Source organism: Vibrio sp. 10N.247.311.51 (genome assembly GCF_041467855.1).
In the GTDB taxonomy this organism is placed as follows: Bacteria; Pseudomonadota; Gammaproteobacteria; order Enterobacterales; family Vibrionaceae; genus Vibrio; species Vibrio coralliirubri.
The window spans coordinates 1-57,316 of sequence record NZ_JBFSVK010000034.1 but is presented as its reverse complement, the minus strand read 5'-3'; the positions used below and the strand labels follow the sequence as shown (position 1 = coordinate 57,316).

Here is a 57,316-nt window from a genome sequence, read left to right as displayed (position 1 = left end):
TAGCTTCTAGCTTCTAGCTTCTAGCTTCTAGCTTCTAGCTTCTAGCTTCTAGCTTAACTTAAGCTAGAGCGCCAAGTTCAAGCAGTACTTCTTCAGCCCATACAATCCATGCTTCACGGATAAGTAGGTTACGACGAAGTGTTAGACGCTCAAGGCGTGCTTGCTTGTCTAGTGTCGATGGCGTTGCGTAGTAAGCTGCTTCGATTTCTTTGTAGTGAGAAACCAGTTTGCGAGACTCTTCTACTAGCTCAGCAAGTTGTACACGGTAAGCGTCAGAAGGTTGTACAGCACAAGCCATTAGCTTAGCTGAGAACTCGTCACGAACGGTTGGGTGTGCAGTTGGTTGTTCAAACCATTCACCTAGCGCGCCACGGCCAGCATCAGTGATAGAGTAAACTTTACGATCAGGTTTGCCTTCTTGAGGCTCAAGCACGCAAGTTACCTGGTCGTTCTGAGCCATTTTATTTAGCTCGCGGTAAACTTGTTGATGGCTAGCTTTCCAGAAGTAACCAATGCTTGCGGAGAATTCTTTTGTGATATCGTAACCAGTAGCATCGCGTGTACTTAAAACGGTTAGAATTACGTGTGGTAATGACATGTCTGAAATCCAAATGGTAAACAGTAAACAAATACTTAAACAACAAGTGTGCTTCTAATGGCACGTTATATTGGTTATGTCTAAGTAGCACCAACTCATCGGTTGGTTATGTCACCTTACAAAGCCGTTTATCACCTAGGTTGACCAGTTTATTGGTCAAATTGCTGCAGATTATTTTTTTGGAGTGTTTCCGCAGCGGAGCAGTAGTATATCTAAATAATAAGCATAAAGTAGAATACATGGACAAAATAACCCAAAAAACTGACAAAATACTCATTAGTGGTTATCTTGCAAAATAAAAAGGTCGCGTGTGGCGACCTTTTGTTCTTTTTTTAGATATAAATGCTGATCGGGTTATAGTAGGAATCACTAATTAACCAGTGTTTCGCATACCTGCTGCAATACCTGCAATCGTCACCATTAGCGCTTCTTCGAGCTCTGCTGGTGGTGTTTCACACTTACGAGTACGGTAAAGCAGTTCTGCTTGAAGCATGTTTAGTGGCTCAACGTAGATGTTACGTAGGCGAATTGACTCAAGCCCCCAAGGGTCGCTTTGCATCAAGTTCTCGTTATTTTCTACATTCAGTACCGCTTTGATGTCTTTTTGTAGCTGTTCACGCAGTAACTCACCCAGAGGTAATAGCTCTTCGTCAACAAGACGCTGGTCGTAGTACTTCGCAATTTCCATGTTGCACTTCGAGTAAACCATTTCCAACATACCCAGACGAGTTGAGAAGAATGGCCATTCACGACACATCTCTTCAAGTAGCGCTTGATGGCCTTGGTCAACTGAGTATTGAATCGCTTCACCAGCACCTAACCATGCAGGAAGTACCAAACGGTTTTGACTCCAAGAGAAGATCCATGGAATTGCACGAAGGCTTTCTACGCCGCCATTCGGGTTACGCTTCGCAGGGCGAGAACCAAGAGGCAGTTTACCTAGCTCCAGCTCAGGCGTCGCTTGACGGAAGTAAGGTACGAATTTCTCTTCACCACGAACCACGTTACGGTAAGCCTCACAAGAGACCTGAGACAGCACTTCCATTAGGTCGCGCCACTCTTGTTTAGGCTCTGGTGGTGGCAGAAGGTTCGCTTCTAGAATCGCACTTGCGTATAGGTTGAAGCTGTTTACGGCAACATCTGGCAAGCCCAGCTTAAAGCGGATCATTTCGCCTTGCTCAGTTACACGTAAGCCGCCTTTCAAGCTCTTAGGTGGCTGAGAGAGAAGGGCTGCGTGCGCCGGAGCTCCACCACGACCAACCGTACCGCCACGACCGTGGAATAGAGTCAGTTCAATGCCTTCTTCGTCGCAAACCTTAACCAGCTTGTCCATCGCGTCGTATTGAGCCCAACCTGCAGACATTACGCCAGCATCTTTCGCTGAGTCAGAGTATCCAATCATCACCATTTGATGGTTTTGGATAAAGCCACGGTACAAATCGATGCTCATTAGCTGCTTCATTACCGCTTCTGAGTTGTTCAAGTCATCTAGCGTTTCGAATAGCGGACATACGTCCATGCGGTATGGGCAACCACACTCTTGCAGCAGCAAGTGAACAGCCAGTACATCCGATGCAGTGCGAGCCATAGAAATCACGTAAGCACCGAAGGCTTCACGAGGTTGAGCAGCAATGACCTTACAGGTGTCCAAAACCTCTTTAACCTGTTCAGATGGCTCCCAATCACGAGGAAGTAGTGGGCGTTTTGAGCTTAATTCATTGGTTAAGAAAGCGATCTTGTCTTGCTCGCTCCACTGGTCGTAGTCGCCAATGCCTAGGTAGCGAGTCAGTTCAGACAACACATCTGAGTGACGTGTACTTTCTTGACGAACATCGAGACGCACTAGGTGTACACCGAATGCTTTTAGGCGGCGCAGGGTATCAAGTAGAGAACCGTCTGCGATTACGCCCATGCCACATTCGTGCAGCGATTGGTAGCACGCGTACAGCGGTGTCCAAAGTTGGTCGATGTTCTGCAGTGTTTCTTTCTTCGGTACTTCAGCATCATGCAGTTTCGCATCAAGCACTTCTAACGTGTTGTTCAGCAGAGTACGTAGGCTTTTTAGGATTGCACGGTAAGCTTCGTGCTCATCACCCGCTAGTTCACGAACGGCATCATTACACTTAGTCATCGACAGTTCGGTAATCAGCTCGTTTACGTCACCTAGGTAAAGGTCAGCGGCTTTCCAGCGAGATAGGCGCAGTACTTCTTTGGTGATGGTGTGCGTTACGAATGGGTTACCATCGCGGTCGCCGCCCATCCAAGATGAGAAGTGTACCGGGCGCGCATCAATTGGCAGGCCTTCACCAAGGTAGCCTTTTAGTCGGCCATCCATTTCACGTAGGAAATCTGGCACAGCTTCCCAAAGTGAGTTTTCAACAACCGCAAAGCCCCATTTCGCTTCATCAAGTGGCGTAGGGCGTTGCTGACGAATCACATCTGAGTGCCAACCTTGAGCGATAAGTTGCTCTAGGCGACGTTCTGTTTTCACGCGCTCTTTGTGTGATAGGTCGCTTAATTCTAATTTAGACAGACACTCGTTGATCTTAACGAGCTTGTTGATCATGGTGCGACGAGTGATTTCTGTTGGGTGTGCAGTCAGAACGAGTTCAATGTTCAGGTCGCGAACGGCTTGAGCCGCATCTAGCTTGCTGATGTCATTCTGGTTTAATTTGGAAAATAGAGATTGCAGCACGTCTGGTTCACAAACATGCTCCTCACAGTGGCGAGAGATGGTGTGGTACTGCTCTGCCATGTTGGTGAGGTTGAGAAATTGGTTAAATGCACGAGCAACAGGAGTGAGTTGTTCGTTCGGCAGGTTTTTGATTTCTTCAACTAGGCTGTCACGGTCAGCTTTGTTGCCTGCGCGGGCGGATTTGGAAAGTTTACGGATAGTCTCCACTTTCTCTAAGATAACGTCACCATGTGCATCTTGGATTGTGTTACCTAGCAAGCGTCCCAGCATGCTTACGTTACTCTTGAGAGCGGCGTATTTCTCGTTCATTGTCATCCTGCCTCGTAAAAAAATTACATCCATTGTTCCTTGTTAAGTACACAATCTAGCGAAAAGTGCTGTATCTAGTCAAATAAAGCATTCTAAGTTTGCAATTATTAGTTTTCGAAATGCGGGAGAAGTAAATTTTCCAATAGTTCGGAATTAAAGTGAAATTTAATTACAAGATCAGGCTGTGTCAGGGATGGCAGAATAAAAGCCACCTTTTCGGGTGGCTTTTATACGAAAATATTGGAAGAAAAGTAATAACTAGAAACAATATTTACGGATCGATTTACTCAGAACATCAATCGTTGGATCGATAAAATCGAAGCTTAGGAACTCATCTGGTTGGTGAGCTTGGTCGATTGAGCCCGGACCCAGAACTAAGGTTGGGCAAAGTTCTTGAAGGAAAGGCGCTTCAGTACAGTAGTTCACGGTTTGCGATTCAATCTCACAAACGGATTCCATGCCACCGATAAATGGATGGTCGTGTTGGCACTCGTAACCTGGGATAGGTTCATGCAGAGGTGTAATCTCAATTCTGCCCGGCCATTTTGCTTCCACTTCCTTAAGTGCGCTGCGCAGCATGTTATCCAAGCCATCTAGGCTGATACCTGGTAAAGGACGCACATCATAGTGCAGCTCACAACAACCACAGATACGGTTGGCACTGTCGCCACCGTGAATATGGCCAAGGTTTAGCGTTGGGTTTGGAATTGCGAAACCCGGGTGGTGATATTCTTTGACTAGCTTGTCACGCAGCTGCATTAAAGCGAACAACACTTCATGCATGATCTCGATGGCGTTGACACCTAATGCAGGATCAGAAGAGTGACCTGATTTACCCGTTACTCGCACTGCATTGGCAACATGGCCTTTATGACCACGAATCGGCACTAGGCTAGTTGGCTCACCAATGATGCAGTAATCCGGTTTAAACGGTGCATTTTCAGTGAAATGACGCGCACCTAACATGGTGGTCTCTTCGTCACAGGTTGCCAATACATATAGCGGCTTGGTCTGTTTGCTCCAATCCATCTTCTTTGCCGCTTCATAAACGAAAGCGAAAAAGCCTTTCATATCGGCCGTGCCTAACCCATAGAAGCGATTGTTGTGTTCTGTTAGTGCGTGAGGGTCGAAGTTCCAACGTCCTTCATCGAATGGCACTGTGTCGCTGTGTCCTGCGAGTAGCAAGCCACCTTCGCCCGATCCCATCTTAGCGACCATATTATGCTTGCCGGGCTCGACTTCCACGACTTCAACGCTAAAGCCTACGTCTTTAAACCATTGAGCCATTTTTTCGATCACTTTCTCGTTGCCATGATCCCAGCTTGGATCGGTCGAGCTAATAGAGTCTGTGGAAATTAGGCCTTTGTAGACCTCAAGAAAACTCGGTAATTGCATAATAACTTCACTTCTACTATTGACAGGAAAACCATAAGTCGGTAAAACACATATTAAATCATATTTAATGCATAAGAAATCAAATAAAGCTAAAAATTAAGTATGAATAGTCAAATTTGAAATGTAACTTACCTCAGGAATGGATGTGTTGAGATGTTGAAAACCACGATCATTGGCGCAAGCGGCTACACAGGAGCAGAACTGGCTCTAATGATAAACAGACACCCTGAGCTCACGCTATCAGGTTTATATGTCTCAGCCAATAGTGTAGACGCAGGTAAACCTATTGCAGCACTGCACGGTAAGTTAGCTGGCTTGATTGATATGCCAGTACAACCTTTAACAAATCCGGAAGAAGTAGCTAAACAGTCTGATGTGATTTTCTTAGCAACGGCACACGAAGTCAGTCACGACCTAGCGCCAATCTTTCTAGAGAACGATTGCCAAGTCTTCGACCTATCGGGTGCATTCAGAGTTAAAGGCGAAAACTTCTATCAAGAGTTTTACGGTTTTGAACATCAACACGAACAATGGCTAGACAAAGCGGCTTACGGTTTAGCGGAATGGAACGAACAAGAAATTAAAGAAGCTCAGCTTGTCGCGGTAGCGGGTTGTTACCCAACGGCATCACAACTGGCGATTAAGCCTTTGGTTGAAGCCAAGTTACTGGATGAAAACCAATGGCCAGTGATTAACGCAACTAGTGGTGTGACTGGTGCGGGCCGCAAGGCGACGATGGTTAACAGCTTCTGCGAAGTGAGCCTGCAAGCTTATGGTGTATTCAATCACCGTCATCAACCTGAAATGGCCGCACATTTAGGATGTGATGTAATTTTCACTCCGCACCTCGGCAACTTTAAGCGCGGTATTTTGGCGACCATCACCATGAAATTGGCTGAAGGCGTGACAGAACAACAGATACAAGATGCCTTCGAGCAAGCTTACCAAGGTAAACCTGCGGTGAGATTACTCGAAGAGACATTGCCAAGAATTCAAGATGTAGAACAGACGCCTTTCTGCGACTTAGGTTGGAAGGTTCAAGGTCAGCACATCATCGTTGTTTCAGCGATTGATAACTTATTAAAAGGTGCATCTAGCCAAGCGATGCAGTGTTTAAATTTACGTTATGGTTTTGCACCATTAACTGCGCTAGTGTAAGGGAATCTAGATATGAGCCTTAATAATCAACCATTAATCATAAAGTTAGGTGGCGCTGCGCTATCTTGTGGTGAAACACTTAGCAAGTTATTTGGTGCGATCTCTGCTTACCAACAACAGGCACAACGACCAATCGTGATTGTTCACGGCGGCGGTTACCTTGTTGATGATTTGATGAATAAGTTGAACCTCGAAACCGTTAAGAAAGAAGGGCTACGTGTTACTCCTTATGACCAGATCCCTGTGATCGCTGGTGCATTAGCGGGCACAGCCAACAAACTACTTCAAGGTCAGGCAATTAAAGACGGTATCAATGCCGTTGGTTTGAGCCTTGCAGACGGTGGTTTATGCAAAGTGAGTGAACTAAACCCTGAACTGGGCGCGGTAGGAAAAGCGGAGCCGGGCGACTCAACCGTTCTGCAAGCGATTCTTAATGCGGGCGCACTGCCAATCATCAGCTCAATTGGTCTAACTGAACAAGGCCAACTGATGAACGTCAATGCCGACCAAGCTGCGGTTGCGGTTGCAGGCGCGCTTGATGCTGAACTGGTACTGCTTTCTGATGTAAGTGGTGTGTTGGATGGCAAAGGCCACCTCATCCCAAGCCTTAATCAACAACAAGCTGATGACCTTATTACAGGTAAAGTGATTACTGACGGCATGATCGTTAAGGTTCAAGCTGCACTAGAAGCCGCTAACGGCCTTGGACGACCAATCGAAGTTGCCACTTGGCGATACCCAGAAAAGCTAACACAACTGTTTTCAGGTAAAAGCATAGGAACACAGTTTTTACCTCAGTAGGTCTCACAACGAGTCACTACTTAAAGAATTTAGACAAATTAAATAAACATATAATTATGAAGTCATTTCCAACGCTGACCGCCATGTGCAGTATGGAAACTAGGAGAAAGAAAATGAGCAAAGTTAACGTAAAGAAAGTTGTAGTAGCCTACTCTGGCGGTCTAGACACATCAGTAATCATTCCATGGTTGAAAGAGAACTATGACTGTGAAGTGGTTGCATTTGTTGCGGATGTTGGTCAAGGCGACGAAGAGTTGATTGGTATCGAAGAGAAAGCAAAAGCTTCTGGTGCATCTGAGTGTTACATCGCAGACCTTAAAGAAGAGATGGTTGCTGACTACATCTACCCAACGCTGAAAACGGGCGCTTACTACGAAGGTAAATACCTACTAGGTACGTCGATGGCGCGTCCAATCATTGCGAAAGCACAGGTTGAAGTCGCACGTAAAGTAGGTGCAGACGCACTGTGTCACGGCTGTACAGGTAAAGGTAACGACCAAGTTCGTTTTGAAGGCGCATTTGCTGCACTAGCACCAGACCTACACGTAATTGCACCATGGCGTGAATGGGATCTAGTGAGTCGCGAAGAGTGTCTAGATTACCTAGCAGAGCGTAACATCCCTTGTACGGCTTCTCTTACTAAGATTTACTCGCGTGATGCAAACGCATGGCACATCTCAACAGAAGGCGGCGTTCTTGAAAACACATGGAATGCACCTAACGAAGATTGCTGGGCTTGGACTGTAGACCCTGAGCAAGCGCCAAACGAATCTGAAACAGTGACACTTAAAGTTGAAAAAGGCGAAGTGGTTGCGGTTGATGGCGAAACAATGACGCCATACAACGCACTGGTTTACCTAAACGAGAAGGGTGCTAAGCACGGTGTTGGTCGTATCGATATCGTAGAGAACCGTCTTGTTGGCATGAAGTCTCGTGGTTGTTACGAAACTCCGGGTGGCACAATCATGATGGAAGCACTGCGTGCAGTAGAGCAACTAGTTCTTGATAAAGCGGCATTCGAATTCCGTGAAGAGCTAGGTGTTAAGGCTTCTCACCTTGTATACGATGGTCGTTGGTTCACTCCACTATGTAAGTCAATCCTTGCCGCGACAGAAGAGCTAGCACAAGACGTGAATGGTGAAGTGGTTATCAAACTTTACAAAGGCCATGCAACGGTGACTCAGAAGCGTTCTGACAACAGCCTGTACTCAGAAGAGTTTGCAACCTTTGGTGAAGATGAAGTTTACGACCAAAGCCACGCTGAAGGCTTCATCCGCCTTTACTCGCTGTCAAGCCGTATCCGTGCTCTGAATAGCCAAAAGTAATCCTAACAATGAGTTAGTGAGCTAGCCTTTAGCGAAAGGTTGAAGGTCAGTAAACAGACATTATTATGCAAAGCCCATTCACTATTGATTAGTGAGTGGGCTTTTTACTTTCTATTTGCCTAATAAATCAGCTTCGGTTTTTCCTATCGGATGGCATATAATTCGCGCTCCACGCTAAAAATAATCAATGGATTGAACTGTTGGTGAATAAATATGTTAAAATAATGAATTAATACTTTATTTTCATTTTGAATTGCCGTAAGTTTAAACCATCAGAAAAATACTGAATCTTAATCAGAATTATCATTTGCAAAAACAGTGAGCACTGTGCAATTAGGAGATACACAATGGCATTATGGGGCGGTAGATTTACCCAAGCAGCAGACACCCGGTTCAAAGATTTTAACGATTCTCTTCGTTTTGATTACCGATTGGCTGAGCAAGACATTGTGGGCTCAATTGCCTGGTCTAAAGCTCTACTGTCGGTCAACGTATTAACAGAAGAAGAGCAACAGAAGCTTGAGTTAGCGCTGAATGAGCTAAAACTTGAGGTGATGGAAGATCCTGAACAGATTCTACGTTCTGATGCAGAAGATATTCACAGCTGGGTTGAGCAGCAACTTATCGGCAAAGTCGGTGACTTGGGCAAAAAACTTCACACTGGCCGTTCTCGTAACGACCAAGTGGCGACCGACCTGAAACTATGGTGTCGTCAGCAAGGTAACCAGCTGCTATTGGCACTGGATCGCCTACAAAGCCAAATGGTGAACGTTGCTTCTCAGCATCAAGAAACCGTGCTGCCTGGCTACACTCACTTACAACGTGCTCAGCCGGTAACTTTTGCTCACTGGTGCTTGGCTTACGTTGAAATGCTTGAGCGTGACTATTCACGTTTGAATGATGCGATTAAGCGTCTAGATACATGTCCGCTGGGTTCTGGTGCCCTTGCTGGAACGGCTTACCCGATGGACCGTGAAGAGTTAGCTCACAACTTAGGTTTCCGTCGTGCAACGCGCAACTCTCTAGATTCAGTTTCTGACCGTGACCATGTGATGGAGCTAATGTCGATTGCTTCTATCTCGATGCTTCACCTTTCGCGTCTTGCAGAAGATATGATTTTCTACAACTCAGGTGAATCAAACTTCATCGAGTTAGCGGATACCGTGACGTCAGGTTCATCTCTGATGCCACAAAAGAAAAACCCAGATGCGCTAGAGCTTATCCGTGGCAAAACTGGCCGTGTATACGGTTCATTAGCGGCAATGATGATGACAGTAAAAGCTCTGCCTTTGGCGTACAACAAAGACATGCAAGAAGATAAAGAAGGTCTATTCGACGCTTTAGATACTTGGAATGATTGTATGGAAATGGCAGCGCTCTGTTTTGACGGCATTAAAGTGAACGGCGAACGTACACTTGAAGCGGCGAAGCAAGGCTATGCAAACTCAACTGAACTGGCTGATTACCTAGTAGCGAAAGGCATTCCTTTCCGTGAAGCTCACCATATTGTTGGTGTAACAGTAGTGGCGGCGATTGCCAAAGGCTGCGCATTAGAAGAATTAACCATCGCGGAGATGAAAGAGTTCTCTGAGGTGATTGAAGAGGATGTGTATGACATCCTGACCATTGAATCGTGTCTTGAAAAACGTAGCGCGCTAGGCGGTGTATCTCCACAGCAAGTGGCTTACGCGGTTGACCAAGCTGAGAAACGTTTATCACAGCGTGACACTTCCATCGTCAAGGTTCGTCCTGCTCGTCTGACCGATATTGAAGCGTTAGAAGGTATGGTCGCTTACTGGGCGAACATGGGTGAAAACCTGCCTCGTTCTCGTAATGAACTGGTGCGTGATATTGGCTCGTTTGCGGTCGCAGAGCATCATGGTGAGGTGACAGGTTGTGCATCGCTTTATGTGTATGACTCTGGCTTAGCGGAGATTCGCTCGCTCGGTGTTGAGGCTGGCTGGCAAGGTCAAGGGCAGGGTACCGCGATTGTGCAGCACTTGGTTGAGAAAGCGCGACAAATGGCCATCAAGAAGGTGTTTGTGCTGACTCGTACACCTGAGTTCTTCATGAAGCATGATTTCTTACCGACATCGAAATCTCTACTGCCTGAGAAGGTTCTGAAAGATTGTGACCAGTGTCCTCGTCAACATGCATGTGATGAAGTGGCGTTGGAAGTGAACTTGGTAGAGCAGATTATTGCTAAGGTTAATGTTGCATAAGGCATTGATTTTATAGTTCCTAAAAAAAAGATCAAAAATATGATCTTTTTTGGGAACAAACTAAGAAAAGCCCGGTCTATTAAAGTACCACTGCTTTTTCTTAGAATTTTCTAAGAAAGCCCTAGAATCGATTGGTTCTGGGGCTTTTTTCTATCTGCTGTTTGGGAAGTGATGACGACTTGCTAAGGCGAGTTATTTAATTGGACATCTAGCCTTTATCGCTTATCTAGCAACGTCTCTCTGTTAACGCTTTTTGTTCCTTAAAGGCAGCACGACAAACTTCATTACCCAATGCAGCGACAGCGAGCCACTGAATGCGAAAGCGGCCATCATCAAAGCGATGGCATTGATGGTTTTTGGGTCTTCTCTGAAAAATAGCCACCATACTCCCCAACTCAAAATCGACAACACCATCAGCTGATTCATGCAACGCTGGCAACGACCGAGCTTGTTACGGATTTTTTCACTTTTATTGCAATGAATGCATGTCATCTTGGGTTTGATTCGCGTTATGCTTGTTGCCCTGATAATAACACGTCACAAGATATTGGATCACGGTGACACAGAGAGAGAAAGTCGATGATTGAGCGCCAAGAAACCAAACAACGCATGAGCCGTATTGTTAAACACAACGGCACTATCTACCTATGTGGCCAAGTGTGTGCTGATGCAACCAAAGACATCACTGAGCAAACACAAACGATGCTGGATAAAGTCGAAGCCCTACTTGAGCAAGCAGGCAGCGACAAAGAGCACATGCTGTCAGCAACGATTTACTTGAAAGACATGAAAGACTTCCAAGAAATGAACGCAGTTTGGGATGCATGGGTTCCAGAAGGTCACGCTCCAGCTCGCGCATGTGTGACTGGCGACATGGCTCGTGAAGCACTACTTGTTGAGATCTCTGTGATTGCTGCTGAGAAGTAATAGCTAAGTATTTAGCGACAGGCAATTGCTTCAAGAGATTCCAGATACCTCGTCCCTCGATTCTGGAATGACGAGTTAAAGCTTGGATTGGTTTATGCGTTGTTCTTATTGGGCTTCGGATTTGCTCAGTATTTAAAGCAGCGTCATTCCCGGTAGCGACGAAGGAGCGTGGTCGGGAATCAGTTATTTGCTCGTTGCCAAAAACAAAAAGGAAAGCCAATGGCTTTCCTTTTTAGTATCTAGCGTTTGTTAACTGACTAACGATAGTCTGAGATTAACAGCCCGGACCACAATCCAGACAGTGTTTCACCATCTCTGGACCTAGGTGCAGTTTCGCATTCAGGTCACGTAGCGCAGTTCGCACACCCTCTTCGGTTACTGGGTGGTAGAACGGCATGTCTAGCATTTCAGAAACCGTCATCTTGTTCTGGTGTGCCCAAGCTAATAGGTGAGCCAAGTGTTCTGCGTTTGGTCCCATCATTTCAGCACCTAGGAAGCGACCTGTACCTTGCTCACCGTAAACGTGCAGAATACCTTTGTTGCGTAGCATCACTCGTGAACGGCCTTGATTCTCGAAAGACACCTCACCCGTTGCGAAACAGCCACATGTGCCTAAGCGTGTGGTAATCTCTTTGTAAGTTTCACCAACCATTGCGATTTGCGGGTCAGAGAATACTGCCGAGATTTTAGAGCGGCGTAGGCCTGCTCGAATTTCTGGGAAGCGACCTGCGTTGTCACCCGCAATACGAGCTTGGTCTGCTGCTTCATGCAGTAGAGGCAGTTGGTTACTCGCATCACCAGCGATAAATACTGATGGTAGCGATGTTTGTAGCGTGTAGTGGTCTGCGATTGGCACACCACGTTCATCAAGTTCTAGAGAGGTATTCTCTAGGCCAAGCTTGTCAGTGTTAGGGCGACGACCTGTTGCTGCCAGTACGTATTCGACGACGTTAGTTTCTAGTTCACCTTGTTTATTGATGAACTGGATTTCGACGCGAGCCTCACCCGATTCAGTGGTAATACGCTTCATGCTTTCGATATTCACGTCGGCATCTAGATAGAACTCTTCATTGAAAGCTTTATCTGCGTAAGCCATGATCTCTGGGTCGGTAACTGGGCCAACTTGACCACCCAAACCGAACAGTTTGGTCTTCACACCTAAGCGGTGCAGTGACTGACCAAGCTCAAGACCAATAACACCAGGGCCAAATACCGCAACCGATTCTGGTAAATCATCCCAGCTGAACACGTCGTCGTTAATGATCAGACGATCACCAAGCTCATTCCAAACGGCAGGGTATGCAGGGCGAGAGCCAGTTGCGATAACAATACGTTTAGCGGTGACAACCGTGTGGTCATCAATTTGTAGTGTGTTGTCGTCTAAAAATTTTGCGTAGCCAGAGATCTTGTCTTGCTCTGGAATTTCATCAACACCTTCTAAAACAAAACCAACAAAACGGTCACGTTCAAACTTCACTCGGTCCATCACTTCACGGCCATTAATCTCGATATCACCTTGTGGGTGAACGCCAAAAGCCGGAGCTTTCTCGATTTGGTGTACGCTTTCCGCTGCTGCAATAAGCAGTTTAGATGGCATACAACCAACACGAGCACAGGTTGTACCGTAAGGGCCGCCTTCAATCATCACGACACTGTCAGTGTGTGCTTTTGCAGCGCGGTAAGAACCTAAACCTGCCGTACCGCCCCCGATAACTGCTACATCTACATTGACTTGTTTCATAATAATTTTCTCGCAATGGCTAAATTTGGTTTGAACAAACCCCTCCAACTCTGGTGGTTTCTTGAGAGTCAGGATAGTGGGTCAGTTTTGTGATTCTGTTTTATTAGGTTTAGCTTGTGACTCTGCTTTTATTGCTAACTATAGGTTAGTAAAAGACAGGCGAGTCGCCAGCTATATTCTTTTTCCAAAACTCAGATAAGAGCGTTTGGAATGGCTAACCCACAAGAGGGTGGGTTAGCGGATACTTCTAAGCCTATATCGGCGATGAAGCGATTAGCCTAGGAAAGTTTCTAGTTCTTCGCTACCACCGATGTGTTTGCCACCGATGAATACTTGAGGAACGGTAGTGCGACCAGAGATTGCACGTAGGCTTACTGTTGTTGCATCTTTACCTAGAACCACTTCTTCGTAGTTCAGACCTTTGTCGATTAGGTTCTGTTTTGCTTTCATACAGAAAGGACAGCCTGGCTTAGTGAATACTGTGATTGACTCTTGCTCTTTGTGCTCAGGAGCAAGGTAGTTAAGCATAGTATCAGCATCAGAAACCTTGAACGGGTCGCCTGGTACATCTTCTTCGATGAACATTTTTTCTACCACGCCGTTTTTAACCAGCATGCTGTAGCGCCATGAACGTTTGCCGAAGCCGATGTCGTTTTTCTCAACTAGCATACCCATGCCATCTGTGAAATCACCGTTACCATCTGGAATGAATGTGATGTTTTCCGCTTCTTGGTCAGCTTTCCAAGCGTTCATTACGAATGTGTCGTTTACTGAAACACACAGAATGTCATCAACACCGTTTTCTTTGAATACAGAGTGTAGCTCGTTGTAACGAGGAAGGTGGCTTGAAGAACATGTTGGTGTAAACGCACCTGGTAGGCTGAATACGATAACTGTCTTATCTTTGAATAGCTCTTCAGTCGTTACATTAACCCATGCATCACCTTGGCGAGTTGGGAATGTTACTTGAGGGATTGATTGACCTTCTTTAGATGCAAACATATTGATTTCCTTAAATAGTATTTTTAATTTTGTTCTATCAGAGCTTAACGTTTTTCTTCGCTCTGTTTCGTTTCGTTGAGCCCATTATTAGATAAATCCTTTGATAGCTCTAATCGTTTGATGTTATGGTTTTGATAGGTAAATTCTATCAAGAGCATTTTTTATTTTAAATGTTTCTATTAGAACCCTTGTTCTTATTAAAACCTGAGGTAAGAGACTGATCATGAACATTCGTGACTTTGAATACTTGGTGGCGCTCGCAGAGCATAAACACTTCCGAAAAGCGGCAGAAGCGTGCTTTGTCAGTCAGCCGACACTAAGCGGTCAAATACGCAAACTCGAAGATGAAATTGGACTTCAGTTAACCGAGCGTAGTCCAAGGAAGGTAATATTTACAGAATCAGGGTTACAACTTGTTGAACAAGCCAAGCGTATTCTCAATGAAGTGAAAACTTTTAAAGATATGGCGAGTGGACACGGTGAAGCGATGACGGGGCCAATGCACATTGGTTTTATTCCCACCGTGGGTCCTTACATCTTGCCTAAGATTGTTCCTCATCTTAAAGAGAGCTTCCCAGATCTTGAGCTTTACCTACATGAAGCTCAGACCCATCAGTTAGTGAGCCAACTTGAAGATGGCAAGCTTGATTGCTTGGTACTGGCTGCGGTTGATGAAACGGCGGTGTTTAAAGAGATTGATGTGTATGACGAGCCGTTAAGTGTTGCTGTCCCATGTGATCACGAGTGGGCTCAGCAAGACACGGTCGATATGCTGCAGCTAAATGGACAAACCGTACTGGCGCTAGGTGACGGTCACTGTTTAAGAGACCAAGCCTTGGGCTTCTGTTTTGCTGCGGGCGCAAAAGACGATGAACGTTTTAAGGCAACCAGCTTAGAAACGCTGCGTAACATGGTCGCGGCGGGGGCGGGTATTACCTTGCTACCTCAGTTATCGGTGCCAAAGGAAAAGCAGAAAGATGGTGTGTGTTACGTGCCAGCGGTGAATCCAACACCTTCACGTCGAATTGTCGTGGCTTACCGTCCGGGTTCTCCATTGAAGGGACGTTTCGAGCAATTGGCTGAGACTATCCGAACTCAACTGGAGAAAACAGCTTAACACTCGATCTCAGAGCTCAAGCTGGTCAGATATAGATATAAAAAAAGGGTTGATATGAATGCATATCAACCCTTTTTGTTGGTTCATCTTACTAGATTCTACAAACCTTAGTTAGAACAGTTCTTCTACTGCTTCACCTGATGAGGTTGAGTAGATGTCATCATTGAAGCGTTCAGTGATGTACTCGGTTGGCTCTGTGCCTTTCTCGAAGTACTCGAACATTGATGAGCTATCGAACTTATTGGTCAGTAAGCCAGTTTCACGGTCGATACGAACACGGACGATGTTCTCTGGAATCTCTTTACGCTCAGCAGGAACACCCGCTAACGCCGTACCCATGAAATCAACCCATGCAGGTTCTGCTGTTTTCGCGCCAGCTTCTGCACCCGTAATTTGGTTCTTACCAAGATTTGAGTTCGCTTTGGTTCTGCCTAGGTTGCGGTTGTGGTTATCAAAACCAACCCATACCGTTGCAACCATGCCAGGTCCGTAACCGCTGTACCAAGTATCTTTCGAATCGTTGGTGGTACCCGTTTTGCCGCCTATGTCACGACGCTTCAACGGCTGTGCACGCCAACCTGTACCGTTCCAACCAGTACCTGCGCTCCAATCACCGCCACCCCAGATGTTGCTGTACATCATTTCACGAACAAGGAATGCGTTCTGTTCAGAGATAACTTGAGGTGCGTATTGTACTTTGGCATCCACATCTTGCTCTGCAAACTCATCAGCCATTGGGTCTGAGGTCATTTGCTGTTGGCAATCGTCTTTACAAACCACTTTTGGTGTCGCTTCAAATTCAGTCTCACCAAATGGTGTCTCAATGCGGCTGATGTAGAAAGGTTCAACGTAGTAGCCGCCATTAGCGAATACTGAGTAACCTTGAGCTACCTTCATTGGCGTTAAGCTACCAGCGCCCAGAGCAATGGTTTCAGAGCGCGGTACTTCGTCAATATCAAAACCAAATCGAGTTAGGTAGTTACGAGTATCATCTAGGCCTACTTCACGCAGTACACGTACCGCCATTACGTTTTTAGACTGAGCTAAGCCAATACGTAGACGAGTTGGACCCACGTAAGTCGGTGGCGAGTTCTTTGGTCGCCATGCTGTACCTTGGCTCTTATCCCATTGGTTAATCGGTGCATCGTTGATCAGTGAGGCTAGTGTTAAGCCTTTCTCAATCGCCGCTGAGTAGATAAAGGGTTTGATACCAGAACCCACTTGACGAATAGATTGCGTTGCACGGTTGAACTTGTTGTGAACAAAGTTAAAGCCACCCACCATCGACAATACCGCGCCGTTGTTCGGGTTCATTGCAACAAATGCGGTGTTCGCATTCGGTACTTGGCTTAGTCGCCATACAATCGGTGTTTCTGATTCTGCAGTCACTGACTCTTCTGTCGGCTCTTCAGAGACTTCATCACCGGTAACGGCTTCATGGCGAACCCAGATTTGCTCACCAACCGCCAGAATCTCTTTCGCTTGAGAAGGCGCTGGTCCTTGGCGGTTATCTGTTAGGAATTTACGCGCCCAGTTCATGCCTTGCCATTCGATAGTGCCTTCACCTTGGTTCTTAACCCAAATTTGAGCACTTTTCGAATCAACCGCGGTAACAACAGCAGGGACTAAGTCACCATAGGTTGGTTGAGACTTAAGGTGTTTAACGATTTGTTCTTGATCCCACGCTGATTGCGCAGTCTGCCACAATACTTTTTCAGCACCACGGTAGCCGTGACGCTCATCGTAGCCAAGTAGGTTCTTAATCGCGGCTTGGTTCGCTGCTTTTTGCAGTTTCGAATCCACGGTCGTGTAGACCTTCATGCCTGATGTATAAGCTTCTTCACCGTAGCGTTCCACCATCCAAGCACGTGCAACTTCAGCAACATAGGGCGCGCTTAGTTCGATCTCTGCACCGTGGTATTTCGAGATAATTTCTTCGCTACGAGCGTCATCGAACTCTGCTTGAGTGATGTATTTCTCGTCTAACATACGACGCAATACAACGTTACGACGGTTAGTCGCGCGCTCAACAGAGTAAATAGGGTTCATTGTCGAAGGTGCTTTTGGCATACCCGCAAGCGTCGCAATTTCACTTAGCGTTAGATCAGGAAGATCCTTCCCGAAGTAAACACGTGCTGCCGCGCCAAAACCATACGAACGGTGACCAAGGAAGATCTTGTTGACGTAAAGCTCCATGATCTCTTCTTTACTCAAAAGCTGCTCAATGTGGATCGCAATGAAGATCTCTTTGATCTTACGCATGATCTTTTTCTCATTAGATAAGAAGAAGTTACGCGCAAGCTGCTGAGTAATAGTACTCGCACCTTGTTTTGCTGAACCCGACATGGCAACCACGAGTGCGGCACGTGTGATACCGATTGGGTCAATACCTGGGTGTTCATAGAAACGGCTATCTTCGGTGGCAATCAGAGCCTCAACTAAGTGGCGAGGAATCTCGTCATAAGTCACTGGATTACGACGCTTTTCACCAAATTGAGAGATCAGCTTACCGTCTTGACTGAAGACTTGCATCGGCGTTTGGAGTTCTACGTCACGCAAAGTGGCAACATCAGGCAACTCTGGTTTTACGTAATAATAAAACCCGAAAATTGTACTGACTCCAAGAATCATGCAAATCAATGTAAATATGAATAATCGCTTTATGAACTTCACCGGATAATCCCTGATTAGTTAAGGCTGATAAGCAGCAAACCCTTGTACTCTAGGCTAAAAACTTAGCTTTCGTTTATTAACGCTTATTTAACTAATAATCACAACCCCTAGATAATCAACGAAATGCTTGGCACTTCAGGAGCTAGGTCACATGGGTTCATCATTAATTACAGGTATAGATATAAATCATCACAGCATCAAAGCCGTGGTACTAAAACCCGTGGGGGAGTTGTATGCCCTAGTGGGATACAAAGAGCTGCCGATTTCGGACGACATTTTTACAGCTAACCATACTTTGGAGTATCAGAAAACTGTTAAGAAACTTAAAGAACTTAGGAAAGGACTGCCTTTTGGCTGTCGCAACGTCGCCATTTCGGTACCTGATAACACAGTGATCAGCAAAGTACTGCAAATAGAGAGTGAGTTAGAAGACCGAGAAAAAGAGTTTTCTATCTATCAAACCTTCGCCCATCAATCTCCCTTTCCTATCGAGGAGCTGAGTTTAGATTTTGTAAAGCTGGAAGACAAACGATTTGGTAAAGGTTCGACAAGCAGTTATCAGGTATACGCTACTCGTAAGGAAGTGGTGGATAGCCGATCGGATGCATTAACTAAGGCTGGTTTTAAACCTGTGGTGGTGGATACACAGGCGCATGGGCTACTCAATATCTGGCAATTGGCCTCGCGTCTGTATCCCGATAAGAAAAACTGGCTGCTGGTGGATGTTGGAATCGACCAAACCTCGCTAGGGGTTATCCCGCAGAATTCGGCGCCTTTCTATAAAGACATCGCCTTTGGCACTCAAGATCTTCGCAGCTCAGATGACCCGAATGATATCGAGAGCGTGTTCGGTACTATGGAAGAGACACATCAATTCATTGTTAACCTGATTGAGAAGCTCAAGCGTCAATTGCAGCTTTATTCATCGGGAAATGCGCAGCAACCTATCTCTGGGATCTGGCTGATGGGCGAGGGCGCCAGCATTCCTATGGTAACCGAAGAGCTAGAACGTCATTTTCAGCTGAGCTGTGAGTCATTGAATCCTTTGTCTCTGTTTGATAATAAGGTCGCCAAGAGACGCCGACTGCCGATGGACTGGCAACACTTTGGTATCGCGGCGGGTATGGCGATGAGTGGAGTCAAGTGGCAGGGAGAGAAGCATGTTGCATCAAATTAACCTGCTGCCGTGGCGTGATGAGATTCGTGCTCAGCACAAGAAGCGTTTTATCCATCTGGTCATTCTTGGCGTCATCATTGCGCTTATAGGGCAATGGGCGGTTGGTCACTATTTTCACGACCAACAAGCCAAGCAGCAAGCTCGCCTCAATTACCTCAATCAGTACATTGCTGAGCTCGACCGACAAATTCAGTCGTTAAAAGTCGCAGAGCAAGAACACAAAGCCATTCTGACTCGTCTTGATGTAGTGGAGTCGCTGCAGCTTGGCCGCAATAAGACCACCGACTTTATGAACCTGATGCCGGAACTGATTCCTGAGGGCGTATATGTCGACAAGATAAAGATGAATGGTCAGGAGATTGAAATGTCGGGCATCAGCGACAGTACTGCTCGTCTCGCCACCATGTTGGATAACCTCGAGCGTTCAGATTCCCTGAAAGGGGTCGAGATGCACTCTATCGTTCATAACCGCAAGCGCTTTAATAAAGAGTTCCAGACCTTCAAGGTCTCTTTTGTGTTTAGCCCTGTGTCTTTAGACAACACAACCGCGAGCAGAAAAGATAAGGGGGCGCATCATGGCTAACCTTCAAAATAGGATGAGCTTGCAAGATCTCGATGTTGATGAGATCACCGAATGGCCATTATTGCCTCAGCTTCTCGTGATTCTGGTGTTGATAGTGTTAATCCAAAGTGTTGGCACTTGGCTTTATGTGCTGCCGCTCGATGAGGAGCTGAAACAGATGAAGCAACAGGAGCAGACCTTAAAAACGACCTTGAGAATAAAGGCTAATAAGGTTGCAGCCTTGCCTAAACTTCAGAACCAATTAGATGAGTTAACCAGCCGTTACGATTACTTGTTAGAGCAGCTACCTGTTCAAAAGGAGTTGGCGAGTATGTTGGCCTCAGTGAATGAGCTCGGCTTGGATAACGCGCTGACGTTTACGCGAATTGATTGGGGGCAAAAGCAGAACAAGGAGTTCCTTTATCGATTACCTCTCAATATTGAGCTGACAGGTGACTATCACGAGATTGGGGACTTCTCTGCTGCCATCGCCAAGCTGCCGCGCATTATCAGCTTTGATGATGTGAATTGGCAGCGAGTCAGCCAAGAAAGTAGCACGCTGCACTTTAGGGTTCGAGCTTATACCTACCAGTTTAAATCGGAGGTCAATGATGAAACCCAATAGCGCGTTTTACTCAATCGTATTGATGCTTGCGTTGTCAGGCTGCAAGGCTAATCAAGACTCACTGCAAGACTTTGTCGCGCAGGTTGAAGCCAAGGCGAGAAAAGACGTCGAGCAACTTGTCCCAGCAACTGAATTCACGGCGGCGACTTATCAGCGCCGATCTTTGCGTCCTCCCTTTGAACTGCCTAAAGAAGCCATTGTGCAAAACCAACCCTTGGTTAAGAAAGACTGTTGGCAACCCAGCGCCCGTTCTCGTAATGGCAAGTTAGAGAAGTACCCGCTGAGTAAGCTTCGTTTGAGAGGCGTGATGGGCAGTGGCTCAAGCGTGTTTGGCTTAGTGCAAACACCGAAAGGCAACGTGGTAAACGTTAAGAAAGGCCAGTTTATCGGCTTAAACAATGGCCGAGTTACTAAGGTGACGAGCCAATACGTTCAGATTAATGAAACTCTTCCAGATGGCTTAGGTTGTTGGCATAAGCGCAACGTTAGGCTAGCTCTGAAGTAAACCAATGTCACATGATGTGGATATGAGATGTAAATATGATTAAAGGAATAAGTGGATTAGTGAGCAAGGCTCTACAAGGTTTTGCTGTGTCTGTGATGTTGGTTGTTAGCGTGCTCAGCCATGCCGAGAGCTTACCGAACAAATTGGAGAATATTGATTTTAGGGTCAATAAGGATAAAGACGCCGTCATCATTATTGAGCTGGCGACCAGCACAGCAGTGGTGGATGTTCAACGAGCTCAGGAAGGGTTAAGTATCGAGCTAATCAATACTCAGGTTGATGATGACAAGCTCTACCTGCTGGATGTGAAGGATTTCGCTACCTTGGTTGAAGGTATTGAAGTCTATAAAGAGACACCAAGCACTCGGCTTCTAGCGACGATTAGCAATGACTATCAGTATGAATACAATCTAAAGGGACGCTTTATTGAGGTGGTGATCAGCAAACCGGTGATCGATGAAGCGACCAAAGAAAAAAGCATTCTAGAGAAAGAGGGTAAGCTGATATCGATTAACTTCCAGGATATCCCAGTACGAAATGTCCTGCAGCTGATTGCCGACTACAACGACTTCAATCTCGTGGTGTCTGATTCGGTAGCCGGAAACCTGACGTTACGCTTAGATGGCGTACCTTGGCAGCAAGTTCTCGACATTATCTTGCAAGTTAAAGGCTTGGATAAGCGTGTTGATGGCAATGTTATCTTGGTCGCGCCGAAAGCGGAGCTCGACCTTCGAGAGCAACAAGCGTTAGAAAAATCTCGCTTAGAAGAGGAGTTAGGGGAGCTTAAATCGGAAATCATCAAGATTAATTTTGCAAAAGCCACCGACATTGCTGACATGATTGGTGGTGAAGGTGCGGTGAGCATGTTGTCCGATCGTGGTTCAATTACCATTGATGAGCGCACCAACTCACTGCTCATTCGTGAATTGGAAGAAAACATTGCCGTGATCCGAGGCATCATTGAATCGCTAGACATTCCCGTGAAGCAAGTGCAGATAGAGGCACGTATTGTCACGGTTACCGAGGGTAACCTAGATGAGCTTGGCGTGCGCTGGGGCGTTTCTTCAACCAACGGTAGCTTCACCGTTGGCGGTTCAATCGAAGGTAACCACCCATCAACGATTACGCCGTATGACGACGATAGCGGCAGCAGCGTGATTGATGACTATCTCAACGTCAATTTAGGAGCAACATCGCCGAACGCCTCGAGTATTGCATTTCAGGTGGCCAAGCTGGGCTCAGATACCTTGCTTGATCTTGAACTGTCGGCACTGCAACAAGAGTCGAAAGCTGAAATCATTTCTAGCCCACGCTTAATCACCACCAATAAAAAGCCGGCTTATATTGAGCAAGGTACTGAAATTCCTTACTTAGAGTCCTCTTCAAGTGGCGCTACATCGGTTGCGTTTAAGAAAGCTGTATTGAGTCTTAAGGTGACACCGCAGATCACGCCCGACAATCGTTTGGTATTGGATTTGAGCGTGACTCAAGATAGACCAGGGCAAGTGGTAAAAACCGGAACCGGTGAAGCAGTCGCAATTGACACGCAAAGAATAGGTACGCAAGTGCTTGTTAATAATGGTGAAACTGTCGTGCTTGGCGGGATATTTCAGCACAGCGTGAGTAGTACGGTGGATAAAGTTCCTCTGTTGGGAGACCTGCCAGTTTTGGGTGCATTGTTCCGTCGCAGCTATGAAAATGTGGGTAAAAGTGAACTACTTATTTTTGTCACACCCAAAGTTGTGATTCAGTAATGAACAATTAGATTAAAAATAAAGTTGCATTAGTGGCACCTAACCTTGATAATTTCGGGTCTTATCACGAATTATCTGTGAGGAATCGGTGCCACGGGCCTTTTAATTTCAGTACTTGTACTGACCTACCTTGTGGCGATGTCATTGAATTAACGTTGTAAATTACTGCTAAAAACATGGCTGAGAAACGCAATATTTTTCTTGTTGGCCCAATGGGCGCCGGCAAAAGTACAATTGGTAGACACCTAGCTTCCCAACTTCATATGGAGTTTCTAGACTCTGACACTGTGATCGAAGAGCGCACTGGCGCAGACATCGCATGGGTTTTTGATGTTGAGGGCGAAGAAGGTTTCCGTAAGCGCGAAGAATCTGTAATCAATGATCTGACAGAAGAACAAGGTATTGTTCTTGCGACAGGTGGTGGTTCAGTGTTGAGCAAAGAAAACCGTAACCGTCTATCTGCACGAGGCATTGTTGTATACCTAGAGACAACAATTGAAAAGCAACTTGCTCGCACTAACCGCGACAAGAAACGCCCTCTACTTCAAACAGACAACCCGCGTGATGTGCTAGAAGATCTAGCTGTATCTCGCAACGCACTATACGAAGAAGTGGCGGACTACACAGTTCGTACTGACGACCAAAGTGCAAAAGTGGTAGCCAACCAGATCGTAAAAATGCTAGAAGAACGTTAAGTTCATTTTTTCGGAGAGCAAACCCATGGAACGGATTACGGTCAATCTAGCTGAGCGTAGCTACCCTATCTCTATTGGCGCCGGGTTATTTGAAGACCCGGCGTACCTTTCTTTTTTATCAGGTAAGCAGAAAGTTGTTGTTATCAGTAATGTGACAGTAGCGCCTCTTTATGCTGATAAAATTTTATCGCTATTGGATCAAGTCGGCTGTCAGACATCTCTTCTCGAGCTGCCAGACGGTGAACAGTACAAAACCCTTGAAACGTTCAATTCAGTGATGAGCTACATGCTTGAAGGAAATTACAGCCGCGATGTGGTGGTGATTGCTTTAGGTGGTGGTGTTATCGGTGACTTGGTCGGTTTTGCTGCCTCTTGTTACCAGCGCGGTATTGATTTCATTCAAATCCCGACGACCCTTCTTTCTCAAGTGGACTCTTCTGTTGGTGGTAAAACCGCAGTAAACCATCCTCTTGGCAAGAATATGATCGGCGCTTTTTACCAACCGAAATCTGTGATCATCGATACTAACTGCTTATCAACGCTTCCAGAGCGTGAGTTTGCAGCTGGCATTGCTGAGGTGATCAAATACGGCATCATTTACGATGAAGCCTTCTTTGATTGGTTGGAGCAGAATCTAGAGAAACTTTATCAACTTGATGAAGAGGCACTGATCACCGCGATTGCTCGTTGTTGTGCAATTAAGGCTGAAGTGGTGGCTTTAGATGAAAAAGAGTTAGGAATCAGAGCGTTATTGAACCTAGGTCATACATTTGGTCATGCGATTGAAGCAGAACTAGGCTATGGTAATTGGCTACATGGTGAAGCTGTGTCGTCAGGCACTGTAATGGCAGCGAAAACTGCTCAATTGCAGGGGCTGATCTCTCAGCAGCAACTTGAGCGAATTATTTCTATACTCAAGAATGCGAAACTACCAATCCATACGCCAGAAAGCATGTCTTTTGAAGACTTTATGAAGCACATGATGCGCGATAAAAAAGTGCTGTCTGGTCAGTTGCGTTTGGTATTACCAACAAGTATTGGTACTGCTGAAGTGGTTGCTGATGTGCCTCAAGACATCATTAAACAAGCGATCGATTTCTGCCGTACTCTTTAAATTTGGTTGTGAGGTTGCCTAGCTAAACTCTAGGCAACTGAAGCGTTTTACTGATCGATCTTATCAGTAGGGATCCCCAATGAGTTTGGCTCATGAATTAAGAGTATTAGAGTTAGAGTCTCAAGTTGAGCTGCTAGAGCGCTTACAGCTTTTGACTAACTTTGGTTCCAACCTTGTGACGGTGGCTGGCAAAGCTGGCTCGGGCCGTTCTTGGTTAGCTCAGCGTTATCTGGAAGCGTGGTCGACTGAAAAAAATCAGTGTTTACTGCTTTGTCATCCAAGCCAAGACGATCAACAACGCCGCGCGCTTATTCTTAGCCAAATTGTTTCTGATCCCCTGTTTAATCAACATGATTCTTTATCAGATAGCCTGACTAGGTTACTGGATGGAGAGCCGTGTAATGTGGTTATCGTCGTTGATGATGCCCAACGACTTTCTGAGCTATTGGTATCCGAATTATGGATGTTGGTACTAGAAGCTCAATCAAACCCTCAATGGACGATCAATATCGTTCTCTTCTCGGAACCTGGCCACTTAGATACGTTATTAACGCGTTTGAGTTACGGTCAACAACACAAGCCTATCGATCTCGAGATCGATGACCTTTCGCAACCAGAAGCTGAACATTTCTTTGAATCACTGGTGATTCGATATATTGATGATGAGTCTGAAACTCGCGTGCGACGTGCGTTTAGTAAAGCGCAACCTCTGCCCGGTGAGTTAATGGCTTTAGGAGAATTGAAAGTGGAAAAAAGGATTATTATTCGCTCAATTATTGGCTCACCGATCAATATCGCGATTGTGGTGGCCTTGTTGTTGGTTTTAATTGGTGGCGGCTATTGGTGGATGTTCAGTCAGCCAACACCAGACGATAAAGCGCAGTCGCTTATCGCACCGATTGAACAGACAGCTATCCCAACTTTTGAAGTGGAAAGTGGTACCGAGCAAGCTGGTATCGACGGAATGGTAGATTCTGAAACCGAAGCTGACATGAGTTACCAAGGCGCTGACGACGATAGCTCATCTTTGCCGCCAACTGTCGTTGAAGATACCGCGAGTGTTGGGGAAGTCGAACAAGATCAGCAACGCGTTGTGATCACTTCTGACGTGGTTGATGCTCTGCTTGATGATAAGCCTGAGAGTGCCGATACCAGCGCGATTGATGCGGCTGTTGAGGAAAATACAGAGGCAGCGGCTAGCGCGCAACCTGATGCAGCACAAGCCGAACCACAACCAACAGTTGATGAAGAATCAGATCTAACTGATTCAACACCGCCGACTAAAAAGATTACCTTCTCATTTGCTCGTGAAGAGTTACAAGCGATCTCGCCGCGAGCTTATACCTTGCAGTTGAGTGCGATGACCTCATTGGAAGACGTCCAATCTTTCATTGAAGAGTATGACCTTGAGAACAAGGTTCGTATTTACCCAACACTTCGCAACGACACCAAGTGGTTTATTATCACTTATCAAGATTACCCAACGATTCAAGTGGCGAGAGACGCGGTAAGTGCGTTATCAAAACCCCTTCAACAGTTGGAACCTTGGGCAAAATCGATGAATCAAGTACATCGAGAGATAGAACGTGCGAAATAACCCTGAGCTTAGCCTCAAAATATGTTACATTCCGCAGCCTTATTTTTGAGTTGATAGATAGAGCAGTAAATGAAAAAGCAGCGTGCCTTTCTAAAATGGGCTGGTGGTAAATATGGCCTAGTTGAAGACATCCAACGTCACCTGCCACCTGCTCGTAAATTGGTAGAACCGTTTGTCGGTGCCGGCTCAGTATTTCTGAATACTGACTTTGAACAGTACCTGCTTGCAGACATCAATCCCGATCTTATCAACCTGTACAACCTACTTAAAACCGATCCTGAAACTTATATCACGGAAGCGAAGCGCTGGTTCTGTCCTGAGAACAACCGCAAAGAAGCCTTCTTAGATATTCGTGCTGAGTTCAATGGTACAGATAACGTCATGTATCGTTCGTTGGCTTTCTTATATATGAACCGTTTTGGCTTCAATGGCCTGTGTCGATACAACAAGAAGGGCGGTTTTAACGTTCCGTTTGGTTCTTACAAAAAACCTTACTTCCCAGAAGCCGAGCTGGAATTTTTTGCCGAGAAAGCGAAAAAGGCCACCTTCGTCTGTGAGGGATACCATGAAACCTTTAGCCGTGCGCGCAAAGGCTGTGTGGTTTACTGCGATCCTCCATACGCACCACTGTCGAACACGGCTAACTTTACCTCTTACGCAGGTAATGGCTTTAGCTTAGATGACCAAGCTGCACTGGCGGATGTTGCTGAAAAAGCAGCGATGGAACGCGGTATTCCTGTTTTGATTTCAAACCACGATACGACGTTAACTCGTCGCTTATATCATGGTGCGGAGTTGAACGTGGTTAAGGTGAAACGCACCATCAGCCGCAATGGCGCTGGCCGTAATAAAGTTGATGAGCTATTGGCGCTTTTCCATAAAGAGAAAAACCAGCAGCACGCATCAGCGGAACAGTAATGGTCAGAATATCCGCCAAACTCATTAAATTGAGTGACCAACGGATACTTTCTTAAACTAATCTTTCGAACTGCTAGGATCTGCTTAGGTGCTTAGGTAGAATTGCACACCAAATAGTCTTGGGCTTGAGTCTTGTATTTGTGTATGAGATATCACTAAGACGGTGACATTCGCAATTTACTCACTCTTAAGAGGTTTGGTATGAAAGATTTTCTAATTGCTCCATCGATTTTGTCTGCAGATTTTGCTCGTCTTGGTGAAGACGTAGAGAAAGTACTCGCAGCCGGTGCTGATGTTGTGCACTTCGATGTGATGGACAACCACTACGTACCGAACCTGACTTTTGGCGCACCTATCTGTAAAGCGCTGCGTGACTACGGTATTACAGCGCCTATCGATGTTCACCTAATGGTTAAGCCTGTGGATAGCATCGTACCTGAGTTCGCTAAAGCCGGCGCATCAATGATTACCTTCCACGTTGAAGCGTCTGAGCACGTTGATCGTACTCTACAGCTAATCAAAGAACACGGCTGTAAAGCGGGCGTAGTATTGAACCCAGCAACGCCACTTTCTTGCCTTGATTACATCCTAGACAAAGTCGACATGATTCTACTGATGTCAGTGAACCCTGGTTTTGGCGGTCAATCTTTCATTCCTCATACTCTTGATAAGCTGCGCGCTGTTCGTAAACTTATTGACGAATCTGGTCGTGATATCCGCCTTGAGATTGATGGCGGCGTGAAGGTTGATAACATCCGTGAAATTGCAGAAGCGGGCGCAGATATGTTCGTTGCGGGTTCCGCTATCTTCAATCAACCAGATTACAAAGAAGTGATTGATGAGATGCGTGCAGAGCTTGCAAAAGTAAACGCATAATCGTAAAACTACAGATAGATTGAATATTAAGGGGCTAATTTGCCCCTTTTTTACGTCTTATAGCTCAACTCATAAGACGAACATAATAAATAGGAAAGTAAGATGTCATTAAGCTCAATAAAACTGATCGCCTTTGATTTGGATGGAACCTTGTTAGACAGCGTGCCTGATTTGGCCGTTGCTGCTGACCAAGCTTGTCAGGAGTTGTGCTTCCCTTCAGTGAGCGAAGAACAAGTTCGCGACTACGTAGGTAATGGTGCTGATGTTCTTATCGGACGTTCACTCAGCCGTAACCTGACGGTTGACCCAAGCCTCGAACCTGAACTACTAAAAAAAGCGCGCATCTTGTTTGATGATTTCTACGAACAGGGCGGTCACAAGCTGAGTCACCTTTACCCATCGGTTAAAGAGACGCTGGCTGAGCTGGATAAAGCTGGCTTCACTATGGCGCTGGTCACCAACAAGCCATCAAAGTTTGTACCAGACGTTCTGGCGCAACACGGTATCGATAAGTACTTTGTTGATGTGTTGGGTGGCGATTCTTTCCCAGAGAAAAAACCGAACCCAGTTGCGTTGAACTGGTTGCTAGAAAAGCACAATGTTAAAGCGGAAGAGATGCTGATGGTTGGCGATTCAAGCAACGACATTAAAGCGGCTAAGAATGCAGGCTGTCACTCGTTTGGTCTGACTTACGGTTATAACCATGGCGAGCCGATTTCAGCATCAAACCCTGACTATGTCGCGGATAACGTCGCGCAATTACTAGATGTCGTTCTAGTTTCAGCATAAAGCGGACAAAAGTTAGCTAACCTACTAGCAAAATACTTATCAATGAGTACACTGGATGAGCCGTACAGAAGAGCTGTGCGGCTTTTCTATATTTAAGTTAAGAAGCTAAGCGTTCAATAAACTTAGCGAATAAGCAAAGGAATTAAAACCATGAGCAAGCCCATCGTATTGAGTGGTGTTCAACCATCTGGTGAACTAAGTATCGGTAACTACTTGGGTGCTCTACGTCAATGGCAACAGATGCAAGATGATTACGATTGCCAATACTGTGTTGTAGACCTTCACGCAATTACGGTTCGCCAAGATCCGAAAGCACTGCATGAAGCGACTCTAGACGCACTAGCAATCTGTCTTGCTGTCGGTGTTGATCCAAAGAAGAGCACGCTATTTGTTCAGTCTCACGTACCAGAGCATGCTCAACTTGGTTGGCTTCTTAACTGTTACACGCAAATGGGTGAACTGAGCCGTATGACTCAGTTTAAAGATAAGTCTGCACGTCACTCAAACGACGTAAACGTAGGCCTATACGACTACCCAGTGTTGATGGCTGCAGACATCCTGCTTTACGGTGCTCACCAAGTGCCTGTAGGTAGCGACCAGAAACAACACCTAGAGCTAGCGCGTGATATCGCAACTCGCTTCAACAACATCTACGGTCCTGAAACGCCAATCTTCCAAGTACCAGAACCTTACATCCCAACAGTGAATGCACGTGTAATGAGCCTGCAAGATGCGACTAAGAAGATGTCTAAGTCGGATGATAACCGTAAGAACGTGATTACTCTGCTAGAAGAGCCTAAGTCGATCATCAAGAAGATCAACAAAGCGCAAACCGATGCAGAAACACCGCCACGCATTGCTCACGACTGGGAAAACAAAGCGGGTATCTCGAACCTAATGGGTCTTTACTCAGCAGCGACGGGTAAAACGTTTGAAGAGATCGAAGCGCAGTACCAAGGCGTTGAGATGTACGGTCCATTCAAGAAAGATGTAGGCGCAGCATTGGTTGAAATGCTTGAGCCGATTCAAGCTGAATACCACCGTATCCGTGCTGACCGTGCTTACATGGATGCAGTAATGAAAGCAGGTGCTGAAAAAGCGTCTGAGCGTGCTGCAGTAACACTGAAAAAAGCATACGAAGCAGTAGGTTTTGTTACTCGCCCATAGGGTGAACTAACACAACTCACTTGAGAATTTGAGCCCAAAGTAGCTTCTGTTTACTTTGGGCTTTTTAATGCCCATTCCATTTACCTTCCTCGAAAACCCCTTGTTTGAATTGATAATTTACGCAGTATCTGACTGGCATATCCATCATGTTAATGCTGTGAAGGTGATCTTATTCAGCACTTCTGGGCTTTATAAATTTATACTCATTTCTATATATGTTGGAAATATATAACGTGCCAAATAATTGATGATTCCAAAGTGATAAGTTCCTCATTTTCTTGCCAACTGACTTATTCCTTTCATAAATAAACCTGATAGTTACCACAAAATACATGACTGCCCATAGATGGCAGTGACTATAACTCGATGAACTCAGGTGAAACGGATGGCTCTTTTACACAAACCTTCATTGCTAGCAGTGGCAATTGGTAGCTTGTTAACTACAAGCGCACACGCTGATTTGTTTATTTCACAATATGTGGAAGGCGGCAGCTATAACAAAGCGGTTGAGATTGCCAATAGTGGCGATAGCAGCATTAGTTTAGATGGTTACTCATTGGCGAAATCTGCCAATGGCAACGGATCATGGGGTGCCACTTTACCTTTAGATGGCCACGTTTTAGCACCCGGTGAAGTACTCGTGGTCGCACATTCTAGTGCGAGTGATGAGATTAAAGCTCAAGCTGACATCATTAATGCCTCTATCGCCAATCATAACGGTGACGACCCGCTGGCTATCTTGAATTCAGACGGCTCGGTACATGATGTTGTTGGTTTGATGGGCGATGTGGACTGGGGCAAAGATGTTACTTTGGTTCGTGCGACACAAACACCTTCTGCGACGTTTGATGCTTCACAATGGGTATCGCTACCCAAAGACAGCATTGAAGGCCTAGGTTCACTAGACAGTGTTGAACTGCCAGAAGCGTTCACTTGTACACAAGATGGCTCTGACCCAGTATTCACCACCATTCAAGAAATCCAAGGTGAAGGCGCAACATCGCCATTCATCGATGGCTACCCGTACATCACCGACGATGAGTACTTCGTCAAAGGTGTGGTAAGTGCGGTAACAACAGGCCTAACCAAAGGCTTCTACTTGCAAGCACTTGAGGATGATTTCAACTCAAGCACTTCTGAAGGCCTATTTATTCATACCAACCAGTCGAGCTCAGAACTGGCTGCGGGCGACGTTGTGTGTGTGAAAGGCAAGGTTCAAGAATACTACAGCCACACTCAGCTAAAAGTTGAAAACAACCAATGGCTAAAACAGGGCGAGCAGCAGGCACCTGAAGCAACGGCGATAGAAGCGCTAGACAGTGATGAGAACTTCGCTGCAACGCTAGAACGTTACGAAGGCATGTTGGTGAAAACAACCGAAGCACTAGACATGCGTGTGACACGTACCTTTGGTTATGACTACGCCGGTCGTCGTAACAACATGGTACTGGCGCATGAGCGTATTAACATGCAGCCAAACCAGCTTTTCGCCGCGGGATCTGACGAAGCGAAGCAGCAAACTGAAGACAACGCTGATCGTCGTCTTTTCGTTGAAACCGATCAAAAAGCGGGTGACGGACAAGTTCCTTTCTATCCAGACTTTGGCCGCACCGATATCGACCAAGATGGCTCAACAGAAGACTACATTCGTATTGATGACACCATTGTTGGTCTAGAAGGCGTACTTACCTACAGCTACGGTGAGTTCCGTTTAATTGCGACCAACCAGATCTCGGCTGAAAACTTCGTTCGTAACGATCCGCGTACCGACAAGCCAGACATGGATGAAGGTGACCTGCGTATCGCGACCTTCAATGTATTGAACTACTTCAACTCTCCATTTGGCGGTGATGCGAACCAGCACGGCAACAACCGTGGCGCGAACACCATCACTGAATTTGAAATGCAGCAAGAGAAGATTGTGAACGCGATTCTTCGTCTAGACGCTGACATCATCGGTTTGATGGAGATTGAGAACAACGGTTTTGGTGAAGGTTCAGCGATTCAACAGCTTGTTAACCAGCTGAATGATCGTATTGAGCGTAAGAAAGACCGTTATACGTTTGTCGCTGTTGATTCAAATGAAGATGGCGTAACCGACGAGATGGACTCGATTGGTACTGACGTAATCACAACCGGTGTTATTTACCGTAAGAAGGTAGTTAAGCTAAAAGACAGCCGCGTTATCGCGATGCCAAGCCAACAAGCACCAGAGGTGTTAGACGATTCAGGTAAGGTGATTGAGGACGGTAAGAACTACCAGCGTGACTCATTAGCGCCAACCTTCAAGGTCAAAGGTACCAAAGAGAAACTGACCGTAGCGATTAACCACTTTAAATCTAAAGGCTCTAAGTGTTGGGAAGATGCAGCACCGGTTGAACAGGGTGGTCAAGGTGGTGTTGATGCCGACAAGCAAGGCTCATGTGAGAACTTCCGCGTAGCTGCGGCGGTGGCACTGGGTGAAGCGCTCGATGGTATCAAAGGTCACAAAGTGATCCTGGGTGATATGAACTCGTACGGCATGGAAGATCCAATGCTGGTGCTAACGGATTACTCTGAAGAGAAATACGGTAAGCAAATCAAAGCGGCTCGTAACACTTACATTGATGGTGTTGAACAGTTTGGTGATAACGGCGCGGTGATTACTAAGAACTACGGTTACATTAATGCTGTGGCTCAAAAGCACCCAGACAGCTGGAGCTACTCATACAATGACGAAGTGGGCGCACTGGATCACCTGTTGATCAGCGACAGCCTGAAAGACATGGTTGTGGATGCAACGGACTGGCACATTAACGGTGGAGAATCGACGTTGTTTGACTACAACGAAGAGTACAAAGGCGATCTGCCTAAGTACCAAGATCACTTCCGTTCATCGGATCATGATCCTGCGGTTCTTGAGCTAAGAGTCGGCGGTTCATTCGGCTTGGGTGCATTGATGTCATTGTTTGGTCTAGCAATGTGGCGTCGTCGCAAATAGCTAAATCGTAAGTAGATTAGCAAGCGATACAAGTAAGCCAATTCAGATAACTGAAGGCTATCTGTAAACAATTAAGGTCAACTTAGGTTGGCCTTAATTGTTAGCTAAATGCAGTTTCCACTTGCCTTTCGCTATGGGTATTGCACAATACCGCCCCTATATCCCCCAATCCTTTAGTATTTAGCAAACGATTTCGACCCATGTTACTTATCATCGATAACTACGACTCCTTTACCTATAACTTGTATCAGTATTTCTGTGAGTTAGGGGTAACTGTAAAAGTTGTTCGCAACGATGAGATTGATATTGCGGGCATCGAAGCGCTAAATCCTAGTCACCTTGTTATCTCGCCGGGTCCTTGTACACCGGATGATGCGGGCATTTCTCTACAAGTCATCGAACACTTCGTTGGTAAACTACCTATCTTAGGTGTGTGTCTTGGCCATCAAGCCATTGCCCAAGTGTTTGGTGGTGAAGTGGTGAGAGCCAGACAAGTGATGCACGGTAAAACCTCTCCGATACGCCACAATGGCAAGAGTGTTTTTCAGGGATTGAACAACCCATTGACCGTGACACGTTACCACTCACTCGTGGTGAAAAATGGCACGCTACCAGATTGCTTTGAACTGACCTCTTGGACGGAATTTGAAGATGGCAGCATGGATGAGATCATGGGTTATCAACATAAAACCTTGCCAATTGATGCCGTCCAATTTCACCCTGAATCGATTAAAACAGAGCAAGGACACCAGCTTCTCGCTAACTTCCTAGCACGCTGAGTGTTTAAATTTGACCCTTTCTCCGTCTAAATAAGCCAGTTAAACGTATTCCATTACCCGTTAAGCGTTTAAATTCGGGCGTTACGCGTCTTCATCCCTCTGACGCCGATCACTTTTTATAACATTTCTCCCTCTTCAGGCTAAGTTTTTAGCCTATGCAAAATTATTCGCGTTATTTCGTCTCGAACCCAATATACCGCAATGCCAGTAAGGCTTTGCTGTTGCTGGTTATACGTTTAGGTAAAAAAAGCTTCATAAAACAGATTAATTGATGCATAAATAGTCATAGGTAGTGACGTTTAGCTGGTTGTAAGGGATGGCTAAAGAATAATCTACTATTGAAAAGGTTAATTAAATGTAAATATAATGCTGCAGCGGGATTATGGCGAGACAAAATATCTTTGTCTCACTTATGAACCATTACGCTTATTTGCGAAGCTTGCGGTATCGAGAAGGAATGTACGATGACAGTGGAAAATAAAGTAGAACGTAGTCTGTTTAATGAGGTGATGGTGCCTTGTTATAACCCAATGGAAATGATCCCAGTAAAAGGGGAAGGCGCACGCGTTTGGGACCAACAAGGCCGAGAGTATATCGACTTTGCTGGTGGTATCGCTGTGAGCTGTTTGGGTCACTGTCACCCAGCAATGGTTAATGCTGTTACCGAGCAAGCAAACAAGATTTGGCATCTAAGTAACGTGATGACCAACGAACCTGCACTGCGTCTAGCGAAGAAGCTAACCGACGTATGTTTTGCAGAAAAAGTATTCTTTGCCAACTCTGGCGCAGAAGCGAATGAAGCAGCATTGAAGCTAGCTCGTCGTTGGGCGGCGGATGTTCACGGTCCTGAGAAATCTGAAATCATTGCATTCAAACAAGGTTTCCACGGTCGTACTTTCTTTACCGTAACTGTAGGTGGTCAAGAAGCTTACTCTGATGGTTTCGGTCCTAAACCGGGCGACGTTACTCACCTGCCTTACAACGATATTGCAGCACTAGAAGCGCACATCTCTGATCGTACTTGTGCAATCATGATGGAACCTCTGCAAGGCGAGGGCGGTATCATCTCGCCAACCTCTGAGTTTGTGAACACAGTTCGTGAGCTGTGTGATAAGCACAATGCACTGCTTATCTTTGATGAAGTGCAAACAGGTAACGGCCGTACTGGTAACTTTTACGCCTACCAAGGTCTAGGTGTAACACCAGATATTCTAAGCACGGCGAAATCACTGGGTGGTGGTTTCCCTATCGGCGCAATGCTAACGACCACTGAATTAGCGACACATCTAAAAGTTGGTACTCACGGCTCTACTTACGGTGGTAATCCACTGGCGTGTGCTGTTGCAGAAGCGGTTGTTGATGTGGTTAGCCAACCTGAAACATTAGCTGGCGTGAAAGAGCGTGAAGCATTGTTCCGTGATGGTCTTACTAAGATTAACGACAAGTACCAAATCTTCAGTGAAGTTCGTGGTAAAGGCCTACTACTAGGTGCTGCGCTTAACGAAGAGTGGCAAGGCCGTGCACGTGACGTATTAGTAGCAGCAGGCGAACAAGGCTTAATGGTACTGGTTGCGGGTGCAAACGTGGTTCGTTTCACGCCATCACTGGTTATTACTACACAAGAAATTGAAGAAGGCTTATCGAAACTAGACAAAGCAATCGCTACGCTAGTTTAGCCTGAGCGGCGTCATAGGAATGATCGCCAATAGAGCGATCCCATGACGTTCTGCTAAAGGCCCAAGCTTCTGGTTTTGGGCCTATTTTGCATCTGGAGGGAATATTGATGCTAGTTGTTCGCCCAATAAAATTATCTGATTACGATGCGCTGCATACCTGCGCGGTTGAATCTGGTCACGGATTCACATCTCTTCCGGTTAACGAAGAACTGTTAACTAACCGTATTACTCACTCTGAATACAGCTTTGCCAAACAAGACGTGACTGAACCAGGTGATGAAGGCTACCTAATGGTTGGCTTTGATACCGAAACTGGTGAGGTTGCAGGTACCACAGGTATCGAAGCTTCTATCGGCTGGGATGTCCCGTTCTACTCTTACCACATCAGCAAGGTGGTTCACTCATCGCAGAAGCTTGGCGTAAATAACGTCGTTAAGCTGCTGACTTTCGGTAATAACTACACCGGATGCAGTGAGATCTGCACACTGTTCTTGCGCCCGGCATTCCGTGGTGGATTGAATGGTCGTCTGATGTCTAAGTGTCGTTTCTTGATTATGTCTGAGCACCCAGAGCGTTTCTCGAAAACGATTTTTGCTGAGATGCGTGGCGTATCAGATGCAGAAGGTAACTCTCCTTTCTGGCAATGGTTGCAAGAGCACTTCTTCTCGATTGATTTTACGCTTGCCGATTACCTAACCGGTATTGGTAAGAAAGGCTTTATTGCAGACCTAATGCCTAAGCTACCTATCTACGTGAATCTACTGAGCAAAGAAGCTCAGGCGGTGATCGGAGAGGTACATGACAATACGCGTCCTGCACTTAAGTTGCTGGAACGCGAAGGTTTTACCAACCGTGGTTATGTCGACATCTTTGATGCAGGCCCAACGGTTGAGTGTGACCTAAGAAACATCGAATCTGTGCGTCACTCAATTCGAGCACAGGTTCAAATTGCAGAGCACTCTAGCTCTAAAGACTTCCTAATTGGTAATACCTCGTTTGAGAACTTCCGCGCAGTAGCCGCGAAAGGTGCGTATGACCAAGCAAGCGACACAGTGATTTTATCATCTGAAGTAGCAAGCGCTCTTGAAGTAAAAGAAGGCGAATTCGTTCGCATGTTGGCTCAGTAAGAGCGGCGATTATCTGTCGAAGATTTTAAGGATAGAAGTATGACTCAGTGGATAGCAGGACAGTGGGTGGCAGGTCAAGGTGACGCCATGACATCAGTAAGCCCATACAACAATGAAGTAGTGTGGCAGGGTGATAGCGCGACACCAGCACAGGTTGAATCTGCAGTAGCAGCAGCTCGTGAAGCCTTCTTGGTTTGGAAAAAACTGAGCTTTGCAGAGCGTGAAGCGATCGTGTTGAACTTTGCTGAGAAAGTTAAAGAGAACAGCGAAGAAATCGCGCAAATCATCGCGAAAGAGACGGGCAAACCGATTTGGGAAACTCGCACTGAAGCGGGCGCAATGGCGGGCAAGATTGCTATTTCCATTCGTGCTTACCATGAGCGTACCGGTGAAGCTTCTCGTGAAGCGGCAGGCAACCAGATTGTACTGCGTCACCGTCCATTAGGCGTGATGGCGGTATTTGGTCCTTATAACTTCCCAGGCCACCTACCTAACGGTCATATTGTTCCTGCACTGCTATCGGGTAATACCGTGGTATTTAAGCCTTCAGAGCAGACACCTTGGACGGGTGAGTTTGCGATGAAACTGTGGCAAGAAGCGGGTCTTCCTGCTGGCGTAATCAACCTAGTGCAAGGCGCTAAAGAGACAGGTATCGCACTAGCCGATGCTAAAGGTCTTGATGGCGTGCTGTTCACAGGTAGTGCTAATACCGGTCATATCCTTCACCGTCAATTCGCGGGCCAACCGGGCAAGATGCTGGCGCTAGAGATGGGCGGCAATAACCCTATGGTGATCAGTGACCAATTTGGTGATGCTGACGCGACGGTTTATACCATTATCCAATCGGCTTTCATCAGTGCGGGTCAACGTTGTACATGTGCTCGTCGCCTGTATGTGCCTGTTGGCGAGAAGGGTGATCTGCTACTCGATAAGCTGGTCGCAGCGACGCAAAAGATTCGTGTTGATCAGCCATTCGCTGAACCAGCACCTTTCATGGGGCCTCAGATCTCTGAAGCTGCGGCTAAGTTCATTCTGGACGCGCAAGCGAATCTGCAATCGCTAGGTGGTGTCAGCCTAGTCGAAGCAAAAGCGGGTGAAGCGGCGTTTGTTTCTCCGGGTATTATCGATGCAACCAACATTGCTGAATTGCCAGATGAAGAGTACTTCGGTCCATTACTGCAAGTGGTTCGTTACCAGTCACTAGAGCAAGCGGTTGAACTGGCTAATGATACACGTTTTGGTTTGTCTGCGGGTCTTGTATCAACAGATGATTCTGAATGGGAATACTTCGTTGACCATATCCGTGCGGGTATTGTTAACCGTAACCGTCAGCTAACAGGCGCAAGTGGTGATGCACCATTTGGTGGTCCGGGTGCTTCAGGCAACCTACGCCCAAGTGCTTATTATGCGGCGGACTACTGTGCTTACCCTATGGCTTCAATGGAAGGTGGCGAAACTCAACTTCCAGCAACGTTTAGCCCGGGTATTGAGCTTTAATTTAGGCTAATGAGTCTTAGATTCATACGTTAAGCTTGAAATAGGGAGGTGGTGTTATCGCTTCCCTTTTCCACCACGTCCGACACCTAGATTGGGCGGTAGATAATAATAGAAAAAGTATGTCACAGGCTGATGGCTGCTGACTCTGTGTCTCAGCCTCTCCCTTTCTAATCCAAATTACTAGCTTGCTAGAACCTCTGACAAGGAGTCACCATGACGCCCGATCTACTCTTTAAATCACTTTGGGACGATTACATTCACAGGCTTTGTCCATCGGCTGAGAAAGTGCATCACTTGCTGAAAGAAGACGAAGCGCTGATTAATGATCACATTGCACTGCGAACTTTCAATGTTGCTCCTTTGGGTATTGAAACACTAGCGAAGCCTTTCCTTGAATTAGGCTACAAGGCGTGTGGCGACTACTTGTTTGAGAGCAAGAAGTTAGTGGCTAAACATTACGAGCACCCAGACCCAAAACAACCAAAAGTGTTCATTAGTGAGTTGAAGGTAGAAGAGTGTTCAAGTGACTTGCAACAGATCGTTGCTAAGTTGGTTGAGCAAGTGGACGCAAGCAAGCTTCAAGGCCATGAGTTCTTATTTGGCGGTCGTCTTTGGGATTTGAGCTTCGCTGATTTCCAAGTACTAGCGAAAGAGAGCGAATACGCGTCTTGGCTAGCGGCTCATGGATATGGTGCAAACCACTTTACGGTGAGTGTGAATCAGCTCAATAAATTTGATGAAGTTCAGGCGGTGAATGACTATCTGAGCGAGTCGGGCTTCACGATCAATGCATCTGGCGGTCAGGTTAAAGGCTCCCCAGAGGTCTTATTAGAGCAATCATCAACAATGGCAGACAAAGTCTCAGTTTCATTTGTTGAAGGCAATGAGATGATTCCTGGGGGCTTCTATGAGTTCGCTAAGCGTTATGCGCTGGCCAACGGTGAGCTTTACACAGGTTTTGTTGCAGCATCAGCTGATAAGATCTTTGAGAGCACCAACGGTTAACAAAAGGTACGAGCACGGACTTTGTCCTAGAGATTCGAGTACGCTTAGCTTCGAAGAAGTTTACAAATAGGATTTTGTGAGTTCTTCTCGTATCTGCTCTCTAGACCTTCAGAAAACAAAAAAGCCACCAAATTCGCATTTGGTGGCTTTTAAATTTTTGGGTCAGTTAACCGAGATTAACGAGTGCCGTATACCACGATAGTTTTACCGTGTGCAGAAATTAGGTTCTGCTCTTCTAGCATCTTCAAGATACGACCAACTGTCTCACGAGAACAACCAACGATCTGGCCAATCTCTTGACGAGTGATCTTGATTTGCATGCCGTCAGGGTGAGTCATTGCATCTGGCTGTTTCGCTAGGTTTAGTAGCGTTTGAGCGATACGACCTGTTACGTCAAGGAACGCTAAGTCACCAACCTTTTGGCTAGTTACTTGTAGACGGTTTGCCATTTGCGCTGAAAGGCGCATTAGGATATCTGGGTTCACTTGGATAAGTTGACGGAATTTCTTGAAAGAAATTTCAGCTACTTCACAAGGAGATTTAGCACGAACCCAAGCTGTACGCTCTTGGTCTTCTTCGAACAAGCCAAGCTCACCGATGAAGTCGCCTTGGTTTAGGTAAGAAAGAATCATTTCCTTACCTTCTTCGTCTTTGATAAGAACTGCCACAGAACCTTTAACGATGTAGTACAAGGTTTCTGCCTTTTCACCAGCATGAATCAAAGTACTTTTTGAAGGGTACTTATGAATATGACAGTGTGAAAGGAACCACTCTAATGTTGGATCGGTTTGAGGTTTACCTAGAACCATAATATCTCACTTCCTCTGCAGGGTATGCTTGCCGCTTTCCGTATTTTAGCTAAGCCTGGATTGACTTGTAGGATAAGAGCACTCGTTGAGTGCTGCAAGCTATCTTGTGTTTCGTTTAAGAATAGTATCCTTTTTCAGGTACTATTTCTTGATTTTAATCGTGACCAAGCTACGATTTTTTACGCAAAATTGTGCACATGATCACGGTATGAAAAGTAATCAACCAGAATGTCGTTTTGTTAACCTATTTTTCCGGTTTCGATGAGTTGTTGTAGGATTGGCCTCACAATGAGCTCCATAGCAAAACTCATCTTGCCGCCTGGCACCACTAGCGTGTTATGACGAGACATAAACGAGCCATCAATCATAGCTAGAAGGTAGGGGAAATCGACGTTTTTGATGCCACGCAAACGTATAACTACGAAGCTTTCGTCTAAACTTGGAATCCCTTTGGCGTTGAGTGGATTCGATGTATCTACGGTTGGAACGCGCTGAAAGTTGATGTGAGTACGTGAAAATTGCGGGGTAATGTAGTTAAGGTAATCATCCATTGAACGAACAATGGAGTCCATTACGGCTTCGCGTGAGTGGCCACGATCGCGGGTGTCACGAACGAATTTTTGAATCCACTCTAGGTTTACGATAGGTACCATACCGATCAGCAAATCGACGTGTTGAGAAACGTTAATGTCGCCATCAACCACACCGCCGTGCAGGCCTTCGTAAAACATCACATCGGAGTTTTCAGGGATCTCTTGCCATGGCGTGAAGGTGCCTGGCATTTGATTGTAAGGCACGGCTTCATCGAAGGTGTGTAGGTAGCTACGTACTTTACCTGTGCCTTCGTTACCGTATTTACGGAAGAACTCTTCTAACGCACCAAAGTCGTTGGCTTGTGGACCAAAGTAGCTGATGTGCTTACCTTGCTCGCGCGCTTTACGGATCTCGACATCCATCTCTGGGCGAGTGAAGCGATGGAAACTATCCCCTTCAACCCAAGCAGCCTTCACGTCCATCATATTGAACATTTTACGGAAGGCTTCTGAGGTGGTGGTGGTGCCGGCTCCTGATGAACCCGTCACCGCAATAATTGGATGTTTAGCGGACATGACAACCCTTGTCTTTTGAGTAACTTACTTGTTAGCAATCGTTTACCACTATAACACGGCTCCTTTATGAGCGCAGCTTAGAAGCGTTTTGTGACCTGAATATCAACGGTTTCATGGAGCTCAGAAAACACGATGCTGACTTCTCCTGAAGCTAATTGATGTTTCACTTGGTCAATCTTGTTTTGTAGTGAAACCTCTACGTCGCCGTAGTCTGTGCCTTCACGCAGCACGAACTCTTTTATGAGGTTTTCCAGTGTCTCTGGCGCAATGTCTTGCCATGGGATGATCATTAATACTTCTCTCTTTTATGTTCATAAATAGGTTTATTGATGTAGAAATGCGTGTGCTTAGTATTGTTTTACTTCTATTTACTAAGGCTCGGTCATTATGCCGAATCTTGGATACTTTCATAGTAGGCAGGCAAGGCTTCTTCTAACCAAAACCTTGGCTTGAGTGTGCTGCCAGTAATAAACCCCACATGGCCGCCTTTTTGAAACAGTCGATAATCGATGTTATCGGGCAGAACGAATTTTGGGATCACATCATCGGTCATGAAAGGGTCGTCTTTGGCATGAATGATCTGAGTCGGCAGTTTGATCTTATTGAGCTTAGGCAGCGCAGAACATTGCGCATAATAATCTTGGGCATTTTTGAAGCCGTGCAGAGGTGCAGTGATTCGTTCATCAAACTCATACAGTTTGGTGATGTTCTTGATGGCTTCAGCGGTGATGCCAAGTTTTTCCTGTAGCAGGTTAACCTTTTTTAGCGCATTCGATTTTAGAGAGTTAAGCAGGTACTTCTTATAGAGCTTGGAGAAACCGCGCTCAATGCGACTAGAGCAACACGCTAAGTCAAAAGGAGCAGATACGATGGTCGCCGCCGACAGCAATGGGTCGTCTGCGTACTCAGCCAAATAGTTCGCCAGCATGTTCCCACCTAAAGATATGCCAACCGCAACCTTAGGGTTATTCGGAAACTGGGCGTGCAGGTGTCTTAGAAAAAAGCGCGCATCTTCGACTTCACCTGAATGGTAAGCGCGAGCCAGGCGATTGGGTTTTCCGCTGCAGCCTCTGAAGTGCATCATCACTGATAGCCAACCATCTTTAGCAAACGCATTCATCAGCCCGTTGGCGTAAGGGCTCTCAAAGCTACCTTCTAAACCGTGGAATAGAACGAATATCGGCTTGCTACTGCGATCATTATTATTTGAGGTGTCACCATCTGGTGATTCGCTCCAAGCAAGATCAAGAAAGTCACCATCGGGTGTTTCTAAGGTTTGCCAGTGAGGATGAAACAGCGCCTGCTTTCTAATAAACCGTGGCACCAAGGTTTGTAAGTGCGGATTAGAGAGACCAGCTGCTGCGGTAAATATTGTCATAAAACAGTCCATGCTTATTTATGGGCTTTAGTAAATGCCGAACTTGTAACGGAACGCCCACGTTTTTATTTGAGCTTGGTTGATTCTCGGCATAAGCGCAAGGCTTTCACTTATACGAGATACAAAAACAGGCCATGGGTAACCGGTTGAATAATATCAAAGTTAAGCTTGGATCTTGATGGAATAAAAAGGAAAGAGAACGAGCTAGGGCTGAGGTGCTGGTTCAGAAAAAGCGTCGTAGAGGTTTTCTGCCCCTAATAAACGACAGTACTGAAACGCGAGCGGTGATTGCTGATTGGCGTACAGTTGTAGGGAGTTAATACAGTCGACCAGATCGGACTGTTGTTGCTTCTCAAGCTGTAACTCAAACTGCAAGGCTTCACGGTATAGTGAGTCGACAACGTGTGCTTTGAGATGTTTACGCAGCTCTCGATAACTATGAAGCAGGGTTTCAGAGCGGCTCAAACACTGTTGAACTTTATGCCACTCTTCTTCTGCAAAAGACAATTGCTGCTCATCAAGCCATTTGAGAAGCAGCAGTAGATTGACGTTACCGTGGAACTGGTTTTGCAAAGCTAGGCACGCATCCTTTACACCGCGCACACTGTAATACTGAAGGCTAAATTGCCATAGTCGTTCCAGTGTTAGTGATATTGGGGCGTGCTCTGGGCTCATAAGCTATCCATATCCTGTTCCATCTGCTCAAGCTCTTCTTGAGTGGACATCCAATCCATTTCAACTTCTTCTAGCTGTGACTTACTGCTCGCTTGGAGAGCGAGTACTTTATTCAGTTTAGCCTTATTTTCAGCTTCATACAGTGATGTGTCGGATAATTCTTGCTCAGCTTCTTCAAGAGCCTGCGTTAATTTATCCATCTGCTTTTCAAATTGAGTGAGCTTTTTACGAAGTGGTGCCGTCAGTTTACGGAACTCAGCTTCTTTTCGTTTCTGCTCTTTTTTTGCTGCTGCACTGTTGGCGCCGTCTTTTGCTGGTGCCAATGCTTGTGCTTCTTTGCGCTCAACTTTCTGCTGTTCGGTTAGCCACTTGTAGTAATCGCTTAAGTCACCATCAAACGGTGCTACTTGGCGGTCGTGTACAAGGTATAAATCATCGGTAGTTGCACGCAGTAGGTAACGGTCGTGCGATACGATAACCATTGCACCTTCAAACGTCTGCAGGGCAAAAGTCAGCGCTTGACGCATGTCGAGATCCAAGTGGTTGGTTGGTTCATCGAGTAGCAACAGGTTTGGTTTTTGCCATACCAGTAGCGCTAATACTAAACGCGCTTTTTCACCACCAGAGAAGGGGGCCACTTTATCGAGCGCTTTTTCACCTTGGAAACCGAAGCTACCTAGGTAATCACGCAGTTGTTGCTCGGTGTGCTTAGGGGCAATCTGCATCATGTGTTGCAGCGGTGTTTCTTCTGGGTGCAGCGTTTCTAACTGGTGCTGTGCAAAGTAACCAATCTTAACGCCTTGCGAATAACTCAGTTCACCGCCTTGCTGTTTCAGTTCGCCAGAAAGCAGTTTAATCAGTGTTGATTTACCAGCACCATTTCGACCAAGTAGACCAATACGGCTACCCGGTACTAGATTCAAGCGAATCTTCTCCAGAATCAGGTTGTCATCGTAACCCGCTGAAACCTCGTCCATCATCATGATCGGGTTTGGTAGCGCGTCTGGTTCTCTAAATTCAAAGCTGAATGGGTTATCAAACTGAGCAGGTAGCACTTGTTCCATTTTCTCTAACGCTTTAATACGGCTTTGCGCTTGGCGAGCCTTTGACGCTTTGTAACGGAAACGGTCAATGTAGCTCTGCATGTGTGACATCTGTTTCTGCTGCTTTTGGTACATCGCTTGTTGCAGAATCAGTTTTTGCGCTCGTTGGGTTTCGAACGATGAGTAGTTACCCGTGTACTCATTGAGCTGTTGATTTTCAACGTGCACGATGCGGTTGACGATAGGGTCTAAGAAGTCTCTATCGTGCGAGATAAGTACTAGTGTGCCAGGGTAGCTTTGTAACCAACGTTCTAGCCACATTACTGCGTCTAAATCTAAGTGGTTGGTAGGTTCATCGAGTAGCAGCAGGTCACTGCGACACAGTAGAGCTTGCGCTAGGTTCAAACGCATACGCCAACCACCTGAGAATTGAGTCAGGTTCCATGTCATTTGTTCTTGGCTAAAGCCTAGGCCGTCCAGTAACTCGGCAGCACGTGCCTTGATGCTGTAACCACTAATGGTTTCAATCTTGCCATGGATCTCTGCTACCAATGTGCCATTGTCGGCTTGTTCAGCTTTCTCTAGTTGATCTTCAAGGCCGCGGTATTCACGGTCGCCATCAATCACGTATTCAATTGCTGTTCTTTCTAATGCAGGTGTTTCTTGAGCAACCCAAGCCATTTCCCAATGGGCTGGTTTACTGAATGAGCCTGCATCAATAGACAGTTCGTCCTTAATTAAGGCGAATAGCGTAGATTTACCACAGCCGTTTTTACCAACCAAACCGATCTTGTCGCCAGGGTGAAAAGTCGCAGATGCTTGGTCGAGGAGTGGCTTACCGCCGCGTAGCAATTGAATATCAGAGAAAGTAATCATAATTGAAATAGCATAGAAATTAGAGGTGAACAGACGCCTGCATAGTAGGCTGAAACCAGATAAAAGTCGATCACAATGCAATTTGCGTTATGATGCCAATAACATATTAATAACTTTTGCTTAAATTCTTGTGGCCTTGCCACCGTTTAGCCCTCAAAGGAATGTTTCAAAGGAATGAGTAATACTCCCTCGACAGACAAAGTCGTGCCAAAGGTGTTGATCATCTACGCGCACCCAGAGCCGCAAACCTCTATTGCTAATCAGATGATGGTTAAGAAGGTAGAGTCGCTCGGTCATGTCAAAGTTCATGATCTCTACGCCATCTACCCTGACTTCTTTATCGATGTGCCTTATGAGCATGAATTGCTTCTTCAGTATGATGTGATCGTGTTTCAACATCCTCTGTTTATGTATTCCTGCCCTTCATTGTTAAAAGAGTGGTTTGATCGCGTGTTAGGCAAGGGTTTTGCGTTTGGTGAGCAGAGCGCGCTTAAAGGCAAACACTGGCGCAGTGTGATTACTACCGGTGGTAAAGAAGAGGCGTTTGGTGCCGCAGGCTATAATAAATATCCATTACAAGAGATCTTGCAACCATTCGAGCTCACCGCTGCTTTGTGTCAGATGAATTGGATATCCCCTTTGGTTTTACACTGGGCACGAAATGTCACCGATATGACGCGTTACCAACACGCCGAAGCGTATCGAAACTGGTTGCGAGACCCGCTACAAGATATAGGAGCAGATGATGGCTCTGACTAATGATTTTCTACAAAGTAGCGTTATATTTTTAGCGGCTGCTGTGGTTGCGGTTCCTATCGCACAGCGCGCCGGTTTGGGTTCAGTACTCGGTTACCTATTAGCAGGCGTGGCAATTGGCCCATGGGGGCTGGGCTTAATCAGTGACGTAGAGGCGATTCTACACTTCTCCGAATTCGGGGTGGTACTGCTGCTTTTCCTGATTGGTCTCGAACTTAACCCGAAAAAACTGTGGCAGATGCGAGCCCCCATTCTCGGGCTCGGTGGCGCACAAGTGCTGATCACCACTCTAATTATTACCGCCATCGCTTGTCTATTTGGGTTAACCTGGCAAACCAGCCTAGTGATAGGTATGGGCTTGGCGCTTTCTTCCACTGCGATTGCGTTGCGAGTTATTGAAGAGCGAGAGCTTGGCGGCAAAGAAGCCGGGCAGTCAGGCTTTGCAGTACTACTTTTCCAAGATATCGCCGTTATTCCAATGCTAGCGATGTTGCCTTTGCTTGCGGGTAATACCGGCGGTAGCTGGGCTGACATGCTTTGGATGCTGGGTGGCGTGATTGGCCTGCTGGTCGGTGGCCATTTCTTGTTGAGACCACTGTTCCGATATGTAGTCATGAGTGGAGTACGCGAGTTATTCACTGTCGCGGCGCTGTTACTTGTGATTGGTATTGCTGTGATCATGCAACAGATTGGCTTGTCGATGGCATTAGGTACCTTCCTAGCGGGCGTACTTCTGGCTGAAAGTGAATATCGACACGAGCTTGAAATTGCGATTGACCCATTCAAAGGGTTGTTGCTCGGCCTGTTCTTCATCTCGGTTGGTATGGCGGTAAACCTAGGTTTACTAGCTGAAAGTCCATTCGCGATACTGATTGCTGTATTGGCTCTTGTGGTGTTGAAAGGCTTAGTGCTGTACGCGCTGGCTCGTATCTTTGGCACTCAGGCAAAAGCACGTAGCCGTATGGCGATGATTCTCAGCCAAGGTGGTGAGTTCGCTTTCGTTATTTTTACTGCGGCGAGTGCTCAAGGCATCTTAAGTGGCGAACAAGTATCGTTCTTACTGGTAGTAGTGAGCCTGTCTATGGTGACCACGCCATTGATGCTTAAGCTGCAAGACCGATTCTTTGCTCGTCAGCTGAACCAAATTAGCGAAAGTGCGATGTCTTCGGATGTGGTCGATCGTAGCCCTCGAGTGATCATTGCTGGCTTTGGTCGTTTCGGTCAGATCATTGGCCGCTTGATGTACGCCAATAAGATTCGTATTACCGTTCTGGAGAGTGATGCTAGTCAAATCCATATTCTTAGAAAGTTTGGCTACAAGGTATTTTACGGAGACTCGACTCACCTCGAGCTGTTACGTGCAGCCGGTGCTGATAAAGCAGAAGCGATTGTGCTGTGTACTGACTCCCCTGATGAAATCATGAAAACCGTCGATTTATGTAAGCAGCACTTCCCACGCTTAAAGATCTTGGCGCGTGCACGAAGCCGTGTTGAAGCGTATCAATTACTTAACCACGGTGTGAGTAACTACTCTCGTGAAACCTTCCTTGGGGCACTGGATTTAGGTCGTCAAACATTGACTGAACTTGGCATGCATCCATATAAAGCGAAGCGAGCAGAAGCACACTTTAGAAAGTTGGATAATGGTATGCTGAAAGAGTTGTTGCCTCAGCATAACGAAGATGCCGAGTTAGCCCAAAGAGCGAAAGAGGCTCGTAAAGAGCTTGAAGAGATCTTTGGACACGAGATGGAGAACGATCACCAATCTCGAAACTATTGGCAGTAGCTTGAAGTGATAACTAATGCTGAGCTTAAAAATGAAGCTTGGGCATAGAAATAACAGACTAAAGAACCAATCTAATAATAAACGCGGTCTCTGCTTAACTTCTCAATAAAGTGAGTGGGAAGAACTGCGAATCCAGAGTAGTAAAGGATATGAACGTGAAACAGAAAAAACGCTTTATCGCAGGGGCAAGCTGCCCAAGTTGCAACACTCAAGACACACTCCGTTGGTGGATTGAAAACAATATCGAGCTGGTGGAATGTGTCGATTGTGACTTCACAGAACAGCGTAAACCGAAAACTGTAGAGAAATCTGAACACGCGAATCAAGAAATGATCGGTATTTTTAAGCCAGAATGATTGAGTTTCGTTAATTGATCCCCATAATATCCCGGTACAGAATTTTTCCTAAGCTCAACTGTTCGAGCTTAGTCCAAACCTCCTTGGAGCTCTCATGAAAATTGAAAAGAACGTAGTAGTTAGTGTTGCATATCAAGTGAAACTTGAAGATGGCGTAGTAGTTGACCAATCAACTGCAGAAGCTCCACTAGATTACCTTCACGGTCACAACAACCTAATTACAGGTCTTGAAAAAGAGCTTGAAGGCAAAGTAGCTGGCGACAAGTTCTCTGCAACTGTTACTCCAGAAGACGCATACGGCGAACACAACGACGCACTAGTTCAACGTGTTCCTGCTGACGTATTCCAAGGTGTTGAGCAAATCGAAGTTGGCATGCGTTTCCTAGCGGATACTGACCAAGGTCCAATCCCAGTTGAAGTTACTGAAGTAGATGGCGACGAAGTTGTTGTTGATGGTAACCACATGCTAGCTGGCCAAACTCTAACGTTCGACGTTGAAGTTGTAGCGGTTCGTGAAGCGACTGAAGAAGAAGTTCAACACGGTCACGTACACCAAGAAGGCGGCTGTGGCGGTCACGACCACGATCATGACCACGAAGGCGGTTGCTGTGGTGGCGAAGGCCATGACCACGGTGAAGAGAAAAAAGACGGCTGCTGCGGCGGCGGTAGCTGTGGTTCTCACTAATACCGAATTAACGGGTTTAGTTTAAGAATCTTGAAAGCCTCCCTTGTGGAGGCTTTTTTCGTATTAGCGCTGAGCTTTTTGCGCTAGCTTTTAATCTACCGAACTAAGTGCCCGCAAATCTAAGCATTCGTAGAAAGTTTGGTTTTCGCTATCAGACATCGAACCTTGGATGTGATATTGATAGGCACAACATTATAAGACGACATCAGTGGAGAGTTCGCATGTCACGACCTTTTTCAATTGCCATTCATGGTGGTGCAGGAACCATCTTGCGCGAGCAAATGAGCGATGAATTAAAAGCGGGTATTACCGAGGCTTTGGAAAAATCGGTTTTGGCTGGTTATCAAATATTGCAATCGGGTGGTGATGCTCTGGATGCGGTAGTGGCATCGGTTAAGGTGATGGAAGACAGCCCGCACTTTAATGCAGGTAAGGGCTCTGTTTTAACGCATGATGAATTTGTTGAGATGGATGCTTCTGTGATGCACGGCCGCGAAATGGATGCGGGTGCTATTGCAGGGGTTCGCCATATCAAAAACCCAATTGAGCTTGCGCGTGATGTGATGCTGAAAAGCGACCATGTGTTGTTGATTGGTGAAGGTGCCGAGAAGTTTGCGTTTGAGCATGAGTACACCTTTACCGAGCAAGACTACTTCTTTACTGAGCGCCGCTATGATCAACTTCAGTCGATGAAAGAGAAAGGCATCTTTGCTCTGTCTGAAGCGAAATATGATGAACAGCAAGCTGAGAAATACCCAGATGACAAAAAGTACGGCACGGTCGGTGCAGTCGCATTAGACCAAGCGGGTAACTTAGCAGCAGCAACCAGTACCGGTGGCGTGACCAATAAGAAATACGGTCGCGTGGGTGACTCTCCGATCATTGGGGCGGGAACCATCGCTGAAAATGGCAACGTTGCCGTCTCAACAACCGGGATGGGTGAGTTCTTCCTACGTAAAATGGTCGCCAGTGATGTCGCAGCACGAATGCGTTATCTGAAAGAAGATGTACACACCGCTTGTGAAACGATCATTCAAGGTGAATTGAAAACTATGGGTGGAGAAGGCGGCTTGATCGCTATCGATGGCCAAGGCGATATACATTTTGGTATGAACAGCTCAGGAATGTATCGTGCAAGCGTTGACACTCAAGGTCGTGTTGAAGTGAAGATTTATGCCGATGACTAAATTGGTATCGGCTTAACTGGCTTTAGCTTATTCGGTCAGATGAAATAAATAAAAGGGCGACAGATAAGTATCTGTCGCCCTTTTAGTTTTCTATGTCCCGTCCTGAAATGTGTGTACACATTGAGGACGAGAAACTAACGATATGCGTCGCTAGATTTAATTGGTTATTTTGAACCGCACTTAATAGTGTGGAGGTGGCGTCTCTTCTGATGCGTCAGCTAGATTAGAGCCATCCATATTTTTCACTTTGCCAACCACGAACTTCATCTGGTCTTGCATTCTCGTGATCAACATTTGTTGTTGGCTAAGCGCTTCATTGAGTTCTTCAATGGTCTGTTCTTGGAAAGCTAGCTGACACTCTAGGTCATTTACGCGGCTTTCTAGTTGTTCAACTCGCTTTTCTGTCATCGTTCTTAATCCACATTCCAAGCTTGGGCAATGCCCGCAGAGGTGCCCGATATCACACGGTTCTTATCATCAAAGGCTGCATCATACACTACCGCACGAGGAGGGCGAGCATCTTTTAGTGGCTCAGCATCGTGGCGAGAAATTCGTTTGCCATCCTGAGTATGCCACACACTCACTTGGCTGGATGGCGTGCCCGTCACCAACATGCTGCCGTCATCAGAAAAGCGAGCACTCGAGAAAATCAACTGTCGAGACCAGCTTTGCAATTGCGCTTGAGGTTCGCCCGTTTCAAGATCCCAAATCATCGCTTGATTGCCGCCATCAGAGGTAAAAGCCAGTTCACCATCGCGTTGTAGCGCGACTCGTACTACTCTTTGTTCATGCTCAAAGGTGCGCAATACCAAGCCCGACTCGGTATCCCAAAGGTAGGCTTTGTAGTCGTTACCGCCGGATAAGGCGTAGCGTCCGTTGGATGAAAGGGACACGGAATTCACTTTTTCTCGGTGAGCAAGGAACTCAAGACGGCGTCCGGTGACTAAGTCCACATAGATGGCTTTGCCATTAGACAGACCAAGTAAGACTTTTTCACCATTGCTGGATATGTCGACATCGCGAATCAAGCCGTCGGAGATAGACCATAGCCCTTGTGCTTGAGTCCAAGATAAGTCCCAAACGGCGAAGTTCATCTGGCTCGCGGTAATGGCAAAACGGCCATTGTCCGAGATACGGATACGCGATACTTGGTTTTCTAACTGGTCTTGTGGACCAAGCTGAGCCAACTCTTGGTCTTCGGCGAGGTCCCAAAGGAGCAGTTGCTTTTGCTGAGAGTAGAGCAGGGCGAAGCGTCCATCTCTGCTGAGTGCAAAGCTGGTGGCACCATTGGGCTCAATTTCCCAACGCTGCTCATCATCTTGGAAGAAAAAGCAACCATTTAACAAGGTGATGACAATTGTACATAGCAATGAGTGGAAAAATATTCGCATCACATCTAATAATCCGGTTTGTGTCGAAAGACATATGACTAGTATATTGTTATAACTAACGTATTCACACCAATCTAATCATTAGATTTGTGCACAATAACCAATGGCTTGGCCATTAATTGGAGAATTCAATGAAATCAGTTTTAAAAGTATCACTGCTTGCCGCAACGGTTATGCTAGCAGTTGGTTGTCAGAAAGAAGAACCAAAGGCAGAAGCTCCACAGGTAGAAGAAGTTAAAGTTGAAGCAGTAAACTTTAAAACAGAAGATGACAAAGCGGCTTACGCAATCGGTGTATCTTTCGCTAACTACCTAAGCACAAGCATTGATAAGCCAAGCGAGTTAGGTATCAACCTAGACAAAGATATGGTTCTTCAAGGTATCGAAGACGTATTCGCAGAGAAAACAGCACTTAACGAAGAAGAAACTCGCGCAGCGCTTGAAGCTCTAGATAAGCGTGTTGCTGAAACGATGCAAGCACAAGCGGCAGAAAAATCTGCAGAAGTGAAGAAAGCCGGTGATGACTTCCGTGCTGAGTTCGCTAAAACTGAAGGCGTTAAGCAGACTGAATCTGGTCTACTTTACCAAGTAATGACTGCTGGTGAAGGCGCTTCTCCAAAAGACACTGATACGGTTCAAGTACACTACAAAGGTACGCTAACAGACGGTACTCAGTTCGACAGCTCTTACGATCGTGGCGAACCAGCAACATTCCCACTAAACCGCGTAATCCCAGGCTGGACTGAAGGCGTACAACTGATGCAAGTTGGTTCTAAGTACAAGTTCGTTATCCCGCCAGAGCTAGCATACGGTGAGCAAGACACACCGACTATCCCTGCTAACTCAACGCTAGTATTCGAAGTTGAACTACTAAACATCGATAACGCTGAAGCAGCTCCTGCACAGTAATATCGGTTAAAAGCCTAGTACTAAAATACGTTGATTGAATAAAAAGCCTAACTTTGAGTTAGGCTTTTTTTATGATTTGAAGATGAGTATTTGATTTTTAAACTTGTTCTAAATCACTAGTTGCAATGTTAGCTAGGTGTGCAATTAAAATTTTCTGATAAACTTACATAAATTTGTTGATTTTTCACACGAAGGTAAGGAATAAGTGACTACTACAGAAACAGTCAATGCAGATGTGTTACTTGAAATGGAATCAGTCCACGTTATGCCATTCAGTGAACACGATAAAATCATTCTAAGATCTTATGAGGCCGTTGTTGACGGTATTGCGAGCCTTATTGGTCCGTTTTGTGAAATCGTTTTGCACTCTTTAGAAGACCTCAATACTTCTGCGATTAAAATTGCCAACGGCGAAAATACAGGTCGTCAGGTTGGCTCGCCGATCACCGATCTTGCATTGAAGATGCTAAAAGATATTGAAGGTTCTAAGCGTAACTTCTCACGTTCATACTTCACTCGCGCTAAAGGCGGAGTGTTGATGAAGTCGATCACGGTTGCTATCCGCAACGGTGAAGACCGAGTGATTGGCCTGCTGTGTATTAACGTGAACCTAGACGCGCCATTCTCACAAGTACTGCAATCGTTCATGCCTACGCAAGACGCAGACGAAGCCGCATCATCGGTTAACTTCGCTAGTGACGTTGAAGAACTTGTCGACCAAACGGTTGAACGCACCATTGAAGAAATTAACGCTGACAAATCGGTATCGAACAATACTAAGAACCGTCAGATCGTGATGGAGCTATACGACAAAGGTATTTTCGATATTAAAGACGCGATTAACCGCGTTGCTGAGCGACTGAACATCTCTAAGCACACCGTGTACCTATACATCCGCCAACGTAAAACAGAGGATGAAGAGGGTTGCTAAGCTATACACTCCTAGTGAATGGGCCAGTCTATGGCTCACAGTCAGCAAGAAGTGCCTACCAGTTTGCCGTGGCTCTGATTAAACAGGGCCACAAACTTCACAGTGTGTTCTTCTATCAAGATGGCGTCAGTAACGGTTCTGACCTTACCGTACCGGCTAACGATGAATTTGATTTAGCTTCTGCTTGGCAAAAGCTGGCTGATGAGCACGATGTTAGCCTTGAAACCTGTGTGGCAGCAGCGCTAAGACGCGGAGTGATTAGCTCTGAAGAAGCAGAGCAACACCAACTAAGTGCCTCTAACCTAGCCACTGGATTTACTCAGGCCGGATTAGGGAGCTTATCAGAAGCGCTACTAACGCAAGATAGGGTTGTGCAGTTTTGAGAAAGTTAGCCTTTATATTTAACAGTTACCCTCATACGACCGCTGCGGGTAGAGAAGGGTTAGACGCCCTGCTTGCTGCGTCCGCATACAGTGAAGACATTGCCGTGTTCTTTGTTGGTGATGGGGTGACTCAGCTTCTTAAAGCGCAGCAGCCCGACGAAACACTATCGCGTGACTACATCTCTGCATTCAAACTTATGGACCTTTACGACATCGAACAGGTGTATGTGTGTCAGCATAGTCTGAGTCAGTTTGGTCTTTCAGCAGACAACCTGTTGATCGATGTGACCACCGTTGAAGCCGACGAGTTAACGCAGAAGTTATCTCAGTGCCAACAGATACTGACTTTCTAAGGGACGCTATGCTTCATATCGTAAAATCAGTCGACAAACTTAAACTCGCATTGACCTACTCTCAGCCACAGGATCAGTTCCTTTTGGTGGAAGATGCGGTGTATGTTTGCCTTCCAAATCATGAGTTATTCACTCAAATCTGCGCAGTAGAGCAGGTGTCGGTGTTAAAACCAGATCTCGATAGCCGAGGTTTACAACCACTTGTCTCAAGTACCATTGATCAAGTTGACTTCGATGGCTTCGTTAAACTGACGGTTTTGAAAGACAAATCAGTGACTTGGTAAGCGTGTTTTATCAGTTTGGTTAAAATTAGACCATCCTGAGCTCTAGACGGCTAAAAAAGATCTGTATATTTCTTGACACACCTCCCACTGCTGAATAGAATTTTGCGTCCCTAATTACGACTTGTGATTAGGGATAGATTTTTCACAAAGCTTACTTTCAAGTAAATTTCAGGAGCTAGTTAATGGCAACTATTAACCAGTTGGTTCGCAAGCCTCGTGTAAAGCAAGTTGTTAAAAGCAACGTGCCTGCACTAGAAGCGTGCCCACAAAAACGTGGTGTATGTACTCGTGTTTACACTACTACACCTAAAAAACCTAACTCGGCACTACGTAAAGTATGTCGTGTACGTCTAACCAACGGTTTCGAAGTAACTTCGTACATCGGTGGTGAAGGTCACAACCTTCAAGAGCACAGTGTTGTACTAATCCGTGGCGGTCGTGTAAAAGACCTTCCGGGTGTTCGTTACCACACTGTTCGCGGCGCGCTAGACTGTGCTGGCGTTAACGACCGTAAACAAGGTCGTTCTAAGTACGGTGTGAAACGTCCTAAGTCTTAATGCATTTTCTTTTTTAAAAGAAAGCGTTAAGTAAGGCCAAACACTATTTTATTTATTATTCTGAAAAGTTTTGGAAAAAACCTGAAGAAGACAACGGAGAATATCCATGCCACGTCGTCGCGTAATAGGTCAGCGTAAGATCCTTCCAGATCCTAAGTTCAAATCTGAATTGCTGGCAAAATTCGTTAACATCCTTATGGTTGACGGAAAGAAATCTACTGCAGAGAAAATCGTTTACACTGCACTAGATTCAATGGCTGAGAAGTCTGGTAAAGACCACTTAGCTGTATTTGAAGAAGCTCTTGAAAATGTTCGCCCAGCGGTAGAAGTTAAATCTCGCCGTGTAGGTGGTTCAACTTACCAAGTACCTGTAGAAGTTCGTCCGGTTCGCCGTAACGCTCTTGCTATGCGTTGGGTAGTTGAAGCTGCGCGTAAGCGTGGTGAAAAATCTATGGCTCAACGCCTAGCTGCTGAAATGCTAGACGCGTCTGAGAACAAAGGTACTGCGGTTAAGAAACGTGAAGACGTTCACCGCATGGCTGACGCAAACAAAGCGTTCGCACATTACCGTTGGTAATACCTTTTTAGTGCTGCAAGGTTCCTTGCAGCACTTCTTTAGTTCCTATGCTTATGCTAGGAACTATTGCTATTTCTAGGGCAAGCAATTTTTAGCGAAGCATCGCTTTTAACGCATAATCTAGGCATAGCAATAGTCCCTAAGTCTCTAATAAGAGGATTCAACCGTGGCTCGTAAAACTCCTATAGAGCAATACCGTAATATCGGTATCGTTGCTCACGTAGATGCAGGTAAAACAACCACAAGTGAACGTATTCTGTTCTATACCGGTCTTTCTCATAAAATCGGCGAAGTTCACGATGGTGCAGCAACCATGGACTGGATGGAGCAAGAGCAAGAGCGCGGTATTACGATCACTTCAGCAGCAACCACTACGTTTTGGCGTGGTATGGAAGCTCAGTTCTCGGACCACCGTATCAACATCATCGACACTCCTGGACACGTTGACTTCACAATCGAAGTAGAACGTTCTTTGCGTGTACTTGATGGTGCAGTTGTTGTGTTCTGTGGCTCATCTGGTGTTGAACCTCAGTCAGAGACAGTATGGCGTCAAGCTGATAAGTACCAAGTTCCACGTATGGTTTTCGTTAATAAAATGGACCGTACCGGCGCAGACTTCTTGCGCGTAGTTGAACAGATCAAGGACCGCCTAGGCGCAACTCCTGTTCCAATTCAACTGAACATTGGTGCTGAAGAAAACTTCCAAGGCGTTGTCGATCTTATCAAGATGAAGGCAATCAACTGGAACGAAGCTGACCAAGGCATGACTTTTACGTACGAAGATATCCCTGCAGACATGCAAGAAATGGCTGAAGAATATCGTACAGAACTTGTTGAAGCTGCTGCAGAAGCAAATGAAGAGCTGATGGATAAGTACCTTGAAGAAGGTGAACTAACAGAAGCTGAAATCAAACAAGGTCTTCGTACTCGTACCCTTAATAATGAAATCGTACTTGCTACTTGTGGTAGTGCATTCAAAAACAAAGGTGTACAAGCTGTTCTAGATGCAGTTGTTGATTTCCTTCCTTCTCCAGTTGATGTCCCTGCAATTAAAGGTATCGATGAAGACGAGAATGAAGCAGAGCGTCACGCAGACGACAAAGAACCGTTCTCAGCGCTAGCATTTAAGATTGCAACAGACCCATTCGTTGGTACTTTAACTTTCATCCGTGTTTACTCTGGTGTTGTTGAAAGCGGTAAAACAGCTTACAACTCTGTGAAGAAGCAACGTGAACGCTTAGGCCGCATTGTTCAAATGCACTCAAACAAGCGTGAAGAAGTAAAAGAAGTACGAGCAGGTGACATCGCAGCTATCATTGGCCTGAAAGATGTGACTACTGGTGAAACCCTTTGTGACCAGAACCATAAGATTGTTCTTGAGCGCATGGAGTTCCCAGACCCAGTTATTCAGATCGTTGTAGAGCCAAGCTCTCAAGCTGATCAAGATAAAATGACTATCGCTCTAGGTAAACTAGCAGCGGAAGACCCATCGTTCCGCGTTGATATGGATGCGGAAACTGGCCAGACTCTAATTTCTGGTATGGGTGAACTACACTTAGATATCATCGTTGACCGTATGAAGCGTGAATTTAGCGTGAACTGCAACGTTGGTAACCCGCAAGTGGCTTACCGTGAGACTATTCGTGGTACAGCGAAAGCGGAAGGTAAATTTATCCGTGAACATGGTGGTAAAGGTCAGTACGGTCACGTATGGCTGAAATTGGAACCATCAGAAGCTGGCGAAGGCTTTGTCTTTGTGGATGAAATTGCCAATGGTATCGTACCGAAAGAGTTCATTGCTTCAGTCGCTAAAGGCGTTGAAGAGCAGATGAACAATGGTGTGCTTGCTGGCTATCCAGTTTTGGATATCAAAGCTACACTATATGATGGTTCTTACCATGAAACAGATTCAAGTGAGATGGCGTTTACAATCGCTGCCTCTATGGCTTTCAGAACGGGTGCACTTGAAGCGCAACCGGTTCTGCTTGAGCCTATGATGAAAGTTGAAGTAACTACTCCAGAAGACTGGATGGGTGACGTTGTTGGCGATATTAACCGTCGTCGCGGCATCATCGAAGGTATGGACGAGGGGACAGCTGGCCTGAAGATAATTCGTGCACAAGTTCCGTTGTCTGTCATGTTCGGTTACGCAACTGATTTACGTTCTGCGACACAAGGTCGTGCTTCTTACTCTATGGAGTTTAGTGAGTACGCTGAAGTGCCTAACAATGTTGCAAAAGCAATCATTGCAGAGCGTGGTTAAACAAAAGGAAGGCATTTTTTTTCATTTTTTGAAAGAACAATGCGTCCAAATATTGCGCTAACGAGAGTTGGCGCATAAAATAGCAATTTCTGGCGCGTCTCGCTCAATAATGAACGTGGCGAATCATAACTAGGAAGGAACACGATTGTGTCTAAAGAAAAATTTGAACGTACGAAACCGCACGTAAACGTTGGTACTATCGG

General features: G+C 45.9%; 52 protein-coding genes and 1 pseudogene. 37 read left to right on the top strand and 16 right to left on the bottom strand.

Annotated features, from left to right (window positions below):
- Window positions 1–58: 58 nt before the first annotated feature.
- The 3 genes from AB6E85_RS22820 to argE form a co-directional block, all read right to left on the bottom strand.
- Window positions 59–598 (bottom strand): PadR family transcriptional regulator, encoded by a 540-nt coding sequence (locus tag AB6E85_RS22820; RefSeq protein ID WP_010435321.1) that lies wholly within the window; start codon window positions 596–598, stop codon window positions 59–61.
- 373 nt (window positions 599–971) lie between these two features.
- Window positions 972–3,608, bottom strand: a complete 2,637-nt coding sequence (ppc, locus tag AB6E85_RS22815; RefSeq protein ID WP_017063683.1) for a phosphoenolpyruvate carboxylase — start codon at window positions 3,606–3,608, stop codon at window positions 972–974.
- Window positions 3,609–3,860: 252 nt separating this feature from the next.
- The gene (gene argE, locus AB6E85_RS22810; RefSeq protein WP_372144347.1) at window positions 3,861–4,997 is read right to left on the bottom strand and encodes an acetylornithine deacetylase; all 1,137 of its coding nucleotides are present in this window, start codon (window positions 4,995–4,997) and stop codon (window positions 3,861–3,863) included.
- Window positions 4,998–5,150: 153 nt separating this feature from the next.
- Between argE and argC the strand changes: the two genes are divergently transcribed.
- From argC to argH, 4 genes are all read left to right on the top strand, one after another.
- Window positions 5,151–6,155, top strand: coding sequence for an N-acetyl-gamma-glutamyl-phosphate reductase (argC, locus tag AB6E85_RS22805; protein WP_017063685.1), 1,005 nt, complete (start codon window positions 5,151–5,153; stop codon window positions 6,153–6,155).
- A 12-nt stretch (window positions 6,156–6,167) separates the two neighbouring features.
- On the top strand, window positions 6,168–6,956 hold the full coding sequence (gene argB / locus AB6E85_RS22800) for an acetylglutamate kinase (RefSeq protein WP_139685153.1): 789 nt from the start codon (window positions 6,168–6,170) through the stop codon (window positions 6,954–6,956).
- A 113-nt stretch (window positions 6,957–7,069) separates the two neighbouring features.
- The gene (locus AB6E85_RS22795) at window positions 7,070–8,281 is read left to right on the top strand and encodes an argininosuccinate synthase (protein WP_017061137.1); all 1,212 of its coding nucleotides are present in this window, start codon (window positions 7,070–7,072) and stop codon (window positions 8,279–8,281) included.
- A 347-nt stretch (window positions 8,282–8,628) separates the two neighbouring features.
- Window positions 8,629–10,503 carry an argininosuccinate lyase gene (argH, locus tag AB6E85_RS22790; protein WP_017061136.1) on the top strand — a complete coding sequence of 625 codons (1,875 nt, stop codon included), beginning with the start codon at window positions 8,629–8,631 and terminating at the stop codon, window positions 10,501–10,503.
- Between the two features lie 243 nt (window positions 10,504–10,746).
- Here the strand turns inward: argH and AB6E85_RS22785 are convergent, their stop codons facing one another.
- Window positions 10,747–10,995 carry a DUF3624 domain-containing protein gene (locus tag AB6E85_RS22785; protein ID WP_372144346.1) on the bottom strand — a complete coding sequence of 83 codons (249 nt, stop codon included), beginning with the start codon at window positions 10,993–10,995 and terminating at the stop codon, window positions 10,747–10,749.
- Window positions 10,996–11,082: 87 nt separating this feature from the next.
- Between AB6E85_RS22785 and AB6E85_RS22780 the strand changes: the two genes are divergently transcribed.
- Window positions 11,083–11,430: a RidA family protein gene (locus tag AB6E85_RS22780; RefSeq protein ID WP_004729674.1), complete on the top strand. Its 348-nt coding sequence runs from the start codon at window positions 11,083–11,085 to the stop codon at window positions 11,428–11,430.
- Between the two features lie 274 nt (window positions 11,431–11,704).
- On the opposite strand, the gene AB6E85_RS22775 is transcribed toward AB6E85_RS22780, so the two are convergent.
- From AB6E85_RS22775 to AB6E85_RS22765, 3 genes and pseudogenes are all read right to left on the bottom strand, one after another.
- Entirely contained in the window at window positions 11,705–13,171 is a 1,467-nt protein-coding gene (locus AB6E85_RS22775) for a dihydrolipoyl dehydrogenase (protein ID WP_372144345.1), read from the bottom strand.
- 273 nt (window positions 13,172–13,444) lie between these two features.
- Window positions 13,445–14,173 carry a glutathione peroxidase gene (locus tag AB6E85_RS22770; RefSeq protein ID WP_017061133.1) on the bottom strand — a complete coding sequence of 243 codons (729 nt, stop codon included), beginning with the start codon at window positions 14,171–14,173 and terminating at the stop codon, window positions 13,445–13,447.
- 44 nt (window positions 14,174–14,217) lie between these two features.
- A pseudogene (locus tag AB6E85_RS22765) lies at window positions 14,218–14,398 on the bottom strand (hypothetical protein).
- On the opposite strand from AB6E85_RS22765, the gene oxyR reads away from it, so the two are divergent.
- Window positions 14,397–15,290 carry a DNA-binding transcriptional regulator OxyR gene (oxyR, locus tag AB6E85_RS22760; RefSeq protein WP_017061132.1) on the top strand — a complete coding sequence of 298 codons (894 nt, stop codon included), beginning with the start codon at window positions 14,397–14,399 and terminating at the stop codon, window positions 15,288–15,290. The pseudogene AB6E85_RS22765 and the gene oxyR sit on opposite strands and share 2 nt — an antisense overlap.
- A 111-nt stretch (window positions 15,291–15,401) precedes the next feature.
- Here the strand turns inward: oxyR and AB6E85_RS22755 are convergent, their stop codons facing one another.
- On the bottom strand, window positions 15,402–17,963 hold the full coding sequence (locus tag AB6E85_RS22755) for a penicillin-binding protein 1A (RefSeq protein ID WP_202910129.1): 2,562 nt from the start codon (window positions 17,961–17,963) through the stop codon (window positions 15,402–15,404).
- A gap of 151 nt (window positions 17,964–18,114) precedes the next feature.
- On the opposite strand from AB6E85_RS22755, the gene pilM reads away from it, so the two are divergent.
- The 18 genes from pilM (at window position 18,115) to AB6E85_RS22665 (ending at window position 38,806) form a co-directional block, all read left to right on the top strand.
- On the top strand, window positions 18,115–19,140 hold the full coding sequence (pilM, locus tag AB6E85_RS22750) for a type IV pilus assembly protein PilM (RefSeq protein ID WP_372144344.1): 1,026 nt from the start codon (window positions 18,115–18,117) through the stop codon (window positions 19,138–19,140).
- Window positions 19,124–19,723: a PilN domain-containing protein gene (locus tag AB6E85_RS22745; RefSeq protein WP_086774525.1), complete on the top strand. Its 600-nt coding sequence runs from the start codon at window positions 19,124–19,126 to the stop codon at window positions 19,721–19,723. The genes pilM and AB6E85_RS22745 overlap by 17 nt, the downstream gene beginning before the upstream one ends.
- A complete protein-coding gene (locus AB6E85_RS22740) occupies window positions 19,716–20,327 on the top strand; it encodes a type 4a pilus biogenesis protein PilO (RefSeq protein WP_372144343.1) in 612 nt (203 codons plus the stop codon). Before AB6E85_RS22745 ends, AB6E85_RS22740 begins: the two co-directional genes overlap by 8 nt.
- Window positions 20,314–20,832, top strand: coding sequence for a pilus assembly protein PilP (locus tag AB6E85_RS22735; protein WP_017063694.1), 519 nt, complete (start codon window positions 20,314–20,316; stop codon window positions 20,830–20,832). The genes AB6E85_RS22740 and AB6E85_RS22735 overlap by 14 nt, the downstream gene beginning before the upstream one ends.
- A gap of 35 nt (window positions 20,833–20,867) precedes the next feature.
- Window positions 20,868–22,586: a type IV pilus secretin PilQ gene (locus tag AB6E85_RS22730; protein WP_372144342.1), complete on the top strand. Its 1,719-nt coding sequence runs from the start codon at window positions 20,868–20,870 to the stop codon at window positions 22,584–22,586.
- 176 nt (window positions 22,587–22,762) lie between these two features.
- Window positions 22,763–23,281 carry a shikimate kinase AroK gene (gene aroK, locus AB6E85_RS22725; protein WP_017061125.1) on the top strand — a complete coding sequence of 173 codons (519 nt, stop codon included), beginning with the start codon at window positions 22,763–22,765 and terminating at the stop codon, window positions 23,279–23,281.
- Window positions 23,282–23,306: 25 nt separating this feature from the next.
- Window positions 23,307–24,395, top strand: coding sequence for a 3-dehydroquinate synthase (gene aroB, locus AB6E85_RS22720; protein ID WP_372144341.1), 1,089 nt, complete (start codon window positions 23,307–23,309; stop codon window positions 24,393–24,395).
- 79 nt (window positions 24,396–24,474) lie between these two features.
- Window positions 24,475–25,992, top strand: coding sequence for an SPOR domain-containing protein (locus AB6E85_RS22715; protein ID WP_372144340.1), 1,518 nt, complete (start codon window positions 24,475–24,477; stop codon window positions 25,990–25,992).
- Window positions 25,993–26,061: 69 nt separating this feature from the next.
- The gene (locus AB6E85_RS22710; RefSeq protein WP_048605377.1) at window positions 26,062–26,910 is read left to right on the top strand and encodes a Dam family site-specific DNA-(adenine-N6)-methyltransferase; all 849 of its coding nucleotides are present in this window, start codon (window positions 26,062–26,064) and stop codon (window positions 26,908–26,910) included.
- 201 nt (window positions 26,911–27,111) lie between these two features.
- Complete coding sequence (rpe, locus tag AB6E85_RS22705) at window positions 27,112–27,786, top strand: ribulose-phosphate 3-epimerase (RefSeq protein WP_029222055.1); 675 nt, start codon at window positions 27,112–27,114, stop codon at window positions 27,784–27,786.
- Between the two features lie 102 nt (window positions 27,787–27,888).
- The gene (locus AB6E85_RS22700; protein WP_372144339.1) at window positions 27,889–28,575 is read left to right on the top strand and encodes a phosphoglycolate phosphatase; all 687 of its coding nucleotides are present in this window, start codon (window positions 27,889–27,891) and stop codon (window positions 28,573–28,575) included.
- A 150-nt stretch (window positions 28,576–28,725) separates the two neighbouring features.
- Window positions 28,726–29,742: a tryptophan--tRNA ligase gene (trpS, locus tag AB6E85_RS22695; RefSeq protein ID WP_016796005.1), complete on the top strand. Its 1,017-nt coding sequence runs from the start codon at window positions 28,726–28,728 to the stop codon at window positions 29,740–29,742.
- A 385-nt stretch (window positions 29,743–30,127) separates the two neighbouring features.
- On the top strand, window positions 30,128–32,722 hold the full coding sequence (locus AB6E85_RS22690; RefSeq protein WP_372144338.1) for an ExeM/NucH family extracellular endonuclease: 2,595 nt from the start codon (window positions 30,128–30,130) through the stop codon (window positions 32,720–32,722).
- A 200-nt stretch (window positions 32,723–32,922) separates the two neighbouring features.
- Entirely contained in the window at window positions 32,923–33,501 is a 579-nt protein-coding gene (locus AB6E85_RS22685; protein WP_009848915.1) for an aminodeoxychorismate/anthranilate synthase component II, read from the top strand.
- A gap of 464 nt (window positions 33,502–33,965) precedes the next feature.
- On the top strand, window positions 33,966–35,177 hold the full coding sequence (locus tag AB6E85_RS22680) for an aspartate aminotransferase family protein (protein WP_248638951.1): 1,212 nt from the start codon (window positions 33,966–33,968) through the stop codon (window positions 35,175–35,177).
- 107 nt (window positions 35,178–35,284) lie between these two features.
- Window positions 35,285–36,304: an arginine N-succinyltransferase gene (gene astA, locus AB6E85_RS22675; protein WP_048605373.1), complete on the top strand. Its 1,020-nt coding sequence runs from the start codon at window positions 35,285–35,287 to the stop codon at window positions 36,302–36,304.
- Window positions 36,305–36,343: 39 nt separating this feature from the next.
- Entirely contained in the window at window positions 36,344–37,801 is a 1,458-nt protein-coding gene (astD, locus tag AB6E85_RS22670; RefSeq protein ID WP_372144337.1) for a succinylglutamate-semialdehyde dehydrogenase, read from the top strand.
- A 213-nt stretch (window positions 37,802–38,014) separates the two neighbouring features.
- Entirely contained in the window at window positions 38,015–38,806 is a 792-nt protein-coding gene (locus tag AB6E85_RS22665; protein WP_372144336.1) for a DUF1338 domain-containing protein, read from the top strand.
- Between the two features lie 176 nt (window positions 38,807–38,982).
- Here AB6E85_RS22665 and crp read toward each other — a convergent pair whose 3' ends face one another.
- From crp to AB6E85_RS22635, 6 genes are all read right to left on the bottom strand, one after another.
- Window positions 38,983–39,615 carry a cAMP-activated global transcriptional regulator CRP gene (gene crp / locus AB6E85_RS22660; protein ID WP_004729651.1) on the bottom strand — a complete coding sequence of 211 codons (633 nt, stop codon included), beginning with the start codon at window positions 39,613–39,615 and terminating at the stop codon, window positions 38,983–38,985.
- Window positions 39,616–39,854: 239 nt separating this feature from the next.
- Window positions 39,855–40,724, bottom strand: a complete 870-nt coding sequence (locus tag AB6E85_RS22655) for a phosphoribulokinase (protein ID WP_010435210.1) — start codon at window positions 40,722–40,724, stop codon at window positions 39,855–39,857.
- 77 nt (window positions 40,725–40,801) lie between these two features.
- A complete protein-coding gene (locus AB6E85_RS22650) occupies window positions 40,802–41,014 on the bottom strand; it encodes a YheU family protein (RefSeq protein ID WP_010435208.1) in 213 nt (70 codons plus the stop codon).
- Window positions 41,015–41,109: 95 nt separating this feature from the next.
- Window positions 41,110–42,102 (bottom strand): hydrolase, encoded by a 993-nt coding sequence (locus tag AB6E85_RS22645; protein WP_048605370.1) that lies wholly within the window; start codon window positions 42,100–42,102, stop codon window positions 41,110–41,112.
- A gap of 204 nt (window positions 42,103–42,306) precedes the next feature.
- Complete coding sequence (locus AB6E85_RS22640; protein ID WP_048605369.1) at window positions 42,307–42,777, bottom strand: TIGR02444 family protein; 471 nt, start codon at window positions 42,775–42,777, stop codon at window positions 42,307–42,309.
- Window positions 42,774–44,696, bottom strand: coding sequence for an ABC transporter ATP-binding protein (locus AB6E85_RS22635; RefSeq protein ID WP_372144335.1), 1,923 nt, complete (start codon window positions 44,694–44,696; stop codon window positions 42,774–42,776). Before AB6E85_RS22635 ends, AB6E85_RS22640 begins: the two co-directional genes overlap by 4 nt.
- Before the next feature lie 174 nt (window positions 44,697–44,870).
- On the opposite strand from AB6E85_RS22635, the gene kefG reads away from it, so the two are divergent.
- From kefG to AB6E85_RS22610, 5 genes are all read left to right on the top strand, one after another.
- Window positions 44,871–45,455, top strand: a complete 585-nt coding sequence (gene kefG / locus AB6E85_RS22630) for a glutathione-regulated potassium-efflux system ancillary protein KefG (RefSeq protein ID WP_017061111.1) — start codon at window positions 44,871–44,873, stop codon at window positions 45,453–45,455.
- Entirely contained in the window at window positions 45,442–47,238 is a 1,797-nt protein-coding gene (gene kefB / locus AB6E85_RS22625) for a glutathione-regulated potassium-efflux system protein KefB (protein WP_048605367.1), read from the top strand. Before kefG ends, kefB begins: the two co-directional genes overlap by 14 nt.
- Window positions 47,239–47,393: 155 nt before the next feature.
- Window positions 47,394–47,594, top strand: coding sequence for a YheV family putative zinc ribbon protein (locus AB6E85_RS22620; RefSeq protein ID WP_029235422.1), 201 nt, complete (start codon window positions 47,394–47,396; stop codon window positions 47,592–47,594).
- Window positions 47,595–47,688: 94 nt separating this feature from the next.
- Complete coding sequence (gene slyD, locus AB6E85_RS22615; RefSeq protein WP_017061108.1) at window positions 47,689–48,279, top strand: peptidylprolyl isomerase; 591 nt, start codon at window positions 47,689–47,691, stop codon at window positions 48,277–48,279.
- A gap of 221 nt (window positions 48,280–48,500) precedes the next feature.
- Entirely contained in the window at window positions 48,501–49,466 is a 966-nt protein-coding gene (locus AB6E85_RS22610; protein ID WP_372144334.1) for an isoaspartyl peptidase/L-asparaginase family protein, read from the top strand.
- 180 nt (window positions 49,467–49,646) lie between these two features.
- On the opposite strand, the gene AB6E85_RS22605 is transcribed toward AB6E85_RS22610, so the two are convergent.
- Together AB6E85_RS22605 and AB6E85_RS22600 are read right to left on the bottom strand one after the other, a co-directional pair.
- Window positions 49,647–49,874, bottom strand: coding sequence for a SlyX family protein (locus tag AB6E85_RS22605; protein ID WP_009848930.1), 228 nt, complete (start codon window positions 49,872–49,874; stop codon window positions 49,647–49,649).
- Between the two features lie 5 nt (window positions 49,875–49,879).
- Window positions 49,880–50,857 (bottom strand): WD40 repeat domain-containing protein, encoded by a 978-nt coding sequence (locus AB6E85_RS22600; RefSeq protein WP_372144348.1) that lies wholly within the window; start codon window positions 50,855–50,857, stop codon window positions 49,880–49,882.
- Between the two features lie 131 nt (window positions 50,858–50,988).
- Here AB6E85_RS22600 and fkpA point away from each other — a divergent pair, with 131 nt between their 5' ends.
- From fkpA to fusA, 8 genes are all read left to right on the top strand, one after another.
- Window positions 50,989–51,765, top strand: a complete 777-nt coding sequence (gene fkpA, locus AB6E85_RS22595; RefSeq protein ID WP_017061105.1) for an FKBP-type peptidyl-prolyl cis-trans isomerase — start codon at window positions 50,989–50,991, stop codon at window positions 51,763–51,765.
- 205 nt (window positions 51,766–51,970) lie between these two features.
- Complete coding sequence (locus tag AB6E85_RS22590; RefSeq protein WP_004729851.1) at window positions 51,971–52,696, top strand: transcriptional regulator; 726 nt, start codon at window positions 51,971–51,973, stop codon at window positions 52,694–52,696.
- On the top strand, window positions 52,690–53,079 hold the full coding sequence (gene tusD / locus AB6E85_RS22585) for a sulfurtransferase complex subunit TusD (protein ID WP_017063709.1): 390 nt from the start codon (window positions 52,690–52,692) through the stop codon (window positions 53,077–53,079). Before AB6E85_RS22590 ends, tusD begins: the two co-directional genes overlap by 7 nt.
- Complete coding sequence (gene tusC, locus AB6E85_RS22580) at window positions 53,076–53,432, top strand: sulfurtransferase complex subunit TusC (RefSeq protein ID WP_102433290.1); 357 nt, start codon at window positions 53,076–53,078, stop codon at window positions 53,430–53,432. Before tusD ends, tusC begins: the two co-directional genes overlap by 4 nt.
- An 8-nt stretch (window positions 53,433–53,440) precedes the next feature.
- Window positions 53,441–53,716 (top strand): sulfurtransferase complex subunit TusB, encoded by a 276-nt coding sequence (gene tusB / locus AB6E85_RS22575; protein ID WP_372144333.1) that lies wholly within the window; start codon window positions 53,441–53,443, stop codon window positions 53,714–53,716.
- A 182-nt stretch (window positions 53,717–53,898) separates the two neighbouring features.
- Window positions 53,899–54,273: a 30S ribosomal protein S12 gene (gene rpsL / locus AB6E85_RS22570; RefSeq protein WP_004737194.1), complete on the top strand. Its 375-nt coding sequence runs from the start codon at window positions 53,899–53,901 to the stop codon at window positions 54,271–54,273.
- A gap of 106 nt (window positions 54,274–54,379) precedes the next feature.
- Window positions 54,380–54,850: a 30S ribosomal protein S7 gene (rpsG, locus tag AB6E85_RS22565; protein ID WP_010435163.1), complete on the top strand. Its 471-nt coding sequence runs from the start codon at window positions 54,380–54,382 to the stop codon at window positions 54,848–54,850.
- A 166-nt stretch (window positions 54,851–55,016) separates the two neighbouring features.
- On the top strand, window positions 55,017–57,113 hold the full coding sequence (fusA, locus tag AB6E85_RS22560) for an elongation factor G (RefSeq protein ID WP_017061101.1): 2,097 nt from the start codon (window positions 55,017–55,019) through the stop codon (window positions 57,111–57,113).
- Window positions 57,114–57,316 lie beyond the last annotated feature (203 nt).

Coding starts and splice junctions, on each gene's coding strand:
- AB6E85_RS22685 (WP_009848915.1), top strand. CDS start 32,923: ATGTTACTTATCATCGATAACTACGACTCCTTTACCTATAACTTGTAT.
- AB6E85_RS22715 (WP_372144340.1), top strand. CDS start 24,475: ATGAGTTTGGCTCATGAATTAAGAGTATTAGAGTTAGAGTCTCAAGTT.
- AB6E85_RS22600 (WP_372144348.1), bottom strand. CDS start 50,857: ATGCGAATATTTTTCCACTCATTGCTATGTACAATTGTCATCACCTTG.
- oxyR (WP_017061132.1), top strand. CDS start 14,397: ATGAACATTCGTGACTTTGAATACTTGGTGGCGCTCGCAGAGCATAAA.
- aroB (WP_372144341.1), top strand. CDS start 23,307: ATGGAACGGATTACGGTCAATCTAGCTGAGCGTAGCTACCCTATCTCT.
- astA (WP_048605373.1), top strand. CDS start 35,285: ATGCTAGTTGTTCGCCCAATAAAATTATCTGATTACGATGCGCTGCAT.
- AB6E85_RS22645 (WP_048605370.1), bottom strand. CDS start 42,102: ATGACAATATTTACCGCAGCAGCTGGTCTCTCTAATCCGCACTTACAA.
- pilM (WP_372144344.1), top strand. CDS start 18,115: ATGGGTTCATCATTAATTACAGGTATAGATATAAATCATCACAGCATC.
- AB6E85_RS22710 (WP_048605377.1), top strand. CDS start 26,062: ATGAAAAAGCAGCGTGCCTTTCTAAAATGGGCTGGTGGTAAATATGGC.
- crp (WP_004729651.1), bottom strand. CDS start 39,615: ATGGTTCTAGGTAAACCTCAAACCGATCCAACATTAGAGTGGTTCCTT.
- argE (WP_372144347.1), bottom strand. CDS start 4,997: ATGCAATTACCGAGTTTTCTTGAGGTCTACAAAGGCCTAATTTCCACA.
- fkpA (WP_017061105.1), top strand. CDS start 50,989: ATGAAATCAGTTTTAAAAGTATCACTGCTTGCCGCAACGGTTATGCTA.
- AB6E85_RS22740 (WP_372144343.1), top strand. CDS start 19,716: ATGGCTAACCTTCAAAATAGGATGAGCTTGCAAGATCTCGATGTTGAT.
- AB6E85_RS22635 (WP_372144335.1), bottom strand. CDS start 44,696: ATGATTACTTTCTCTGATATTCAATTGCTACGCGGCGGTAAGCCACTC.
- AB6E85_RS22795 (WP_017061137.1), top strand. CDS start 7,070: ATGAGCAAAGTTAACGTAAAGAAAGTTGTAGTAGCCTACTCTGGCGGT.
- AB6E85_RS22775 (WP_372144345.1), bottom strand. CDS start 13,171: ATGAAACAAGTCAATGTAGATGTAGCAGTTATCGGGGGCGGTACGGCA.
- AB6E85_RS22655 (WP_010435210.1), bottom strand. CDS start 40,724: ATGTCCGCTAAACATCCAATTATTGCGGTGACGGGTTCATCAGGAGCC.
- AB6E85_RS22700 (WP_372144339.1), top strand. CDS start 27,889: ATGTCATTAAGCTCAATAAAACTGATCGCCTTTGATTTGGATGGAACC.
- rpe (WP_029222055.1), top strand. CDS start 27,112: ATGAAAGATTTTCTAATTGCTCCATCGATTTTGTCTGCAGATTTTGCT.
- astD (WP_372144337.1), top strand. CDS start 36,344: ATGACTCAGTGGATAGCAGGACAGTGGGTGGCAGGTCAAGGTGACGCC.
- AB6E85_RS22780 (WP_004729674.1), top strand. CDS start 11,083: ATGATTGAGCGCCAAGAAACCAAACAACGCATGAGCCGTATTGTTAAA.
- rpsG (WP_010435163.1), top strand. CDS start 54,380: ATGCCACGTCGTCGCGTAATAGGTCAGCGTAAGATCCTTCCAGATCCT.
- kefG (WP_017061111.1), top strand. CDS start 44,871: ATGAGTAATACTCCCTCGACAGACAAAGTCGTGCCAAAGGTGTTGATC.
- slyD (WP_017061108.1), top strand. CDS start 47,689: ATGAAAATTGAAAAGAACGTAGTAGTTAGTGTTGCATATCAAGTGAAA.
- AB6E85_RS22820 (WP_010435321.1), bottom strand. CDS start 598: ATGTCATTACCACACGTAATTCTAACCGTTTTAAGTACACGCGATGCT.
- AB6E85_RS22785 (WP_372144346.1), bottom strand. CDS start 10,995: ATGACATGCATTCATTGCAATAAAAGTGAAAAAATCCGTAACAAGCTC.
- trpS (WP_016796005.1), top strand. CDS start 28,726: ATGAGCAAGCCCATCGTATTGAGTGGTGTTCAACCATCTGGTGAACTA.
- AB6E85_RS22730 (WP_372144342.1), top strand. CDS start 20,868: ATGATTAAAGGAATAAGTGGATTAGTGAGCAAGGCTCTACAAGGTTTT.
- AB6E85_RS22605 (WP_009848930.1), bottom strand. CDS start 49,874: ATGACAGAAAAGCGAGTTGAACAACTAGAAAGCCGCGTAAATGACCTA.
- AB6E85_RS22650 (WP_010435208.1), bottom strand. CDS start 41,014: ATGATCATCCCATGGCAAGACATTGCGCCAGAGACACTGGAAAACCTC.
- AB6E85_RS22680 (WP_248638951.1), top strand. CDS start 33,966: ATGACAGTGGAAAATAAAGTAGAACGTAGTCTGTTTAATGAGGTGATG.
- argH (WP_017061136.1), top strand. CDS start 8,629: ATGGCATTATGGGGCGGTAGATTTACCCAAGCAGCAGACACCCGGTTC.
- AB6E85_RS22610 (WP_372144334.1), top strand. CDS start 48,501: ATGTCACGACCTTTTTCAATTGCCATTCATGGTGGTGCAGGAACCATC.
- AB6E85_RS22735 (WP_017063694.1), top strand. CDS start 20,314: ATGAAACCCAATAGCGCGTTTTACTCAATCGTATTGATGCTTGCGTTG.
- tusB (WP_372144333.1), top strand. CDS start 53,441: ATGCTTCATATCGTAAAATCAGTCGACAAACTTAAACTCGCATTGACC.
- AB6E85_RS22665 (WP_372144336.1), top strand. CDS start 38,015: ATGACGCCCGATCTACTCTTTAAATCACTTTGGGACGATTACATTCAC.
- argB (WP_139685153.1), top strand. CDS start 6,168: ATGAGCCTTAATAATCAACCATTAATCATAAAGTTAGGTGGCGCTGCG.
- argC (WP_017063685.1), top strand. CDS start 5,151: ATGTTGAAAACCACGATCATTGGCGCAAGCGGCTACACAGGAGCAGAA.
- rpsL (WP_004737194.1), top strand. CDS start 53,899: ATGGCAACTATTAACCAGTTGGTTCGCAAGCCTCGTGTAAAGCAAGTT.
- AB6E85_RS22770 (WP_017061133.1), bottom strand. CDS start 14,173: ATGTTTGCATCTAAAGAAGGTCAATCAATCCCTCAAGTAACATTCCCA.
- AB6E85_RS22640 (WP_048605369.1), bottom strand. CDS start 42,777: ATGAGCCCAGAGCACGCCCCAATATCACTAACACTGGAACGACTATGG.
- AB6E85_RS22690 (WP_372144338.1), top strand. CDS start 30,128: ATGGCTCTTTTACACAAACCTTCATTGCTAGCAGTGGCAATTGGTAGC.
- ppc (WP_017063683.1), bottom strand. CDS start 3,608: ATGACAATGAACGAGAAATACGCCGCTCTCAAGAGTAACGTAAGCATG.
- kefB (WP_048605367.1), top strand. CDS start 45,442: ATGGCTCTGACTAATGATTTTCTACAAAGTAGCGTTATATTTTTAGCG.
- AB6E85_RS22745 (WP_086774525.1), top strand. CDS start 19,124: ATGTTGCATCAAATTAACCTGCTGCCGTGGCGTGATGAGATTCGTGCT.
- aroK (WP_017061125.1), top strand. CDS start 22,763: ATGGCTGAGAAACGCAATATTTTTCTTGTTGGCCCAATGGGCGCCGGC.